The organism is Nocardia sp. NPDC059154 (assembly GCF_042755705.1).
Lineage (GTDB): Bacteria > Actinomycetota > Actinomycetes > Mycobacteriales > Mycobacteriaceae > Nocardia.
Genome location: NZ_JBHZCS010000014.1, coordinates 84730 through 140548 on the forward strand (window position 1 = coordinate 84730; position 55819 = coordinate 140548).

General features: G+C 66.3%; 54 protein-coding genes, 1 tRNA gene and 1 pseudogene (1 of these 56 cut by a window edge). 32 read left to right on the top strand and 24 right to left on the bottom strand.

What is annotated here, in order from left to right; translation table 11 throughout:
- Positions 1 to 57: 57 nt before the first annotated feature.
- From ACFXN1_RS14940 to ACFXN1_RS14950, 3 genes are read left to right on the top strand one after another with little or no spacing between them, the layout of a single operon-like run.
- Positions 58 to 753 carry an HNH endonuclease gene (locus ACFXN1_RS14940; RefSeq protein WP_379439715.1) on the top strand — a complete coding sequence of 232 codons (696 nt, stop codon included), beginning with the start codon at positions 58 to 60 and terminating at the stop codon, positions 751 to 753.
- Between the two features lie 40 nt (positions 754 to 793).
- Positions 794 to 1951: a PD-(D/E)XK motif protein gene (locus ACFXN1_RS14945; protein WP_379439714.1), complete on the top strand. Its 1158-nt coding sequence runs from the start codon at positions 794 to 796 to the stop codon at positions 1949 to 1951.
- A gap of 5 nt (positions 1952 to 1956) precedes the next feature.
- Positions 1957 to 4878 (top strand): Z1 domain-containing protein, encoded by a 2922-nt coding sequence (locus tag ACFXN1_RS14950; protein ID WP_379439712.1) that lies wholly within the window; start codon positions 1957 to 1959, stop codon positions 4876 to 4878.
- Between the two features lie 108 nt (positions 4879 to 4986).
- Here the strand turns inward: ACFXN1_RS14950 and ACFXN1_RS14955 are convergent, their stop codons facing one another.
- Positions 4987 to 5511, bottom strand: coding sequence for a hypothetical protein (locus ACFXN1_RS14955; protein WP_379439711.1), 525 nt, complete (start codon positions 5509 to 5511; stop codon positions 4987 to 4989).
- Between the two features lie 312 nt (positions 5512 to 5823).
- A complete protein-coding gene (locus ACFXN1_RS14960) occupies positions 5824 to 6600 on the bottom strand; it encodes a hypothetical protein (protein WP_379439709.1) in 777 nt (258 codons plus the stop codon).
- Between the two features lie 209 nt (positions 6601 to 6809).
- On the opposite strand from ACFXN1_RS14960, the gene ACFXN1_RS14965 reads away from it, so the two are divergent.
- The 6 genes from ACFXN1_RS14965 to ACFXN1_RS14990 all read left to right on the top strand — a co-directional run bounded on the left by ACFXN1_RS14965 (position 6810) and on the right by ACFXN1_RS14990 (position 13077).
- Positions 6810 to 7154 (top strand): hypothetical protein, encoded by a 345-nt coding sequence (locus ACFXN1_RS14965; RefSeq protein WP_379439708.1) that lies wholly within the window; start codon positions 6810 to 6812, stop codon positions 7152 to 7154.
- Between the two features lie 84 nt (positions 7155 to 7238).
- The gene (locus tag ACFXN1_RS14970; protein ID WP_379439706.1) at positions 7239 to 7913 is read left to right on the top strand and encodes a hypothetical protein; all 675 of its coding nucleotides are present in this window, start codon (positions 7239 to 7241) and stop codon (positions 7911 to 7913) included.
- A gap of 189 nt (positions 7914 to 8102) precedes the next feature.
- Entirely contained in the window at positions 8103 to 9953 is a 1851-nt protein-coding gene (locus ACFXN1_RS14975) for an AAA family ATPase (RefSeq protein WP_379439705.1), read from the top strand.
- Positions 9954 to 10372: 419 nt separating this feature from the next.
- Entirely contained in the window at positions 10373 to 11125 is a 753-nt protein-coding gene (locus tag ACFXN1_RS14980; protein WP_379439703.1) for a hypothetical protein, read from the top strand.
- A gap of 109 nt (positions 11126 to 11234) precedes the next feature.
- On the top strand, positions 11235 to 12347 hold the full coding sequence (locus ACFXN1_RS14985; RefSeq protein WP_379439701.1) for a S8 family serine peptidase: 1113 nt from the start codon (positions 11235 to 11237) through the stop codon (positions 12345 to 12347).
- Between the two features lie 661 nt (positions 12348 to 13008).
- Positions 13009 to 13077, top strand: a tRNA-OTHER gene (locus ACFXN1_RS14990).
- Positions 13078 to 13295: 218 nt separating this feature from the next.
- On the opposite strand, the gene ACFXN1_RS14995 is transcribed toward ACFXN1_RS14990, so the two are convergent.
- Both ACFXN1_RS14995 and ACFXN1_RS15000 read right to left on the bottom strand, forming a co-directional pair.
- Positions 13296 to 13904 carry a hypothetical protein gene (locus ACFXN1_RS14995; RefSeq protein ID WP_379439700.1) on the bottom strand — a complete coding sequence of 203 codons (609 nt, stop codon included), beginning with the start codon at positions 13902 to 13904 and terminating at the stop codon, positions 13296 to 13298.
- Between the two features lie 424 nt (positions 13905 to 14328).
- Positions 14329 to 15567 carry a PucR family transcriptional regulator gene (locus tag ACFXN1_RS15000; protein ID WP_379439699.1) on the bottom strand — a complete coding sequence of 413 codons (1239 nt, stop codon included), beginning with the start codon at positions 15565 to 15567 and terminating at the stop codon, positions 14329 to 14331.
- Positions 15568 to 15680: 113 nt separating this feature from the next.
- Between ACFXN1_RS15000 and ACFXN1_RS15005 the strand changes: the two genes are divergently transcribed.
- From ACFXN1_RS15005 to ACFXN1_RS15015, 3 genes are read left to right on the top strand one after another with little or no spacing between them, the layout of a single operon-like run.
- Positions 15681 to 17207: a flavin-containing monooxygenase gene (locus tag ACFXN1_RS15005; protein ID WP_379439698.1), complete on the top strand. Its 1527-nt coding sequence runs from the start codon at positions 15681 to 15683 to the stop codon at positions 17205 to 17207.
- A 40-nt stretch (positions 17208 to 17247) separates the two neighbouring features.
- Positions 17248 to 18147, top strand: coding sequence for an SDR family NAD(P)-dependent oxidoreductase (locus tag ACFXN1_RS15010; RefSeq protein WP_379463601.1), 900 nt, complete (start codon positions 17248 to 17250; stop codon positions 18145 to 18147).
- Between the two features lie 32 nt (positions 18148 to 18179).
- Positions 18180 to 18443 (top strand): hypothetical protein, encoded by a 264-nt coding sequence (locus tag ACFXN1_RS15015; RefSeq protein WP_379439697.1) that lies wholly within the window; start codon positions 18180 to 18182, stop codon positions 18441 to 18443.
- A gap of 117 nt (positions 18444 to 18560) precedes the next feature.
- Here ACFXN1_RS15015 and ACFXN1_RS15020 read toward each other — a convergent pair whose 3' ends face one another.
- Positions 18561 to 19337, bottom strand: a complete 777-nt coding sequence (locus ACFXN1_RS15020; RefSeq protein WP_379439696.1) for a GTP-binding protein — start codon at positions 19335 to 19337, stop codon at positions 18561 to 18563.
- 132 nt (positions 19338 to 19469) lie between these two features.
- Here ACFXN1_RS15020 and ACFXN1_RS15025 point away from each other — a divergent pair, with 132 nt between their 5' ends.
- The 3 genes from ACFXN1_RS15025 (at position 19470) to ACFXN1_RS15035 (ending at position 21739) form a co-directional block, all read left to right on the top strand.
- On the top strand, positions 19470 to 19916 hold the full coding sequence (locus ACFXN1_RS15025) for an OB-fold domain-containing protein (RefSeq protein WP_354838229.1): 447 nt from the start codon (positions 19470 to 19472) through the stop codon (positions 19914 to 19916).
- A complete protein-coding gene (locus ACFXN1_RS15030) occupies positions 19909 to 21111 on the top strand; it encodes a lipid-transfer protein (RefSeq protein WP_364615718.1) in 1203 nt (400 codons plus the stop codon). Before ACFXN1_RS15025 ends, ACFXN1_RS15030 begins: the two co-directional genes overlap by 8 nt.
- A gap of 193 nt (positions 21112 to 21304) precedes the next feature.
- Entirely contained in the window at positions 21305 to 21739 is a 435-nt protein-coding gene (locus ACFXN1_RS15035; protein WP_379439695.1) for a nuclear transport factor 2 family protein, read from the top strand.
- A gap of 134 nt (positions 21740 to 21873) precedes the next feature.
- Here ACFXN1_RS15035 and ACFXN1_RS15040 read toward each other — a convergent pair whose 3' ends face one another.
- A complete protein-coding gene (locus ACFXN1_RS15040; RefSeq protein ID WP_379439694.1) occupies positions 21874 to 22323 on the bottom strand; it encodes a GNAT family N-acetyltransferase in 450 nt (149 codons plus the stop codon).
- A gap of 43 nt (positions 22324 to 22366) precedes the next feature.
- The gene (locus tag ACFXN1_RS15045) at positions 22367 to 23290 is read right to left on the bottom strand and encodes a hypothetical protein (RefSeq protein ID WP_379439693.1); all 924 of its coding nucleotides are present in this window, start codon (positions 23288 to 23290) and stop codon (positions 22367 to 22369) included.
- Positions 23291 to 23646: 356 nt separating this feature from the next.
- Between ACFXN1_RS15045 and ACFXN1_RS15050 the strand changes: the two genes are divergently transcribed.
- The 3 genes from ACFXN1_RS15050 (at position 23647) to ACFXN1_RS15060 (ending at position 26335) form a co-directional block, all read left to right on the top strand.
- On the top strand, positions 23647 to 25401 hold the full coding sequence (locus ACFXN1_RS15050) for a DUF222 domain-containing protein (protein WP_379439692.1): 1755 nt from the start codon (positions 23647 to 23649) through the stop codon (positions 25399 to 25401).
- 52 nt (positions 25402 to 25453) lie between these two features.
- Positions 25454 to 25768, top strand: a complete 315-nt coding sequence (locus ACFXN1_RS15055) for a hypothetical protein (RefSeq protein WP_379439691.1) — start codon at positions 25454 to 25456, stop codon at positions 25766 to 25768.
- Between the two features lie 99 nt (positions 25769 to 25867).
- Entirely contained in the window at positions 25868 to 26335 is a 468-nt protein-coding gene (locus tag ACFXN1_RS15060; RefSeq protein ID WP_379439690.1) for a hypothetical protein, read from the top strand.
- Positions 26336 to 26507: 172 nt separating this feature from the next.
- Here the strand turns inward: ACFXN1_RS15060 and ACFXN1_RS15065 are convergent, their stop codons facing one another.
- Entirely contained in the window at positions 26508 to 27095 is a 588-nt protein-coding gene (locus tag ACFXN1_RS15065) for a TetR/AcrR family transcriptional regulator (RefSeq protein WP_379439689.1), read from the bottom strand.
- A gap of 113 nt (positions 27096 to 27208) precedes the next feature.
- On the opposite strand from ACFXN1_RS15065, the gene ACFXN1_RS15070 reads away from it, so the two are divergent.
- Positions 27209 to 28288: a Gfo/Idh/MocA family protein gene (locus ACFXN1_RS15070; protein ID WP_379439688.1), complete on the top strand. Its 1080-nt coding sequence runs from the start codon at positions 27209 to 27211 to the stop codon at positions 28286 to 28288.
- Positions 28289 to 28351: 63 nt separating this feature from the next.
- A complete protein-coding gene (locus tag ACFXN1_RS15075; RefSeq protein WP_379439687.1) occupies positions 28352 to 28768 on the top strand; it encodes a VOC family protein in 417 nt (138 codons plus the stop codon).
- A 275-nt stretch (positions 28769 to 29043) separates the two neighbouring features.
- Here ACFXN1_RS15075 and ACFXN1_RS15080 read toward each other — a convergent pair whose 3' ends face one another.
- Entirely contained in the window at positions 29044 to 29655 is a 612-nt protein-coding gene (locus ACFXN1_RS15080; RefSeq protein ID WP_379399892.1) for a hypothetical protein, read from the bottom strand.
- Between the two features lie 366 nt (positions 29656 to 30021).
- On the opposite strand from ACFXN1_RS15080, the gene ACFXN1_RS15085 reads away from it, so the two are divergent.
- The 3 genes and pseudogenes from ACFXN1_RS15085 to ACFXN1_RS15095 all read left to right on the top strand — a co-directional run bounded on the left by ACFXN1_RS15085 (position 30022) and on the right by ACFXN1_RS15095 (position 32137).
- A complete protein-coding gene (locus ACFXN1_RS15085; RefSeq protein WP_379399891.1) occupies positions 30022 to 30264 on the top strand; it encodes a hypothetical protein in 243 nt (80 codons plus the stop codon).
- Between the two features lie 146 nt (positions 30265 to 30410).
- Positions 30411 to 30539, top strand: a pseudogene (locus ACFXN1_RS15090) (hypothetical protein); the annotation flags it as partial.
- A 116-nt stretch (positions 30540 to 30655) separates the two neighbouring features.
- Positions 30656 to 32137, top strand: coding sequence for a glyceraldehyde-3-phosphate dehydrogenase (locus tag ACFXN1_RS15095; protein WP_379439686.1), 1482 nt, complete (start codon positions 30656 to 30658; stop codon positions 32135 to 32137).
- Positions 32138 to 32202: 65 nt separating this feature from the next.
- Here the strand turns inward: ACFXN1_RS15095 and ACFXN1_RS15100 are convergent, their stop codons facing one another.
- Together ACFXN1_RS15100 and ACFXN1_RS15105 are read right to left on the bottom strand one after the other, a co-directional pair.
- Positions 32203 to 32913, bottom strand: a complete 711-nt coding sequence (locus ACFXN1_RS15100; RefSeq protein ID WP_379399889.1) for a hypothetical protein — start codon at positions 32911 to 32913, stop codon at positions 32203 to 32205.
- A gap of 200 nt (positions 32914 to 33113) precedes the next feature.
- A complete protein-coding gene (locus tag ACFXN1_RS15105) occupies positions 33114 to 34052 on the bottom strand; it encodes a cutinase family protein (RefSeq protein WP_379399888.1) in 939 nt (312 codons plus the stop codon).
- A 451-nt stretch (positions 34053 to 34503) separates the two neighbouring features.
- On the opposite strand from ACFXN1_RS15105, the gene ACFXN1_RS15110 reads away from it, so the two are divergent.
- A complete protein-coding gene (locus tag ACFXN1_RS15110) occupies positions 34504 to 35286 on the top strand; it encodes a helix-turn-helix domain-containing protein (protein ID WP_379399887.1) in 783 nt (260 codons plus the stop codon).
- 13 nt (positions 35287 to 35299) lie between these two features.
- Here ACFXN1_RS15110 and ACFXN1_RS15115 read toward each other — a convergent pair whose 3' ends face one another.
- The gene (locus ACFXN1_RS15115) at positions 35300 to 35785 is read right to left on the bottom strand and encodes a nitroreductase family deazaflavin-dependent oxidoreductase (protein ID WP_379439685.1); all 486 of its coding nucleotides are present in this window, start codon (positions 35783 to 35785) and stop codon (positions 35300 to 35302) included.
- A 537-nt stretch (positions 35786 to 36322) separates the two neighbouring features.
- Between ACFXN1_RS15115 and ACFXN1_RS15120 the strand changes: the two genes are divergently transcribed.
- Entirely contained in the window at positions 36323 to 36880 is a 558-nt protein-coding gene (locus tag ACFXN1_RS15120; protein WP_379439684.1) for a TetR/AcrR family transcriptional regulator, read from the top strand.
- 71 nt (positions 36881 to 36951) lie between these two features.
- Positions 36952 to 38637, top strand: coding sequence for an alpha/beta fold hydrolase (locus ACFXN1_RS15125; RefSeq protein WP_379439683.1), 1686 nt, complete (start codon positions 36952 to 36954; stop codon positions 38635 to 38637).
- 24 nt (positions 38638 to 38661) lie between these two features.
- Here ACFXN1_RS15125 and ACFXN1_RS15130 read toward each other — a convergent pair whose 3' ends face one another.
- On the bottom strand, positions 38662 to 39393 hold the full coding sequence (locus tag ACFXN1_RS15130; protein WP_379439682.1) for a hypothetical protein: 732 nt from the start codon (positions 39391 to 39393) through the stop codon (positions 38662 to 38664).
- Between the two features lie 106 nt (positions 39394 to 39499).
- Positions 39500 to 40276 (bottom strand): C1 family peptidase, encoded by a 777-nt coding sequence (locus ACFXN1_RS15135; RefSeq protein ID WP_379439681.1) that lies wholly within the window; start codon positions 40274 to 40276, stop codon positions 39500 to 39502.
- 269 nt (positions 40277 to 40545) lie between these two features.
- On the opposite strand from ACFXN1_RS15135, the gene ACFXN1_RS15140 reads away from it, so the two are divergent.
- Both ACFXN1_RS15140 and gndA read left to right on the top strand, forming a co-directional pair.
- Entirely contained in the window at positions 40546 to 41490 is a 945-nt protein-coding gene (locus ACFXN1_RS15140; RefSeq protein WP_379463599.1) for a LysR substrate-binding domain-containing protein, read from the top strand.
- Positions 41491 to 41633: 143 nt separating this feature from the next.
- The gene (gene gndA / locus ACFXN1_RS15145) at positions 41634 to 43076 is read left to right on the top strand and encodes an NADP-dependent phosphogluconate dehydrogenase (RefSeq protein WP_379439679.1); all 1443 of its coding nucleotides are present in this window, start codon (positions 41634 to 41636) and stop codon (positions 43074 to 43076) included.
- An 83-nt stretch (positions 43077 to 43159) separates the two neighbouring features.
- On the opposite strand, the gene ACFXN1_RS15150 is transcribed toward gndA, so the two are convergent.
- The 6 genes from ACFXN1_RS15150 to ACFXN1_RS15175 form a co-directional block, all read right to left on the bottom strand.
- Entirely contained in the window at positions 43160 to 43402 is a 243-nt protein-coding gene (locus tag ACFXN1_RS15150; protein WP_379439678.1) for a hypothetical protein, read from the bottom strand.
- 40 nt (positions 43403 to 43442) lie between these two features.
- The gene (locus ACFXN1_RS15155) at positions 43443 to 45077 is read right to left on the bottom strand and encodes a CocE/NonD family hydrolase (protein ID WP_379439677.1); all 1635 of its coding nucleotides are present in this window, start codon (positions 45075 to 45077) and stop codon (positions 43443 to 43445) included.
- 686 nt (positions 45078 to 45763) lie between these two features.
- Positions 45764 to 46396, bottom strand: coding sequence for a TetR/AcrR family transcriptional regulator (locus ACFXN1_RS15160; RefSeq protein ID WP_379439676.1), 633 nt, complete (start codon positions 46394 to 46396; stop codon positions 45764 to 45766).
- Positions 46397 to 46539: 143 nt separating this feature from the next.
- A complete protein-coding gene (locus ACFXN1_RS15165; protein ID WP_354838293.1) occupies positions 46540 to 46713 on the bottom strand; it encodes a hypothetical protein in 174 nt (57 codons plus the stop codon).
- Between the two features lie 141 nt (positions 46714 to 46854).
- Positions 46855 to 47370: a gamma carbonic anhydrase family protein gene (locus ACFXN1_RS15170; RefSeq protein ID WP_379439674.1), complete on the bottom strand. Its 516-nt coding sequence runs from the start codon at positions 47368 to 47370 to the stop codon at positions 46855 to 46857.
- A 68-nt stretch (positions 47371 to 47438) separates the two neighbouring features.
- Entirely contained in the window at positions 47439 to 48428 is a 990-nt protein-coding gene (locus ACFXN1_RS15175) for a GlxA family transcriptional regulator (RefSeq protein WP_379439673.1), read from the bottom strand.
- Positions 48429 to 48499: 71 nt separating this feature from the next.
- On the opposite strand from ACFXN1_RS15175, the gene ACFXN1_RS15180 reads away from it, so the two are divergent.
- Positions 48500 to 49294 carry an MBL fold metallo-hydrolase gene (locus tag ACFXN1_RS15180; protein WP_379439671.1) on the top strand — a complete coding sequence of 265 codons (795 nt, stop codon included), beginning with the start codon at positions 48500 to 48502 and terminating at the stop codon, positions 49292 to 49294.
- Positions 49295 to 49348: 54 nt separating this feature from the next.
- Positions 49349 to 50458 (top strand): alanine dehydrogenase, encoded by a 1110-nt coding sequence (gene ald, locus ACFXN1_RS15185; protein ID WP_379439670.1) that lies wholly within the window; start codon positions 49349 to 49351, stop codon positions 50456 to 50458.
- Positions 50459 to 50517: 59 nt separating this feature from the next.
- Here the strand turns inward: ald and sigJ are convergent, their stop codons facing one another.
- From sigJ to ACFXN1_RS15205, 4 genes are all read right to left on the bottom strand, one after another.
- The gene (sigJ, locus tag ACFXN1_RS15190) at positions 50518 to 51483 is read right to left on the bottom strand and encodes an RNA polymerase sigma factor SigJ (protein ID WP_379399871.1); all 966 of its coding nucleotides are present in this window, start codon (positions 51481 to 51483) and stop codon (positions 50518 to 50520) included.
- A gap of 141 nt (positions 51484 to 51624) precedes the next feature.
- A complete protein-coding gene (locus tag ACFXN1_RS15195) occupies positions 51625 to 52566 on the bottom strand; it encodes a cobalamin biosynthesis protein (protein WP_379439668.1) in 942 nt (313 codons plus the stop codon).
- A 60-nt stretch (positions 52567 to 52626) separates the two neighbouring features.
- Positions 52627 to 53586 (bottom strand): SURF1 family cytochrome oxidase biogenesis protein, encoded by a 960-nt coding sequence (locus tag ACFXN1_RS15200; RefSeq protein WP_379439724.1) that lies wholly within the window; start codon positions 53584 to 53586, stop codon positions 52627 to 52629.
- A gap of 17 nt (positions 53587 to 53603) precedes the next feature.
- Complete coding sequence (locus ACFXN1_RS15205) at positions 53604 to 54089, bottom strand: low molecular weight protein-tyrosine-phosphatase (RefSeq protein ID WP_379439667.1); 486 nt, start codon at positions 54087 to 54089, stop codon at positions 53604 to 53606.
- A gap of 44 nt (positions 54090 to 54133) precedes the next feature.
- Between ACFXN1_RS15205 and cobC the strand changes: the two genes are divergently transcribed.
- The gene (gene cobC, locus ACFXN1_RS15210) at positions 54134 to 55198 is read left to right on the top strand and encodes an Rv2231c family pyridoxal phosphate-dependent protein CobC (protein WP_379439665.1); all 1065 of its coding nucleotides are present in this window, start codon (positions 54134 to 54136) and stop codon (positions 55196 to 55198) included.
- Positions 55199 to 55261: 63 nt separating this feature from the next.
- A protein-coding gene (locus tag ACFXN1_RS15215; protein ID WP_379439723.1) for a Nif3-like dinuclear metal center hexameric protein crosses the window boundary here: on the top strand, positions 55262 to 55819 show its 5' end (the start). The gene runs 573 nt beyond the window's last position; only the first 558 of its 1131 coding nucleotides appear in the window; it begins with the start codon at positions 55262 to 55264; its stop codon lies beyond the right edge, outside the window.

Consider the following 55819-nt stretch of genomic DNA (forward strand, 5'->3'; position numbering starts at 1 on the left):
CCGCGGAGATCGCCGGATTGGGCTCGCGACGAGGTGATCCTGGCGTGCGATCTGGTCATGCAGAACAACTGGCGGCAGCTTGAGGACTCCGACGAGCGAGTGATCGAACTATCCGGTGTGCTGCAGCACCTCCCGATCCACCCCCACGACCTTCGCAGCGACACCTTCCGCAACCCGAACGGAGTCGCCCGCAAGACCGCGGACATCGCATCGCAGCATCCTGACTATCGCGGACGCCCGACCAACGGCGGTGTGACAGACCGGATGGTCCTCCAGAACTTCCTGGAGGATCCCGATCACATGCAGGCCGTTGCGACCGCCCTTCGGGCCGCCGTGCTGGCAGGCGAACTCAAGCAGCTGCCGGTTCCGCAGATCGACGAGGACACGGAAGAGGCGGCGGACGACGAGGCCGGCGGCGCTGAGGCGCGCGAAGGCCGTCTCCTGCGGCGCTGGCACTATGCGCGCGAACGTGACAGGCCACTCCGGAAGAAGAAGATCGCCGAATTCCTCGCGCGCCACGATCGCGTGTTCTGCGAGATCTGCCTGTTCGACTTCGAGAAGGTGTACGGCAGCCGAGGGGCGCAGTTCACCGAATGCCACCATGTCACGCCGCTTCATGTATCAGGCGACACGACGACCAAACTGGACGATCTGATCCTGTTGTGCGCCAACTGCCATCGGATGATCCACCGCGGATCACCATGGCTCACGCCCGATGACCTACGCGCGCTGATCGACGCGAACCGCGCCTGACCGGTCTCGTGCTCGACGATATGGACGCAAGGCGTCGAGCATGAACGTCGGCAGGTCGAATGGCGGTGCTTCGGGCGCAGATCGATTCCCGAACAGGGTGCAGGCAGGGGTTGACTTGAAGCAGGACAAGCACATCGGGAGATCAGCGACTCCCGTATCGACCGACAATGTGCCTGCGCAGAGCAGGCAGTACAGAGCGCCGGCGATCCGGCCCGTCGTCGAATCATCCCGCGATGCACGACATCTCACTCTGTCCAACCTGGACAGATTCTGGAAAGGAGGCTCTCCGCTCGTATTGCCGATCGAGGGGAGCCCTCCGTGCCAGCTCCGGCTGGATCAGAGCCTCGGACAGATCGCCCTCATCACCGAGTACCGGCCTCCGGCACCGGATTTAGCCAAGTTCAAGAACATCGACTTTCGTGTCGTTCGCGACGACGAGGGCGACCATGCTGCCGTCGTCGTCCAAGTTGACGACGACGTGCACGGGGCGTACGGGCTGCTAACAGCGATAGCCGATGACCTGCAAGTCAACAAGACACCGCTCGCCTCCGCTGTGCCCCAGGCCGTGACCAGGCACAAGGACCTGATTGCCGGTCGTAGCGGCCTGACCGTCGAGGTCGAGATCGGACTGTTCGGTGAGCTGCTCGCTCTCGAACACCTCATTCGCACGATCGGCGACGGTGCCGCGGTCGACGCTTGGCAAGGCCCGATGTCCGAGGAGCACGACTTCGTTTTCGATCACATCCATTGCGAGGTCAAGACCACTACCGGCGAGCGACGCCGACACCTCATCGGAAACCTTACGCAGCTCGTCCCCACCCGCGAGATTCCGCTCAGCGTCATCTCGATTCAGATCACCCGCGCCCCCTCGCCTGTAGGGCGGACTCTGCCAGCCCTGATATCGAACGTTCGAAGTCTTGCTGGCGGATACGCCGCCAGAATCGACCACCATCTCTACCAGCTCGGGTGGAGAGCCGACGAAGCCGATCTGTACCAGTCGTCGTGGACGCTCCGCAACGAGCCGCGGGCTTACCTGGTGGGGACGGACTTCCCCGCCATGACTTCCGCATTGATAGCGCCGGTCGTACCGAACTTCCAGCTCGTCTCGGATGTGACCTATCGAGTGGACCTGACCGACCTGCCGCCCAATTCCCTGCCCGCGCCGCTCAGCGGGTTCGTCGAATCGAAGGAGCGCTAGACCGCATGGGCCACCCAAACCAGAACTGGGCAAACGTGTTCGAGCAGCTGCTGAACATAATGTTAGGCAGCGGTCCCCGGCCACTCGTGCCGCTCCTGGCGAACCTCTCCGGAACGGAAGTAACCGCTGAAGTGGTCGCGTCGTTCATCCGGAATGCTGAGGTGAACGAGCCCGCCCTCGTTCGACTGCGACAAGCGTTCATCCATTGGGACAACATCGACGATGATGCGCTGTTGGGCACCGCAAGCGAGCGAACGGCCTCGCATTCGAGGGAGCGCAGGCAGTCCGTCTATGCCGCCTTGGACCTGGACGACGCCTTGGCGAGCGTCATCGAGGGCAAGATCCCCGTATATCCCAAACACTTCACGACCATCTCCAAACAGTGCGAACCGTGGTTTCATGCGGTCCGCCACATACGAAAGAGCGTCTACTGGGACGGGTACGAGCGGTATCTGCGCTCCACCAAGGAGTGGCCGGACAACGCCATCGCCGCGCTCGACCAAGCCACCACGGAAGTGATCGCGCATCTCAGCGACCCCACCAGTACGAGGGGCGAACAGACTAAGGGGCTCGTCGTCGGCTACGTCCAAAGCGGAAAGACGGCCCATTTCAACGGAGTCATAGCCAAGGCGATCGATGTGGGCTACCCGCTGATCATCGTCCTTACAGGTACGGTCGAGATCCTGCGCGCACAGACTCAACGGCGGATCGACATGGAGCTCATCGGGGTCGAGAACATCCTCGGTATCCGAAGTCCGGAGCCGCGGTATCCGCGCACCAGCATCGAATACAGCACCGACGACGACTGGAAGGGGGATCGGTTCCTTCGGCACGGCACTGCTCTTGAGGACGAGAACGTGTCGTACATCGATCGTGTGACCACCTACGTCAGCGACTACAAACTGCCCCTGACAGGATCGACGCAGTTCAAGTTCCACAAGGTCCACAAAAAGGAGCGGCTCAATCACCCCGGCAACCTGTTTCGCGCCGACGCCTACGTAGCGGTGATCAAGAAGAACCCTGCGCCGTTGAGCCAATTGATCGAAGGCATCAAACGGATACCGGGCGACCTGGCCGACCTCCCTATGTTGATCATCGACGACGAATCGGACCAAGCCTCCATCGATACGAACCCGGAGGAGGGCAAGCGGACAAGGATCAACGAGCTGATAACGGGCCTGCTCGAAATCTGCCCCCGCGCGCAGTACATCGGCTATACCGCAACGCCTTTCGCATCGGTGTTCATCGATCCGAACGACTCCCACGACATCTTCCCTTCTGACTTCGTGCTGTCGCTGGATCGCCCAGACGGTTACATGGGCCTTCAGGAATTCCACGACATCGACGAGGACGCAGACGGCCAGGAGCGGACCTTCGCCAACTCGAACAAGAAGGCGCACGTGCGATTGCCCAAAGAGGGCCAGTCTCTGGGCCGGCAGGACTTGCGTGAGGCACTCGACGCATGGGTCCTCAGCGGGGCGATAAAGCTGTTCAGAAAGTCAAAGGCCACAACCGACAAGGCACGGGCAGTGTTCCGCCACCACACGATGCTGGTACACGAATCGACGAGCACGGCTGTGCATTCCACCATCGCGAGGAACGTGCGCACCGCGTGGAACGCAAACGATTACGGCTCGGCGGACGCGTCTGCACGGCTGAGGGCTCTTTACGAGCGAGATCACCTGAGGGTGATGGAGGCTCGCGCGGCCGGGCACGTCGTGCCGGTCGACTTCGACGAACTCGAACCGTTCCTTCACACAGCGCTCATTCAAATACCTGGCAATCCCCTTCTGATCGTCAACTCGGACGACGCCGTCCAGAAGCAACAGAAGAAACTGAACTTCGCGACCGGCGAGGTGTGGCGAATCCTGGTCGGTGGAACGCAGCTCAGCCGCGGCTTCACTGTGGAAGGGCTCACGGTTTCCTACTTCCGACGCAGAACGAACCAAAGCGACACTCTCATGCAGGCGGGCCGGTGGTTCGGTTTTCGAAGCGGGTATCAGGATCTTGTCCGTCTCTACATCGATACTGAGGTGTACGAGGATTTCGAGGCACTGCTCATCGACGAGGAAGCCTTCCGCGAACGAATCCGCAACCTGGGCGGATTGGGCGAAGACGGCCTCCCGATCATCGAGCCAGAGCACATCCCGCTCCTGGTCGACCAGCACCGCCTTCGGTTGAAACCGACGAGTCGACCCAAGATGAGGAACGCGGTCATCTACTTCGAGGCTCCGCCCGGCGGATTCAAGGATTGCTACGGCCTGCCGGAACGGGGCGCTGATGCGAACAAGACCAACCTCTTCGACGTCGGCATCCCTCTGCTCGCGACCGCGACGCATGAAGTCCGCTTGCCCTATGCGAGTCCGGATCTCGGCACAGGACAGGTGACCGCCAAAGTCGGAACCATAGGTGCCGACGACTTTCTCCGACTCTTCGACACGTTCCAGTGGCACGACAATTACTACGATGAGATCGAGCGGCTGAATCGCTTTTTGCTGGATGCGACTACCCGTGGCCGGATCGCAGAGTGGGCGGTCGTGTGGCCGCAACCGGCGACCTTCGTAGAGAAGGTTGCCTTCGAGGAACTGGACCGACCGGCTCCGATCATCACTCGCTCACGACGCCCCAGGCGTATCGGCTTCACCGGCTCGGACGCAAAGCACCGAGCTGCGATAGCTCCGATTGCACGAGGCGAAGCAGGCATCGCCAGCCTCCCTGAGGCGGAGGGACGAGGCGTTGTGCTCACCTACCTGGTGGACGACCGCCCGGGTAAGCCCGGCGACAAAAGCGGCCGGCTGATCCACGATGACATCGTCCCATTGCTTTCGCTGACCATTCCGCGGTCGGCAAGGCCTCGCAAGGGCGGGGTCATCACTTGGGTAGGTCCCGCACGACGACCGCCCTCGACGGACATCGTCGGTCTTTGACTCCCAGGCGTCGTGCCGAGCCCGGTCGGTCGATGTCGAATCCTCGCGCGCCCAGCGCTAGGTGTGCCATCTCATGAGGTTGGTGCCGCTGGCACTGCCGCTGTGAGGTCAGCACTGCCTCTGATATGACCCTTTCTCTGGGACCGGGCAGAAGATTCGCAGGGACTCGTCCGGCATCGGCAACGATTGGACTGGGCCCCCGCCGGTGTCGTACCGGATGGTGGTCCGCCGGTCGATGTAGGTGATCAGCTCGCACGACATCTGGACAGTAACCATGCTGGTCGACAACGCTGGAACAGCCGCCGCATCGTTGAAAAACGCGCCGGCGACCTGGTCCGAGCCGAAGGTTCCACTGTCTCCATCCGGTCCACTGACATCGACCTTCACGACCAGCCGCACCTGTGTCGCGAGGCGGCCAGTGTTGTGGACCTCAACCTCGATCGGGAACACCGACTTCCCTCCAGTGCAGGGGCTCGCGTCGCCCCAGAGGTTCGGCCCGATGGTGATCTGTCCACCACCGACATCGAATTGGGCTCGAGCGATCCGTTCGGCCGCTCGGGAGGTGCGCCATGCTTCCCACCCGGCCACACAGGAGCCGATAGACGCGAACAGCCCGCACACCGCGATCGACACGGTCGCGGTTTTCCCCAGTGACGCTTCGTGGCGGTCTCGGGTGTCGGTTCTGGCGGATCGGGTTGCGGCACACCAGGTTGGGCCGTGACCTGTTCGGCCGGTGTCGGGTTGGGTGTGCGCCTTTGTCCGGCGAACCAGAAGCCGCCGCGTTCCACCATATGATCTTCCCCCGCGCTCGTTGAGTACCCGCCATTCTGCGAGCCTGCTCGGCGGCGCGACAATCACAAATCGATCAGCCGATGTATCGATCCTGTCGGACAGCAACGGCATCAACCGCAGGTGTTCGCCGATGAGATCGGTTGGTGCGCTGGATTACTGATCGTTTTGTGTTGGGCGAATCTGATCGAGCATTTGCTGGAACTCGGCATCGATGGCGAGAGCGGCTACAGCGTCGCGGGTGAACCGGCCGACCGCGTTCGGCCGGATCCGATTCAGAAGGACCGCGACTATAAGCGTCCCGCCGGGCCAACCCAACTCGGCACACGCTTGCGTCTCGGACAGGGTCGCGGTGGTGCCGAGCAGACGCGCCTGAATCACCGGATCTACAACGGATCTGGACAAGGCGTCGAGCTTGTGGAGCGCGAACAGTGCGTGATCCAAGTGCTCATCCGGCGGCGAGTAAGTGCCGACTATCTCGAGGTGCCCGAGCTCGTACAACACCCGAACATCGTCATCGGCTACCCCGATCATGAGCCGGGTCCCCAGCCGTGTCGCGCAGCGGTGAGCACCTAACGGTCGCTCCGTCCCGATCCGCTCAACGATCGCGGGAACAAGGCTGCGGATCTGCGCCAGCTGAGTGGTCGACCAGCCGCCCGCAACAGCCCGGGCAGGCAGCATATCCAGATGCTCGGCGTACTCGGCTTGCCAGTCCTGTAGCCCGACCGCGGCGGCCATCATGTCACGTTGTCTGTCTGTGCTCATGATTCTCCTTCCGTCGAAATCCCCTACGGCAGTGGCAGTATGACCCCGCTCGCCGACATCCGGCTGCGGCAATTGGTGCCTCACAACGCCGCTCAGGACAGTTGCGGACAGCCCCATATCCCGGCGGATCTGCCGCGATGCATGCGACGTCGAAATATGCATGATCACAACGCATCCTGATGAGCCAGACTCGGGCGACAGCGTCTCGCCGCGGTGGGGTATGGCTCGTCTGCGGATCCGTCCTCATCCTCATCTATTGTGACCCGGCCATTCGTAGGTGTGAGCGTCGCTGGCGAAAGGAACTCGGGCTGTGGGACCCTGCCGTCGAACGGTGCGCTTTGCTCGCGAGATGGGCGACACCGCCTAGGCTGTATGCCATGGCCGAGGACAAGCTCGAGCCGCTGCGAACCGAGCTCGCTGAGATATACAGCCAGATGGACAAGGTTCTGTCCGGCAATCCGACGCGGACACCACCGAGCTGGAACGGCACGCCCTCGAGCTGGAAGACCAGATCGGGGCGGTCCTCGACTACCTTCTCGAAGCCGAGGTGGACGAGCAGCTCCACCATCGTCGCGCTCCCGGGCAACCTCCGAAGCCCGACGAACAGCCTTTCTGACTCGCTCCGCATCGGGCGCGCCGTAGGAGGCTTTAGACCAATAGACTATGGAAAAAGGCTCCATGACGTGCAGGTACTTTGCTGGCCTGCACAGAGCCGACAGTGATTGATCTCATAATCCAATGGTCGTCACTGAGTTTCGAGGACGCCCGCGCGCACCGAACACCACCGCGATGCCACCGGCGCCGAGGTGGTGTGGCTGACCCGCTCGTGCAGCTGGGTGGAGAAACTGCCCGCGCTCGGGGTCAAGAGCTTCACCCCGACCGCCGGCGGGCACTACTTCGCCCACACCGGGCACCTACGGCATTCGCGGCGCGCGGTGCTCGGGGTCGAGCCGATCGCGATCCGCTCCTTCTTCGACGCCTGGATCGACGGCGAACTGGCGTGGGGATATCGAGATACCGAGAAGGCAGGGTGGGCCACCATGGTCGACTGGACGAAGTACACCAGGGAACAGGCCGACGACATCGCCGCCCTGCGCCGCGACCTCAAGACCGCCGACACCCGAGTCGCCAACCAAGCCAAGGCGATCCGCGTCCAGGGCAGCCAGATCAAGGCGCTCGAGGACGCCAACGCCCGCCACGAGCGCGACCTCGAGGCCCGCACAGCCGAACGCGACGCCGCTGCCGGGGAGCGCGACAGCCTCAGCGAATCCATCAGCAGCGCGACCCGCCGCATCACCGAGATCAGCGCCATGGAGAGACAGGCTGTTACTGACCTAGGCGATGCCCGACGGCAGTTGACCGAGCGAGAGAACCAGCTGCGCGAGGTTGCCGCGGCCTTCGCCGCACGCGGCCACTACCTCAAGATCCTGCTGTTCGTGGCGCTCGTCCTGGTCCTCGCCGCGGTCACCGGGTGGGTCTAGGCGTGTTTCAAAAGTGGGGTGAGGGCGGGTGTTGCTCGCCCTGAGGTGAGAGTGCGCAGTCCCGTTAGACCAGTTGCGCCTCTGATAGGGCAGCTGCCAACTACGAAACTTGAGGTTCCGAAATTCCCCGTGTGCTTTGCCGGTAGTGTTGGTCGTCGACAAAGCCCTACCTAACATACCCTGCTCTGCATGCCAGGAGGAAAGTTGCATTTGCATGAACTCCTTATACGGAACAACGGACCGATAAGGAATGTGCATCTAAACTTCACATTCAACGAATCCGGCAACCCGATTCCCCATGTAATCGTCGGGCGCAACGGTACCGGGAAGACCAACCTCCTGTCATTAATTGCAGATGCGCTTATGGAAGGTGCCGAAGCTGGCTATCAAGATATCTTGACCGGATCAAGTCGGTCGCGTAAATATTTCCGAGTCTTGGGCGGCAAGACCATAAGCTATGAAGAGTCGGGCAGTTATTCGGTATTTCGATTCGACCACGAAGGCACTTCGTACTTCCATCACGAAGCGACCGATCAAGTCAATCCGAGTATGATCATTAAGGAACTTCCCGAAACCCTTGCCGGGGCAGCAACCTGGACATTGGGAACAAGCAGTAAGCGATTCGATCTTAGGGAGCAAGAGGCGCTTGAAATCTTCGGAACCGGAGTTTACGCATTCTTTCCCTCCAGTAGATCAGAGCATCCTTTCTGGTTCAATCGCGGCGCGCTGCCGGAGGATTCTTTCGCAGATAAGGATAAATACAGTTCGATTCTCGACCGACCGCTTTTCGTGGAACGCGGAGTCGACGCGTTCGTACAATGGCTGCTTGCAGCTATCACCGAATCCAGGCTACCGGTAATCGTATCTGAGTTTACGACAGACGAACAATCGCAGGTGAATGTGGTTCTGGACGCCGCGCAGTATAGTGCGACGCAGGAAGCATTGTACTGGGCCAATAAGATAATACAAATAATTCTGGATGACCCTTCGGCGAAATTCTATTGGGCGGGAAGGAAGAACCCGAGAAAGGTAGGGGTTGAATCAGAGGGGAAGGCTCTGGTCACAAGCCTCGATGGCCTGTCCGGAGGGCAATCAACGCTATTGGCCATCTTCGGAACCATCTTGCGATATGGTGACGCGGCCAACAATATGCGAGGGATCGTCGTAATCGACGAGCTTGATGCTCACATGCATATTGACCTACAAATGAAGGCCCTGCCCGAACTGATCCGGTTATTCCCCGACGTGCAGTTCATTCTATCGAGCCACTCTCCGTTATTCGCTCTCGGGATGGAGAAAGCCTTCTCTCCTGCCGGCGTTAGGCTAATCGAAATGCCGTCGGGTCGCGCTATGCATGCCGAGGGGTATCAAGAATTCGAGCTAGCCCTGGTCGCTCTTCGCGAAACGCAAGCATTTGCAGATGCGGTCAAAGACCGTGTGATGGCCAACGAGAGACCCGCGATTCTGCTTGCCGGAGAGACTGATCTGATCTACTTCCGTACAGCTGCACAGGTACTGGGATACGATCATCTAGCGGACCTCTTCTCGTGGATCGGTGATTCCAATGGAGGAAAGGGAGGAAGAAACACCGGCGATAATGCGCTCAATTCTGCTATAAACTTCCTCAAAGCGAATCCAGAGATTGTCGCGAAGAAGATCGTCGCAGTTTATGACTGCGATGCAAATAAGAATGATGAGCAGGTAGGAAACCTGCATATAATCGCCTTGCCTAAATCGAATGATCGCAACGTGAAGAAAGGGATTGAGAATATGTTGCCCGACTCGGTCTTCGCGGATGAATTCTACAAAGAGATCAAAGTTGGTGGCGATTACGGTAGAGAGACGACGCGCTATGAGCTCAGGAAGATGCAGCTCTGCAACAGTCTATGCGGAGACGGGGCAGACGCTAATACGTTCGCTGATTTCGAGCCGATCTTGGCCCGCATAGGCCGCATCTTGTCCGGAGACGACGGTAACAACTCGCACGCCGAAAGCGACGGTAACAACTCGCACGCCGAAAGCCAGGAAAGAAGCGCGTAGCGTGTCGAGGATAAAGGCAGCTGCTCCGTCGAGCAGTCTGTCATGAGTCAAAGTCGACACCGGATGGAAGCAACAGCCAGTACGTCCGAGTGCAGGTTTGCGCTACGATCCGCGCTCGGCGTTCCGGGTACCTTACGCCGGAGTAGTCGCGTTGTAAGGACCGGCGATGTCCGCAGGGCGAGCCGAAGCGCTGCTGCGAGCACCGCGCGCGTGTTTACGCCCGCTGCAACGAAATGAAAGCGCTCGGCGTCCGTCGCGAGGAGGGAGCGATCTGCTGGGACTGCTACCGCACCGAACTGCCGCCCGCGAGTTGCCCACCTCCGAAGACGAGGCTTCGGTAAGCTTGTCTTTCTTCAGCGTGATGGCTGGGCCTGCTCTCTTGACTTTCATCGAACGTCCCGATTAGTGCGGAGGGCACTATGACCGAGGTAGCACGGAAGTACGCCGAGTTGGTGCGGAAAACGACTGGCTGGTTTGGAGCGTATCCGCCGTGGATTTCGCTCGCCGTTGGCGACTATATCCAGGTTGGTCGTGGGGGATATATGCACGCCTGGCTGGGTAGCACCCGGGCGTGGCCTGGATGGGGCGACGGTCTGCCCGTGAAGACCGCGAAAGCCGACGGCCACCCAACGTATTTCGCCGCGTCAAGCTGCATGGCAAGCGCGAACGCGGGCGCGGGGATGACCGGGCCTGGTGGGGTGAGTGTCTCTGCATCGATTGATGTGTCGTTTACTCAGGCCGGAGGCTTCGTCCTTGACTTCCTCGGAGCGCGGCATCACCGGTATCAGGAGGTCGAGATTGCAAGACGGTGGATCACATCAGCCGCCGACGATGGGTGGTGGGATCGCTCTTGGGCACTGGTCACTGAGGTAATCGATGCCAGCTCTGCGACCATCCTCATCTCGTCGAAGAATTCATCGAGTCTTCAGCTCAACTCTTCCGTGAAATTGCCCTTCGACATGGCGGGTATCAGGCTCGCAGACCCGCAACTGAAACTCGGTATCTCGGGCTGGAAGGGTGACGGTTTCGTGTGCTTATGCAAGGCAGCGACTCCATTGTTTAAATGCGCTCTGGTGAAACGTGATTGGAAGGGGACGATCAGCGGTCAGTTGCAGGCAGATTCCGACTATGAGCCCGACGCGGTAACCGACGACATCTTCTATAATGTGTGAATTAGCCGCCGGGCAGGTCGTAGTTCTGCGACCAGATGATCGGTGGCCAACCACACAAATCGCCTACCAGGCGATCGAAATGGTTTCGGGGCGATTCGGGGCTCGCTCTGTGAGACAGCTCGACCTCAACCAAGTGCCACCCGAAGTGTGGCCGGATGGCACCGAGTCCGTCCCGTCGCCGTACTCAAGCGGCCAATCACGAGTGCTGCTGCCCTTCGTGGTGGAACTCCATGATGTGCCGATCGGGACCGAGTTGCTTTATGCCGACGAACTGCGCCAGACCTTCTATGACTTGATACTCGATCAACCGGGTCGCAGGCTGACTGAGATCGCTACCTCGCCGTTCCGGCTGGCCGCTTCACCGAATTGGCGGTACGACGCCACCGGGGTACCCGAGAAGGTACCCAACCCTTTTACGATCAGCAGCAACAATGCCGCATATCTCGTCCACCTGGGCCTGGTGAACCAAAAACCCAATGACGGCGCCGGAATCAATATCGCGGTTCTTGACAATGGTTTCGACGCAACCTTCTGGCAAGGAGCACCCACGCCGGTGCCCGTCGGAAAAGGCCTCGATCTCATACCCGGCGACGCATCGACGCAAGGCCACGGAACGCTCGTCACAGCGCTCATCGCGTCCGCCGTACCTGCCGCGAACATTCAGCCGATTCGCATGGCGGGTGATGACAGTACTGAATGGGATATACTCCACGCGCTTACGCGGGCAGTGCTTTCTGGTGCGAATGTCATCACGTTGGCGTATCGCCAGAGCCTTGGCACCAACACGGCATGCGTCACCTGTGGAATGACGCGCGCCGCGGCACGATCGGAAGTGTTCGCGGCACTTCTCAAATGGGCCGCCGAGGGTCGCCGCGCGATCCTCGTTGCGGCCGGTAACGGTGGCAAGCCAAGCATCGCGCCACCGGCACGGTATTCAGGTGCTGTTCCTGTCACTGCCCTGGACGTCCGATGCAAAACACTCGCGAACCTGTCGAACTGGGACGCCACCGGCAGTCTCGACGTCATCGCGGCACCCGGTGAGGACGTCGCAGCGTCCAAGTCTGGCGGCAGCTACTGCGGCACATCGTTCGCGACTGCCTACGCCGCCGCCCTCTATGCGACAGCTATGACGCGCTTCTCGACCGTAGATGCTCACCGAGTAAGCAGTGCGCTCGCCACTCACGGAACAATCTCGAGAGCCAACGTGGTGAAACTCCCGTGATCTCGAAAGCGTCGTTCGTCGCCAGGCAGCCCAGCGGCGGTGTAGATCAGTGGTCGGTCGCTGCGCCAGAGTAGCGGTAAAGATTCGAAACTATGTTCGAATCATGGTCTGTCGAGTTCGATCCACCGCTCCCGGCGCGTGGTCGATCCACCGCAGGCGGTCACAGTCGAGCTGGCCTTGGCCATCCCAAGCCCATCCTTCCAGTGCCAGCGCTATCGAGCTTCCGATGCGCGTCCGCGCCGGCGGGTTGGACCTTGGTGGCACCATCCCGGGGTTGCTGCACGTTTGGGCGCGGACCCGGGAGGGCGCATGACTTGGGCTCGTCTCATTCGTGGTTGTGACAGGCAACCGGCGCGGGGCGCTGGAGGCGTGTCAGTGGTATTCACAGCGCGCTCCGAAACTGCGCACGGTCAGCGAGGAGTAGGCAGGCGATCACTCGGGGGGGGTGCGGGTGTTGTCCCATTGAGGCTTTGCGCATCTCAATTTCGCTCCGCTATTGGGCTTGTAGAGTCGTGGGGCAAGCCTGTAACTCCGTGGGGCTGAACGTGGGGCAGACACCTGTCCTGGCACGGGTTTCTATGTCTGTTTGAGTCCCAGCGCATTGCATCGTATGACGTTGTAGTGCGGGGATATCCGTCGGGGTAAATGTTGGTCGGCCGGTGGGTGCAGTTGCACAGGCCGAACTGGTTTTACACACCAGCGGTCGGGGGTTCGATCCCCTCTGCGCCCACCTTCGAAAGCCTCTCAGGCGATCGCTGTTCCTTGCATCGTCGCTGAGAACCCTTGCCCTGCAACAGGTTGTTCCCTTCGGGGCGCAGGACTTGTCCCCGCGGAGCGCCGCGTTGTGGGCCGATGGCCGCTGGAATCAATTAGATCTGCTGCATTGCGAATTTCTTTCCACATAAGCCCCTGGATACATCTGCCGATTCTGATACCTCAAATCATCGACTATCGATACCAGACGCCGGAATTCCAATCGCCGTAGTCCCAGACGTTGAAATCGTAGCGATCATGCGCGCCCGCGAACACGTAGCCCAACCAACCAGCCGATGTGTCACAGATTTCGTCGTCGTGGTTGCAGACGGTGAGCACCGGGATGTTGCCGAACCAATCGTCGACACCCGCCAGCGGATAACCGATGAGCCAATTCCCGGGAGTCGAGGACAGTCCACCCGAACCGGGTCCCGGAGCGCGTTTGGGATCCGATAGCAGGATGGCGTTCGCATTGCCGACATCTTGGTGGGCGGTGACCCAGGCGTGGAGTATGCCCGCACCTTCACTGTGCCCGATCAAACGGATGTGATCGCGCGGACATTCTGTGCGGTGTGACCAGAAGAGCCGGTCGATTTCGTTCAAGGCCGACACCGGAAGGGCGGCGTTGTACCCGACGGACTGATCGACGTACGGAGCGAACACCGACGGGTCGCCTGAGCCGCCGACTCCGATGGCCCAGTCGCCGGGGCAGCCGGCGGCCCGGGCCGTCGGGCTTATCGCGTAGGTGATGGAAAAGAGGATGGCCAACAGTAATGCGGCGAAGAGCGCCGTTGCTCTACGCATGATCGTACTTTCTTCTTTGTTCTTACTTCCGGGTGCGGCCCGGCCCGAGCAGGATGTAACCAGAAACTACTGGCGTTCTCGTCTGCTGGCGAAACGAATTACCTGCGCCCGGTTCACCTGGGCTGTAGCGAAACATCGGAGGCCATGTTTCTTTCACCTCGATGCGAGTAGTTTCCGGTCGCCGCGTGACCAGTACGGCGCGTCCGCTTTCAGCTTACGCGAAATCGGGTTTCAACCGACTGGGTATTTGTCGAGCACCTGCACCCAGTGGTCGGCGAAATGTTTGCGCTCGATAGCTACGAGGGCGATCCCGATCTCGACGGCGGGATCGGAGCCGAATTCTGTTGGGGTGTCTCTTGAACACGCATGTCTGCCAAGGTTTTTCGTGGGGCAATCTGCGGTCGGATACCGCTGCATGGGGCAGTCAGCGGGTCCAGCGGAGGACGTCGAGGGCTGCGCCGACGGCAATGGTGTTGGTTCCGAGGGGACGCGGTAGGAGTTCGCCGGCTCGGGCCAGGCGGCGGACCACGGTGCTGCGGTGGGTGTACAGGCGGTCTGCGGTGCGGGCGATGCTGCACTGTTCTTCGATGTAGGTGGTGAGCGCTTCCACTATCTCGGGGTCGGCGCCGGCCAGGTCGCCCAGTGTGTCCGTGATGAATTCGTCGGCGCGGATGGGGTCGTTGGTGAGGACGGCGACCAGCTGGATGTCTTGGTGTCGGGCGACTCTCCGGTGTGAGGTGAGGCGGGCGAGCATGCGCTGGGTTTCGAGGGCGTCGAGGTGGCTGCGGCGGAACCCGTCTAGGTCGGTGCCCGGCCGGCCGATGGCGATGCGGATGTCCGGTGCGACATCGAGTCCTTCGATGATCGGGGCCAGTTCGGGTGCGGTGTCGACGGGCAGCCACAGCCACAAGGCCGCGGCGCCGGCCACGATCGTGAGCCGGTGCCCAGCACCACTGATCCGCACGAGCAGTTCCGCGGCGGCCTCGAGCTGGTCGCTGACCGTGGAGGACGTGGCCCACAGGGTGGCGGCGGTGTGCGGTCCGGTCAGCCGGTAGCCCAGCTGGGCTTCCGCCTGGGCGATACGGATCGGCGCGCCTTCGAGCAGCAGTGACACGGTGGCACGGCGTTCGGCGTGGGTGCCCCGGGTGAGGTCGGCTTTCTCGGCTTTCAGCTGGTCGGTGACGGCGGCGATGGTGTCCTCGATGAAGGTCGAGATCGACAGTGAGGCGAGCTCCAACAGTTCACGCAGCTGCCGGGGATCGTTGGTGAGCGCGAAACACACCTCCATGCAGCGGTTCCATATGACGCTGTAGGTGGTGCGGTAGGCCTCGAGTGAGGCCTCGTCCAGTCCACGTCGCGCCAGATCCCTTGCTGTCGAGAGTGCTTCGGGTCCGAGGTTCGGCGGGACCCTGCGGCCGGGATGCTGCGTATTGCACCAGGCCCAGTGCGCGACGTTCGCGACGTTGGCGCGCCGCACGGCGTCGGCGAGCGCGGGGTCGTCCGCGATTCGCTGCATACGCTCGCCCGCCAAGGAGGCCTCGTGCAGGTCCTCGAGCCACTCCGCGGGCTGATTCAGCGCGATCTCCGCCGCCTGCCGGATGAGGGCGACGGTTTCCGGACCGGGCTCGGGCCATCTCGCACCGCGTGCGTCATTTTGAACCACAATCCCAATATCGTGCGTCACTATGCTGTGGCGCAACTCTCCGGCGGTATTCGATCCTGGAATCCAGTCTCCGCACCGTCGCGTGGCATGCGGAGCCGGAACAAGGAGCCGCTATGACACCCCCTCAGACCTCCGGGACGTCGTCCGCTGAACACGTCGATGTCGTGATCGTCGGCGCCGGAATCTCCGGCATCGGTGCGGGCCGCTACTTGCGAACCATGTTGCCGCACAAGAGCTTCGCCATCCTGGAGGCCCGCGGCAGCCTGGGCGGCACCTGGGATCTGTTCCGGTACCCGGGTATTCGATCGGACTCGGACCTGCACACCTTCGGCTACGAGTTCAAGCCGTGGCGCGACGAGCAGTCGATCGCCGATGGCGAACGTATCCTGTCCTACCTGCGCGAGACCGCCACCGAGAACGGCCTCGACGACGCAATCCGCTACCACCACAAGGTGATCGCGGGTTCCTGGTCGTCGGCGGAGGCGCGCTGGACGCTGCAGGTGGAGCGCACCGACACCGGCGAACTGGTGGAGCTGACCGCCGACTGGATCTTCTCCGCCGCCGGCTACTACCGCTACGACGAGGGATTCACCCCCGAGTTCACCGGCCGTGACCGGTTCCGGGGCACGGTCGTGCACCCCCAGCACTGGCCCGAGGACCTGGACTACGCCGGCAAGCGCGTCGTCGTCATCGGCAGCGGCGCGACCGCGGTGACCCTGATTCCCGCGATGGCGGATTCCGCTGCGCACGTGACGATGCTGCAACGCACCCCCACCTATATCCTGCCGGTGCCGAAGAAGGACCCGATCGCGAACGCGATGAAGCGGCTGCTCGGCGACGAACGCGGCTACGCCTGGACCCGCCGCAAGAACATCGCCCAGCAGAAGCTCATCTGGAGTCTCTCGCAGAAGTACCCGCACCAGGTGCGCCGATTCATCCGGTGGGCCAATGCCAAACAGCTGCCGGAGGGCTATCCGGTCGACGAGCATTTCAATCCGCCGTACAACCCGTGGGAACAGCGCCTGTGCACCGTCCCCGACGGTGACCTGTTCGCCGCCATCCGCGATGGCAAGGCCTCGGTGGTCACCGACCGCATCGACACCTTCACCGAGACCGGTATCCGGCTGGCTTCGGGCCGGGAACTCGACGCCGACATCATCGTCACGGCCACGGGCCTGAACGTGCAGGCGTTCGGCGGTATCCCGGTGACCGTGGACGGCCGCTCGATCGAGCTGCCGAACACCATGGCGTACAAGGGTTTGATGCTGTCGGGAGTGCCGAATCTGGCCTACGCCATCGGCTACACCAACTCGTCGTGGACATTGAAGATCGGCCTGCTGTGTGAGCACTTCTGCCGCCTGCTGGCCCACATGGACGAGCACGGCTACCGGATCGCGCGCGCCGAGGTCGCGGACAAGACCATGCCGACCCGGCCATTCCTCGATTTCGCCGCGGGCTACATCCAGCGCGTGGTCGACCAGCTGCCCACCCAGGGCGATCGGATGCCGTGGCGGACGTCGATGAACTACCAGGAGGACGTGCACATCCTGCGAAAAGGCAGCATCCTCGATCCCGAGCTGCACTTCGAAACCCCGGCCGTAAGCCGTCCAGCTCAGCTCGCTGTGTCGGTGCTCGCATGAGCGCGGGGTCGTCCGCAGGTGACATCTGGCGCAGCCGACGCTGACTGCCTACTGCGCCAGCAAGTTCGGCGTCCGCGGCTTCACCGAGGCCCTGCGCACCGAAGTCCTCGCCGCCCGCCATCCGGTCAAGGTGACCACGGTTCACCCCGGCGGCGTGAAGACCGGCATCGCTTCCGGGAACCTCGCCGACGCGTCGGCCCGCGGCGTCGATCTCACTGCCTCCCAACGTAAGCGGGTGGACTTCTACAACCGGAGACTGCTGCGGATGCAGCCTTCCGATGCCGCGAACATCATCCTCGACGGCGTCGCCGCCGGCTCGCCGCGCATCCGCGTGGGCCGCGACGCAAAGGTGCTCGACTACGCAGTCCGGCTCTTCCCGGAGCTCTACCCGAGGGTCGTGGCCGGCCTCGACCGTCGGATCACCGAAGCACGCACCGCCTCGAAGGTTCGGGCGTTCACCGTGCGTGGCCGCCGCAGAAGCGCATTCCTCGTTTCCGGCACCGAAGTGCTGTACCTGCCCAGCGCGTTCCCGGCCCTCGACAACGTCACCGTGTATAACGGCTGGTTCCCTGCACTGAGCCGACTGATCTCGATCCAAACCGCGATTGCCGCTGCCACCGTGCGGATTCCGGGCGGTCGTGCCCTGGTCGATCTGCTGAGCCGGCCGATGGTCGGCCCGGCCGGTGGCCCCGACACCGCCGAACGCGCCCGCACCCTCACCCACGTGGTCGCCGTCGCCTCCGACGAGACGGGCGCCCTGGCCGAGGTCCACCTCGAGGGCCCCAGCATCTACACCCTCACCGGCGAGCTCATCGCCTGGGGCGCAGCGCAACTCCTCACCGGCCCACGGCTGACCACGGGTGTCGTCGGCCCCATCGAAGCCTTCGGCCGGGAGGCCCTGCTCCAGGGCTGCGCCGAGATCGGCCTCATCGCGATCTGACCACCATCCCACCGAGAGACAATTGCTTCTCCATGAACAGCGGCGAACAGCAGTTGATCGACTTCGCCCTCACCTGGCAGCCTTTCGGCGGCCCGCCCAGCGAGGAAGTCCTCACCATCTTCGGCATCAGCGTCCCGATGTTCCGCCACCGCGTCCGCCGCATCCTCATCACCCAGGGCCCGGTGGGCACCGAACCGTTCCGTCGTCATGCCCGGTCCGCCCTGGCCTCCTACCTGACCCTGCGAGAACGAGCCCAACCACGCCCGCCCCGGACGAGGGTCGGCTGGGCCGGTTAGGACAGGCCCGCCTCACTCGGATTGCTGTCCTGAAATTCGTTCTGCGCCAACAGATCAGAGGAATGATCAAGGAGGTGCGCAAAGCGCCGCGCTGATTCGCGGCGAGGGTGGCGTCCGTCAGTAGTCGAGGGCGTGTTCTGGTTGGCAGACGTCCAATGGGGACGGGAGGTAGCGGACTATGGCGTCCAGGAGTGGGGTGAGGGCGTCGGAGTTGCAGAGAATGGGGATTGTGTCGCCTATGCGGGTTGCGTGGCGGATTCGGTGATGTAGCTGGTCGCGGGGGAGTTCTGGCTGGGTGACGGGGGTAGCAGAACTGGCGCGTTGGGCTGTCACCGTTGTCGCGAGATTGCGGTGCCAGGGTTCGGCGAGCTTCCAGTGGTTGCCATAGATTTCGGCGGCCAGGGGTTCGAGGGACCAGAGGGCGATCAGGTCGATGAGGCCCTCGAGGTCGGGGCCGGGGGTGATGGGGATCTGGAGCGGGAGGGGGGCTGCGCCGCGGGTGTCGGCGATGGTGCGGACGCAGCGGTCGAAGTCGGCGTCGGGGTGGTCGAGGCCGGTGATGAGGCAGAGGCGGGCGACCTGGTGGTCGTCGGCTACGCGGAGCATGGTTTCGAGGCGGGGGGCGAGGCTTGTGGCGGCGTCGACCACTGCGATCACGCCGTCGGCTACGCGGATGGAGCGCTGCAGGGCTGCGATGGGGGCTTGGGTCGATAGTTCGGCGAGGCGGATGGTGTGCTCGACGCCGTCTGTTGCCCAGTGGAGTGTGGTCGCGGGGCTGGAGGTGGGGTTGCCGGAACCGCGGTGCAGGTGGTGGGCCACTCGGGCCGTGTCGGCGGGGTCGCCGAGGAGGGTGACGTTGCGGATCGACTGCGGGTCAATGGCTTTGGTGCCCATCGCGTTGTGGTACTCCAGATCGACTCGAGGGTGCCGGGGCATCCTCCATCTGGAGTCACCGTACCTCCGGGCGCGGATCCGCGGAGTGGAATTCGGCCCCAAAATAGAACGTGTTCCTATACCGTCGGGGTTGTGCAGAAAGAACAACGCCCCGCTGTGGCTGACTGGTTCACTGCGGACGACGGTGTGGTGCGGCTCAAGGGGAGCCGGTGCAAGGATTGCGGCACACCGTATTTCCCGCGGAACACGCTGGCCTGTCGCAACCCGCGCTGTGCCGGTGCGAAGGACGGCTCCGAGCTGGCCGAATACCTGTTTTCCACGCGTGGCCGGATCTGGTCGTACGCGGATGCCCGGTACAAGCCGCCCGCGCCCTATGTCTCGGCGGATCCGTTCGAGCCGTATGTCGTTGCGGCGGTGGAGCTCGAGGTCGAGCAGATGGTGATTCTCGGACAGGTGGTGCGCGGGTTCACCGTGGACGATCTGGCCGTGGGCATGCCGGTGGAATTGGCCGTGGGCACGCTGTACGAGGACGACGAGGCAGAGCACACGGTGTGGATGTGGAGGCCGGTCAATGACTGACACGAACGATCGGGACATCGCCGTCCTCGGCGCGGGCATGCACCCGTGGGGCAAGTGGGGGCGGAACTTCGTCGAGTACGGGCTGGTCGCGGCGCGGGCGGCGCTGGCCGATGCCGGGGTGGACCACCTCGATGTCGGGTACATCGCCGGCGCGGACACCATCCGCAACGGGTACCCCGGCTTCGTCGCGGGCGCGACTTTCGCTCAGGCACTGGGCTGGTCGGGTGCGCGGATCTCGAGCAGTTACGCCGCCTGCGCCTCGGGTGCGCAGGCCATTGCCAATGCGCGTGCGCAGATCCTGGCCGGACTGACCGATGTGGCGCTGGTGATCGGCGCCGACACCACCCCGAAGGGCTTCTTCCAGCCGGTCGGCGGTGAACGCCGCGATGATCCCGACTGGCTGCGCTTCCACCTGCTCGGCGCGACCAACCCGATCTACTTCGCGCTCTACGCCCGCCGCCGGATGGCGCTGCACGGTGCCACGCTCGAGGATTTCGCCGCCGTCAAGGTGAAGAACGCCCGCCACGGCCTGAACAACCCGTATGCCCGGTATCGCAAGGAGGTGGCGGCCGAGGAGGTCGCGGCCTCGGCCATCGTGTCGGATCCCCTGCGGCTGCTCGACATTTGCGCGACCAGTGACGGCGGCGCCGCGCTGGTGCTGACGTCGATGGACTACGCGCGCCGGCACGGCATCGCCGACCCGGTCCGCATCCGGGCGCTGTCGACGGTCACGCCGACCTTCCCGAAGACCGTCATCGATCTGCCGGATTTCGCCACCGATTCCGCGGTGGCCGTCGAGGCCCCGCCGCACGCGTTCCGCTCCGCCATCGCGCAGGCCGCGTACGAGGAGGCCGGGCTCGGGCCGGACGAACTGTCCTTCGCGGAGGTCTACGACCTGTCCACCGCGCTGGAGCTGGACTGGTACGAGGACATCGGGCTCTGCGAAACGGGCGGCGCCGAGGCGCTGTTGCGTAGTGGCGCAACCACATTGGGCGGCCGGGTCCCGGTGAACCCCAGTGGCGGCCTGGCCTGTTTCGGCGAGGCGATTCCAGCGCAGGCCATCGCCCAGATCTGCGAGCTCACCTGGCAGTTGCGTGGCCAGGCCGACGGTCGCCAGGTCGAGAATGCCCGCGCCGGAATCGCGGTGAACCAGGGTCTCTTCGGTCACGGCTCGGCGATCATCGCCACCCGCTGAGCCTCGGAGGCACCCGAGTCCACTCGTCGCACCCGACGCTGAACCGGCAGGTACCGCACGGTATCTGCCGGTTCTTTGTTCGAGGGCCGCCGCCTGGGTCGTTATCTGGGCGTCCGTCGCCGGCAACCGATGCCAGCGTTCTGCCAGCGACCGGACGCAGACTGCGGATCCCCTCTTCGAAAGGAATCACGCGGTGACACAGCAGGACCCGAAGATCCAGGCGATCAGCGACTTCTTCGAGGCATATGCGCGCTACGACTTGGACGGCATGAGGGCGGTACTCACCGACGACATCGCATGGACTATTCCCGGGCACCACGCGCTCTCCGGAACCAAGCACGGACTCGACGAGGTCCTGGCCTTCTTCGCCCAGCTGGCCAAGGCGGGCATGAAGGCCGAGACGTTCTTCCTCGAAGCCAACGCGGAATACGTCGTCGATATCCACCGCGGCTACTCGACCGAAGGCGAAGGCCAGGTCGACACCCTGTGGGCGCTGGTGTGGCACTTCAACTCCGACGGCAAAGTGGACCGCGTCGACAACCTGACCCTGGACCAGCACCAGATGGACACCTACATCTGGAAGAACTTCTCCCTCGCTCCACTGCCCACCCGCCTCGCGACCGACTGAGGTGGGGCGTTCTACCTGAAGGCGATCGTGAGCGAGCGGTGGATCAGTCGTCCCAAAGCTCCTGCCATCGCATCGGGAGCAGCTCCCCAAGCGTGACGAGCGCGCAGTCGAGGACCACGACGGTGTGCAGGTTCTCACAACAGCCTCGAACCGATTCCACGGCCCGCAAAGTCCCCGTCCACCGCGATCCCGTCCACCACGATCCCGGTTCCGGAGCCCGGAGACGCGAAACATACGCCGATCACCTGCCCGCCCATCAGCGCCGACACCACCAGGTCCGGACGCCAGGCCCAGCACCGGTCGACCCCCTCGGCGCCGAGCAGATACTCCACAGCCAGTCGCCGCGCAGCGTCCAACCCCGCCTCCGCAAGCCGCCCACAGACAATCATGATCACCTCCCTGCGGAGTGTCACCGATCCCCGGCCGGGATGCGCTGTTGCCCAGAGATATTCGGCAACAGCATGACGCCACTTCCGAGCATCCGACATCACACGAAAGTCCGCAATACGAATATCCTGGGCTGCAGTCGGTCTCGCCGCCAGATGCGTCGCGCCGGCCACCTCGGACCGCGCGGGTTGCGGCATAGGCGGACGCCTGGCGGCATGCGTGCGAAGGAGTGGGCGGGCGTCAGTTGACGGTGCCCATCCCGGGGCAGTAGATCTCGGCGGCTTCGACGAAGGCGGAGCCGGTCAGTTCGGCCAGGGCCAAGGCTTCGTCGAACTTGCGGAGGGCCTTGCGGACGTAGGGGCGATCGTCCCATTGGTCGCCCACCGCGGCGAGTGCTTCGACATTCTGGGACAGCCAGTTTCGCAAGGGCTGGATGTTCGAGGGTGCGGCGTAGCCGCCGATCGCGTAGTTGGAGGGAATGGTCCAGTTGGATTCCCAATCCAGCGACGGGAATTCGGCCGGGAAGGAACCGAACAACGGGGTGTTGTCGGACAGTGGCGGATAGCCGTTGGTTGTGGCTTGTTCGGCCAGTTCGGTGGGCCATACCCGGCCGCGCTCGATCCAGCCGGGAAGCAGCGCGGCGAGGAATTCGATCAGGACGAATTGGATATTGCCGGTCAGTGCGTCCGCGGCGGAGATCTCGTCGCCATCGCCATTGCGGATGGTCGGGCGGCCGGCGCGGACTGCGGACGTCGCTTCCCGCAGCAGGTCGAGCTTCCAGCGGAAGCCCTTGGCCAGGTTATGGTCGGCGGGCAGGGTGCCTGCCATGTCGGGCTCGACGTGTTTCGACAGGGCCGGATCGAGCAGGTCGATCTGACTGCGGGCCAGGTCGTCGACCTCGTCGAGAGCGGAATTGCAATAGCGCACAACGGTTTCGGCGACGGTCGCCGGATCGTCGGCGGTGACGAAGAACGGCCGACCCCAGAGGTAGAGGCCGCTATCGAAATCCCCGCTGCCGGATGTCTTCAGAACGCCCAGTCCCCACGCGTTCGCACGAAACCGAACCTTCGCCTGTCGCACGGCGTCGGCAATCAGATCGTCCAGATCATCGTCGCTGCCCCGACCGGCCAGAAACGGTATGACCCGTTCCTCGACCAGACGCATGTCCACAGGATGAAAGCTGATGTCATAACCCATATTTGGCCCCCATTAGCGATTGTGTACCGATCACCGTAGCGGCCGGGTCGGACAGGTTTGCGGTTCAGACCTCCCGCTCGGTTGCAAGCGCACGAAATTTGGCAGTATGCGCGTTGCCAACGGCTGGGCTCGCCTCGAGATGGGCTGAGGCCCGGTACTGTCCGCGCTGCCGGGTGAGTGCGTCGAACTGCGCGGGTCACGACATGTCGGGACGCTCAACGAGCATACGCTGACGACCAAATCTTCTGTTAGCCAACAATTTACCGTGCGTGTTGGGTTGATCCTGCTGTCGTGTTGCGTGATTCGAAACTATGATCGATTACATGGCCGAGTCCGCTGATGACATGCTTGCCGCCACCGAGGTGGTGGAGCGGCTCGAGGTGGTGCACTCGATGATTGCCGCGGCTCAAGCCGAGGAGATCGACCTGATGACACGGCTGTATCGGTTGCGGCGCGCGCAGCAACTCGCACTCGGGGTGGGGGCCTTGTATGCAGGGGAAGACGCGGCCACCGAGATCGGGATCGCCTTGCGGGTGTCGCAGCGCTCGGTCGACGGGTTGATCGGGGTGGGGTTGGGGTTGGCACACCGGTATCCAGTGACCCGGGCCGACTTTTCGGCGGGGCGCCTGGATCTGGCGCGGGTGCGCGCGATCAGCGACGTTCTCACCAACGCCTCCGACGATCTGGTTGCGGTGCTGGAGCCACGTATCGCGGCATACGCCGAAACTGCTGAGCCGCAAAGGGTGCGACGCACGCTGCGGCGCTGGCTGCTCGAGGCCGACCCGGCCGGGCAGGCCGCCCGCCGTAAGGCTGCCGAGGCCGACCGGTATGTGAAGGTCACTGCCGCTGACGACGGTACCGCGCAGGTGGAGGCGGTGCTTCCCGCCGCTGGAGGACAAGCCCTCTACGAGCGGTTGCGAGAGATGGCCGTCACCCAGTGCTGCGGCCGTGATCCGCGCACCACCAGCCAGCGCCGAGCCGATGCCTTGGTGGCCTTGGCCGACGGCAGCGGCCAACTCACCTGTCGGTGCGGGCACTCCGACTGCCCCCGCGCGGCGACCGCCGACCCACTGCGCTTGGCGCGTAAAGCGTTGGTGCAGGTGGGTGTTTCGGCTGAAACCCTGGCCGGGCTCCGCGACAATCCGGCACTGCTGGCCGGGTTCGGGGCCATCGACGCAGACCTGGCACGCCAGATCGCCCGCCACGCCCGCTTCACCATCATCACCGACACGGATAACGCCGCCAACGCCGTCGGCACCCTCGGTGCCGTCGGCACTGGCATCAACGCAGCCGCCGCCATTACTACCGTCGGCGCCGGCATCAACGCCAGCACTACCGTCGCCACCGGCACCAGCATGAACGCTGCCACCGGGACAAGCTCTGCCACCGGGACAAGCGTCGCCGCCGGCGCAAACTCCGCCACCTGCACAGGCTCCGGTGCGGACACCAGCGCCGTCAGAGGTGCTGACGCTCCCGTCGACCCGGCCACAATCGTCGAAAACCCCAGCGCCGATAGCGAACTGCGGTACCGCCCCGGTGCGCGTGTTGCCGCCCGAGTGCGGGCCCTGGACGGTGGCTGCCGCGCGCCCGGTTGTGCCGTGCCCGCCGCCGCCACCGATCTCGACCACCAAGACCGATTCGACCACGCGAACCCCGAAAATGGCGGCCGCACAGTCGAAGCCAATCTGGGTTGCCGGTGTCGTCGACATCACCGGCTCAAGACCCTGGCCGACAACGGGGTCAATGGCTGGCAGGTCGTCCATCACCCCTACCGGACTGTCGAATGGCGCACGCCCACAGGCGGATCGGTGACCACCACGCCCGAGGGTGCGAAGTTCCTCTTCCCGGGCCTGCCGGTGCCACCGCTCAGCGCCACCGGCGTCCCCGACGCCGAACCCGTACAGCCGCTGATCGATCCGGGCCCGGTGACCAACGCGATGACCGAACTGGTGCACGTCTATTGCACACCTACCCAGCGACGGAAAGCGCGAACTCGCATCCGCGCCCGCCGCACAGCCACCGTCATCTCCTCGCTCACCCTCGGGGCTACCGCGCTCGATGACGATCCGCCCTTCTGACCCGCATGGGCTGTAGCTGGAGCTGCTAGGTCACGGCGATCGCGGTGAGCACATGGACAACGCACGCAAACAATGGTCCGGCAACCATTGCACTTCTCTACGTCCTGCGCCGATCACCGCGTCTCCCGCCTGGGCGAGCGCCGCGGCAGCGCTCATCACGGATCATGTGATGCCCGAACGCATCCTGGCCGCCGCGGGCATCACCGCCCCCACCGGCGAAGACCACCGCTTGGCCCGTCTGCTCGAGCAGTGCGTCTACGGCATCCTCACCTGGACCACCGCCGGCCGCCTCACCGCCGACGAGGCCCTTGCCGACGTCCAGTGCGCCTGCGAACTCCTCCTGGCCCCGTGGCGGTCGACCCCCTGAAAGTCGGGGCACACTCAAATATTGAAATCATCACGTTTCACTCGTTCCGAACGGTAGCGTTCGGCGACCCCGGACCTCGGGACCCGAACCAGGAGAACGATGACCACGCATACCCATCCCGGCCGCCGAATCGGCTGGGGCATAACCGGGCTGGCCGCGACGGTGGCCGTCATCACGACCGGCGCGCCCGCCGCATCCGCCGATATGATCGGTTTCCATATCGATTCCGCTGATCAAACCTATTACGTCGGAACCAATTACGGCATCAGCGTAACGATCATCAATTCCACCGTGACGAATTTCGTGAGCTTCTACGACAACAGCCAGTGCATCGGGGGCAGTCGCGCGTACGGCAATCCGGAGATCCCGCTCGCCCCGGTCGCGAGTGTGAACTGGATCCCGTCGACGGCCGGCCGCCACGTCATCACAGCCAATGACGGCAAGACCACGCAGACGCTCACGCTGGACATCCAGCCCGCCCCTGCCGGATCCACACCGGCCAAACCGGTACCCCCGCCCGCGGGCTGCAGCCAGTTGGATCGGCTGCTCAACACTGGCAGCTCCTAGGTCACTAGTTGCGTGTCGCAACGCTCGGCTGTCACGCACGTGCCGCTCTCTCGGGCCGGCACCTAGCCTTCAGTGTGTGCGATTCCCTCGGCCGAGCCGGATCCAGTCGAGCTCGACAACACATCGCAGGTTGCTTCGCTGAATCATTGTGGAGCACCGAACTTTTGGCGGTCTAGGTGGCTTCGTCCAGCAGTGCGCGCAATGCCGAGTCGCCGATCTGTCGCAGCTCGTCGTGGCCGCGCCCCGCCGCGGCCTGGACGGCGATGCCGTCGGAGATCGTGTGGACGAGTGCGGCCAGGGTGGCCGGTTCATGGCTCGACGGCAGGTCGGTGGCCTGCTCGAGCCGCCTGCGCAGCGCGGCTTCGGCGGCTTTTCGTACGGTGGTGGCCGCCTGGCGTACGGCGTGTGCGTCGGGTCCTGAGGCTTGAACGGTCTTGACGCACAGGCAACCATGGGGCGTGTTCTCGCCTGCGGTCAGGTCGGCGGCCCCGTGGATCAGCCGCTCGATCGCCTCGCGGCCGGTGGGCGCGTCCAGCGCGTCGGCGGCGTAGGCGCCGGGGCCGTCGAGGTAGCGGGCGAGAACCTTGCCGAACAGTTCTTCCTTGTTGCCGAAGGTGGCATAGAGGCTGGGCTTGTTGATGCCCATCGCGGCGGTCAGGTCGGCCAGCGAGGTGCCCTCGTAACCGTTCCGCCAGAACACTTCCAGCGCGCGGTCGAGTGCGGTGTCTGCGTCGAATGCGCGTGGGCGTCCGCCGGGCATGCCGTCCTCCGTGCTCTGTCCCGTGTTTTTTACCTATCGGTACATTACCGCTTGCACGTGCGTGCCGTGCCACTTAGTTTCTTACCGAAAGGTACATAACTAAGGAGTGGGACATGATCCGAGTCGGAGTCGTCGGGGCCGGCGGGTGGGCGGACAGCTCACACCTACCCGCGCTCGCAGCGCTCGAGGAGTTCAACGTGACCGCGGTCGCGACCACCAACCAGGCCAGCGCGGACCGGGCGGCTGCCGCCCACGGCGCACGGCACGCCTTCGCCGACGCACGTGAACTCGCCGCGCACCCCGACGTCGACCTGGTCGTCGTCTCGGTGAAGGCCTCCGGCCATGCCGCCGTGATCAGGGCGGCACTCGACGCGGGCAAACACGTTGTGTCCGAGTGGCCATTGGGCGTCGACGCCGACGAAGCGCGCGAGTTGACCGAGGCCGCCACGACAGCCGGCGTCGTTCACGCGGTTGTCCTGCAGGGCCACCATTCCCCGAGCGCCCGCTTCGCCGCAGACCTGTTGGCAGACGGCCGGATCGGCAGGCTCGAATCGGTCGCGCTGCTGGCGGAAGGGGCTCCCTTCGGCGGCAGTCGAATATGGCCGAATCTGGTGTTCGGCCTGGATCCTTCGACGGGAACCAACATCCTGACCATCATGGCCGGTCATTTCCTGGCCGCACTCGAACGGGTCGCGGGCCCGCTGACCGAGGTCACCGCTCGACTCCCTCGCACGCACGACCGCGTTCTCATCGCGGGGACGGATCAAACCGTACCCAACGCCACGCCCAGCCACGTCCTGCTACACGGACTGCTGGCCGGCGGCGCCACCGCCTCCGTCGCCGTGCACGGCGGGAATGGGCCCGCCCGAGAAGGCTTCCACCTCGGGCTCGTCGGCAGCGACGGCACGTTGACCGCCACCCCAGCCCAGCCCGGGACATTCATCCACTGGGGCGACTGGAACATCCGGATCGACGACGAAGCCTTGGCCGTGCCCGACACCTATCGCACCGTCCCCGCCAGCGTCCGGTCCGGACCACCGGCCAACATCGCAGCCCTCTACCAGGAAGTCGCCCGAGCCATAGCCGAAGCCCGCCAACCACATCCCAGCTTCGAGTCAGCCCTGCGCCACCACCGGCTCCTCGCCGCCATCGAACAGTCCGCAGCCGATGGAATCGTCCGGCACATCTCGTAGCCGACACGCCGTCCGAGTACATTTCACCCGAACGCCCGTCTGGGGACGCCCTAGGCTCACGGAGTGCATCTGGAGCTGATCACGATCATCGTCGAGGAGTACGACTCCGCCATCGAGTTCTTCGTCGAGACACTTGGTTTCGATCTGATCGAGGACTCCCCGTCGCTCACCAATGATGGACGTCCCAAACGGTGGGTCGTCGTTCGCCCACCCGCCGCGACTACCGGAATCCTGCTTGCGCAAGCGGACGGGGACAGGCAGCGCGGCGCCGTCGGAGATCAGGTCGCTGGGCGAGTCGGGTTCTTTCTCCGGGTCGTCGACTTCGCGGGGACGTATCGCCGGATGGTCGGTGCCGGTGTGAAGTTCGTGACCGAGCCGCGCACCGAACCCTACGGTCAGGTTGCCGTCTTCCTCGACATCTCCGGAAACCGATGGGACCTGCTCGGGCCACCCGAACCCGACCGCGCGAATCGCGGCTGAGCAGGCGAAAGGATCGCGGCGCTCAACCCTCGAACAGTTCTTCCACCGCGGCGGCGATGGTATTCGGTTCCAGCGCATCGACTATCGCGTCCGGTGAGTGCTCGGGGCGTCGCCGATGTCCACCACGCGGGCGGGATCGAGCGCCTCGCCGTATGTATTCGGACGTCCCAGACGATCAGTCCCGTGCGCTCCACGCTCATGCGATGGAGCGGTGACAGTGGTGGAGGCGGACTATCCGGTGGTCGGGGCCGGTGCCGCAGGGATGGCGGACCGGGTCAGGGGAGGACGTTCGGGATCAGTTGCGGGGCCTGCTCGGCCACCCAGGATCCGATGAAAGAGCCTGCGTAGTAGCCGATGTAGGTGCCCGCCACGCCGCCGATGATGCCGCCGCCGATCGCGCCGATGGGCAGGGCCACGCCGGCGGTGAGGGCGGTGGCGAGGGCGCTGCCCGCGGTGCCGCCGAGGATCGCGCCGGAGATGCCACCGAGGATCTGGCCCGCTGTCTGGCCGATGTAGGTGCCGTTCTCGATGGGGCTCGCGATCGGAGCCGCCGTGGCGATCGGGGCGGCGGACGGAATGGGCTGGGGCGCAACGGGTTCGAGGGCATCGACGACCGGGGCGGAGGTGGCGGCGTCGGGGACGAAGGCCACCGGCGCGGACGGCTGGGTGGCCGCGGCGAGCGCGATCGGCTCGGCGGCCGGGCTGTCGGTTGCCACGTCCGCGGCGGTGTTCACCATCGCGGTGGGCTCGATGACCCGAGGGGCGGCGGGCTCGGCCGCGGCCGTCCCGATCCCGGCGACGCCGACCGCGGCGGGGACGACCACGGCTACCGGAAGTCCGCGCAGCACTCTGCTGGGCTTGCTCACCGCACGATGCCGACCTGCCATGTCTATCCGCCTTTCCAAGCGTCTGCTGTCACACCCCCATCGTCGGCGGCCGGCAGGGCACAACACGAATGTGGCCGGCTTCCCAAAATGCGCTGGCGGCTATGGGTATTCGTCGAGGGCAACGACTCCGCGTCAGGGGCGTGCCGCCGGAACCACGGTCTTCACGGCTCGGAATCGCAGGGCACGCGCCTCGGCGATCTATTCGCAAATCAGTGTTATCCACGCGGGCCGATCGAGCGTCGGGCGAGGTCGGCATACCAAACGGTCCAAAACGCTCATCTGAATTGCCAATATTTCATATGCTCTGGCGCGCGGAGCAGGGGAAGACTGCACCTGCTTCGCGACGTGGATAAGAGGAACAGCTTCATGAAACGAACCATTCTTGTGAGTGCGGTGGCCTGCGCTCTGTTCGGAGCGGGCATCGGGACGGCCGCGGCGGACGGGCTTCCGCTGACGGATGTCGACATCACGCCGGGCTCGGCAGCCGATCTGGGCAATGCCGTCGGCGCCGGGTCGGTCGATGTCGGTAGTGCGGCGGCGGCGCTCGGCAGCGCCTTCGGCGGCGGCTACGCGGGCGGGGTGCTCAGCAGCCTCTCCGCACAGCGCTGAGGCGCCCAGCGCAACGGCGAATCGGGCAGCGGGCGGTCGTCGTCGTGGCGACCGCCTCCTGTTCGGAACCCGGCCGCAGTGGATTGTCGGTCCGGGCCGATTGGATCCGGGGGTGCTGAATTCGATTGGTGTAGCCGCAGAATGATGAAGAGGTGCTTGCCGTTTCGCTCGAGCGGTTCCTGCACTGCTCGGATCAGGTGCATCGGGGCGTGGGGACGCTGGACGAACTGAAGCCGCACGCGGCCGCGCCACTGTGGTGGTTCTGGTGGGACTGACCTCGCGGGCTCCCGGCGCGACCTGGATCTCACATGCGGGTAGCCGCGGTTTGTGATACCGCGGGGCTGGCTAGCATCGGTGCACGTACGCATCGAGGCAACCCCGAGGATTTGTGTTGACTACCGACCATCTTGACCGCTGGAACGCTCACGAGGCTGCCGCGGAGGCGATGATTCCGATTATCGGCAAGCTGTATCGCGACAAGGGGGTGACGATCCTCCTGCACAGCCGGTCGCTGGTGAACAAATCGGTGATCAGCATTCTGCGGACGCACCGGTTCGCGCGGCAGATCGAGGGCGAGGAACTGTCGATCGACGAGACGCTGCCCTTCCTCGAGGTGCTCAGCGAGCTGGATCTGGGACCGAGCAAGATCGACCTCGGCCGCCTGGTCCACGCCTACCGCGGCGACGACCGCGGGCTGTCGATTCCCGAGTTCACCGCGACCGTGCTGGCGGAGGTGCTCGACGGGAACAAGGCCGAGGCGCCGGGGCCGCGGGACGTGGTGCTGTACGGCTTCGGCCGGATCGGCCGCCTGGTGGCCCGGTTGCTCATCGAGAAGGCCGGCTCCGGAAACGGGCTGAACCTGCGGGCCGTGGTGGTGCGTAAGGGTGGCGAGGAAGACCTGGTCAAGCGCGCGTCGCTGCTGCGCCGGGACTCGGTGCACGGGCAGTTCAACGGCACCATCAAGGTCGATGCCGAGAACAACACGATCATCGCCAACGGCAACGTGATCCGGTTCATCTACAGCGACTCCCCGGCGCAGATCGACTACACCGAGTACGGGATCAACGACGCGATCCTGATCGACAACACCGGCAAGTGGCGCGACCGCGCGGGCCTCGAGCAGCACCTGCGTCCCGGTATCGCGAAGGTCGTGCTGACCGCGCCCGGCAAGGGCGACGTACCGAACATCGTGCACGGCGTCAACCACCGCGACCAGGACGTGTCGCAGCAGATCTTCTCCTGCGCCTCCTGCACCACGAACGCGATCGTGCCGCCGCTGAAGGCGATGGACGACGAGTTCGGCATCGTGCGCGGGCACGTGGAGACGGTGCACTCGTTCACCAATGACCAGAACCTGCTGGACAACTTCCACAAGTCGGATCGCCGTGGCCGGTCCGCGCCGTTCAACCTGGTGCTGACCGAGACCGGCGCGCAGTCGGCGGTGAAGAAGGCCATGCCGGACTTCCAGGCCAAGATCACCGGCAGCTCGATTCGCGTTCCCACGCCGGATGTTTCGGTCGCGATCCTGAACCTGCAGCTGAAGCGGGAGACCACGAAGACCGAGGTGCTCGAGTATCTGCGGCAGGTGTCGCTGTCGGGTCCGCTGAGCCGCAATCTCGATTTCACCGCGGCCACCGATGTGGTGTCGAGTGACTTCATCGGGTCGCGGGCGGCGTCGATCGTGGATGCCAATGCCGCCATCGTGGATGGTGACACCGCGATCCTCTACCTCTGGTACGACAACGAATTCGGCTATTCGTGCCAGGTCGTGCGGACGGTGCAGTACATCTCGGGCATCGAGTACCCGACGTACCCGCGGCTGGGCGAGCAGGACCTCACCGAGGGTGTGCCCGTTGTGGCCGCGGCGGTGTAATTCCCGGTTGACGATGTGAACGGGGCCGGGCAGTCACACTGCCCGGCCCCGTTCACTTTTCGGGTCTAGCTCGATTTGACCGGCTGCCAGCACACCACGCGAGCGGGTTGCGGCGTGACGGTCGCCCCGGCGGGGATGGCGCACTGGTTGGGGTCGGTGGTGCCGTCGAAGCGGCCGCCGATCTGGACCGTGACGCCGGGCCCGGCCTTGCTGGCGCAGTCGACCGGGGTGATCTGGTTGACGTCGGCCTGCATCGAATAGCAGTCGCCCACCTTGACATTGGGGGCGAAGCACAGCGAGTGGTTGCCGTCGGTCAGCACGAAGTAGCCCGCGTCCCGGAGTTTGCCGTCCGGGCAGGTGGCGCCGTTGGTGACCGAGGCGGCCAGCTCGTAGACGGCGGTGTGGTCGTCACACGGGGTGGCGTGGATCTTGCCGATCTGGGCGCCGCGGTAGTCGCTGGCGGTCACGCAGTTGCCCACGGCGAGTTCGGGATCGTGGGTGGCGGTCGTGCCGGCGCCCTTGGTGACGGTGGCGAGGATGCCGAGCGCCAGGATCAGCACGCCCGCGACGGCGACGACGGTGCCGGTGTGTTTGGGCAGCCCGGCCGAGGCGGCCGCGTCGGCCGCGGGCCGCTTCGACCGATTGCGCAGGACGAGGCCCACCACCAGCAGGACCACGCCGGCCGCCGGGATCAGCAGGGTGCCGGCGGAGACGCCGGAGGAGTCGGCCGAGTCGGCCGCAAGGATCGCGGTCGACCCGATTTGACCAATGAACACTGTCTTTCAATTCCTTCCGGTCCGCTGACGGACACGGGCAGGAAGGTACCCCGAGGCGAGGACCGGTCGGGCTGTTTTGAAATGAACTCGTTCCGGAAATTTGTGTAGGCCCCCGTCAGACGAACCCGATGGGGGTGTGACGACACGGGCCGCGTCACCCGGTAGGTCGGGGTGACGCGGCCCGTGTGGGTTTCGTGTCGTCAGGGCTTCTGGTCGGCGGTGTCGGCGAGCCAGTTGTGGAGCCAGGCGGTGGCCGTGGTGCCGTCGGTGTCGACGACGTAGTGCGGGTAGGACTGGTGGACGCCGGAGGCCAGGAAATCCTGGACCTGGCGGAGCCATTGCTCGCTCGCGGGGTCGTCGGCCGGGGCGGACAGGATGGCGGCGCCGCCCTGCCAGAGGGCCTCGTTCAGAATGGATTGCAGGGTCATCGCGTAACTCGGGATCTGGACCGGATCCTGCGATGTCAGCTGGGTGAGCAGGCCGGCCGAGCGCCCGGCCAGATCGTCGTTGGGGACCGAGCAGTAGAGATCGCCCGCGGCGCAGAAGGTGCGGACCTTCGGGCTGAGCCAGCCGAAGCCGCCGGCGCGCGCTCCGCCCGCGCCGGTGCCGGGGACCTGCGGGCCGATCAGCGCATCGGTGGGGGAGCGGCGCGGGTCGGAGATCAGCCCGACCGCGGCCACCCGATCGGGCGGGACCACTCCCAGTCCGGTGCCGATCTCCGCGGCCAGGTCGCCCGCGGCGTCGGCGCCCTGGCTGTAGCCGATGAGCGCGAAACGCGTTGCGGCGCAGCGTGCCGCGGTCCCGGCGACCAGCGCCCGCGCGGCATTCACGGCGTCCCGTTTGGAGCTGCCGTAGACCTCGCCGTCCCAGGGGAAGGCGGTGGCGGGATAACTGACGTAGTCGGAGTGCACGGTGCTGGGCAGCCCGCGGGTGACCTGCGAGAGCATGCCCTGCTTCGGATCCTCGATGGAGGTCTCCCAGGTGCCGGGGACGGCTATGACGGAGAGGCTCGGGCAGTCGGCGGGCGCGGCCTGCCCGCTGGGCGCGCCGGTGACCGTCAGGATTCCGGTCGCGGCCGCCACGACGGCCGCGAGGGCGCCGCCGGCCACCCGGAATGTTCGCAGTGCTCGAAAGGACAAGGCCCACACCCTTTGTTCGAATCGTTCGGACGACTTTTCCACCGCAGGGTCGTGCTCGGTGCAACATACCAAAGGAACTCGTTGGTCCAGCCGCTGATCGCGCGGGAAACGCCGGTAACCGGACGGATCGGATATCTCGGACTTACCTTCGGGGAACCCCGGTTCGGCGTTGTTGCGCTCGAATTCGATTGCGCCGTATCAAGTTCGATGACGGCAATTCCTGGAATTGTGGAGACCGGCAGCACTGATATCGAAACCTGCCGGTGTGACACGTCGATCTCGAAATGCCATGGGTTTGCCGATTCGGGCCTTGCCCTCAGCGGATTGCCGGTGTTGTTGCGGGACACGACGGTGGAAATTGTGGCAGCATTCCGTCCTGGGCGTTGCCCCGGCCGCAATCTCGGAGTGTTGTCCGACGATACGGCGGGGGCGGGAAGGAAGCCGGGCGGCTATGACGGGCCGTGTAGGAAGTATCGACGAGAGGCAGGCGCTCGCGCTTCCCTCGTTCGGTGAACTGCTGCGCCGGTTGCGCGACGATCGGGGCGTTTCCCGGGAACGCCTGGCATTCGCGGCCGGAGTGAGCGCCAGCTATATCACGCAGCTGGAGAAGGGTGGGAAAGCCAAGCCGACCCGGGCGGTGGTGGACGCGCTGGTGCGGTGCCTGGAGTCGTGGAATCCATTGTCGGCCACGGAGCTTCGCTATCTCCACGATCTGGCGGGACTGGAGATCGGCGGTCATCCGACGGTCGCGGAGTTGCGGAAGTCGATCGACGCCGACGCCCTGCGGGTGCTCGCGATGCATCGGCCGAACCTGGCCGCGCTGTACGACACCCGCGGGAATGTGCTGGCCGGGAACGAAGATTGGGCGCAGGCGTTTCCCGGATTGCGCGAGGTCGGGAATCTCTACCGGTGGATGTTCGCCGATCCCATGGCCCGGGAGGTGATGGTCGATTGGGAATCCGATGTCCGGCAGTCGGTCGGCTGGCTGCGGGGGACCGTGGGGTCGGCCGCGGATCCCGGCGGATTCGCCGGGATTATGCGGGAGCTCGGCGCCTTTCCGGATTTCCGGCGATTCTGGGCCGCGGGCGACGTGGGATTCGCGCCGCCCGTGCACACCATGCGGCTGCGCGATCGGAGCACGGGCGCGGTGCGGAGCTTCCGGGTGCAGGTCGGCGTGCTGAACACCGAGCTCTATCCGGGCCACATCGTCGCGACGGTCGGGCTGGCCGTCTGAGGCGGCGCGGCGACTAGCCGGCCGGCCGGAGGATCACGACCGGAATCTCCCGTTCGGTCCAGGCCTGATAGGTGTCGAAATCGGCGTACGCCTCGACGAGCCGGGGCCACAGCCGGGCGCGCTGTTGCGGATCGGCGGTGACGGCGTGCACCGGGAACCGGTCGGCGCGGATCTGGATGTGGGTGTCCGGATCGGCGCACAGATTGCGGTACCACTGCGGGTGTTTGGGGAGCCCGCCCTGCGAGGCCACCACGATGGTGTCGGGCCCGTCGGTGATGTAGAGCAGCGGGACGGTGTAGACGGCACCCGTCTTGCGCCCGTGGTGTTCGAGCAGCAGGGTCGGCACCGGTTTGCGGAAACCGGCTCCGATGCGCCACTTTCCGCCGATGCGGCCGCCGGTGCGCCGGTAGATCCAGACCTGGGCCCGGCCGACACGCTTGAAGATCTTGGGCAGGACAGGGGAGTCGAGCTGCGGGGGCCGGGGCGGGGTGGTGGTCATGGGCTTCCTTTCGCGTCCACTGACCGTACAACCGCGGCGGTTCCACGCGAATACACCTCTACGAGGGGTAGCGGGATGGGAAACCCCGGGGCCTAGCCTGCCCCGGGGTTTCGGTGTCCGCCCATTTGCGGCACGCCGACACGTTTAAGAACGGGTTGAGTCTGAAGTTAACGTGACGCTCTGCGATTGAGCTACGGCCCATTGGTGGCTGAGCCGGCGGGAGTTGAACCCGCAACCTTCACGCTGACAATCCGTTCCCTCGATTCGGCGTTCGGCGGCGAATGCTGAAACTGGAGCGAGAGTGTGAGTTTGAGGGCGCGGTGCCTCTGCCAATTGGGCTATCCCGCCGTGGATGGCGGGAGGAGGACTCGAACCTCCACTGGGCCGCTGTGCCCGTCACAGGGAACTTCGGTTTCAGCTTGCGCTCCTTGCGCACTGCCGACTGTAGACGGCGCCGCGGCGGTCGGCCAAGCGATTATCCGCTCGCCGAGCGGGCCGGGGTTGACAGAAATATGTAGACCGGTCTAGTTTTTCCGCATGGGACAGAAGGGCGCCGAAACGCGAGACCGGCTGCTGGACGCTACGCAGGAGCTGGTCGAGGCCGGAGGGTACTTCGGCGCGGGGCTCAACCAGGTGATCGCGCTCAGTGGTGCGCCGCGCGGTTCGCTGTACTTCCACTTCCCCGGCGGTAAGGACCAGCTGGTGGGGGAGTCCGTGCGGCGGGCCGGCGGGGTGATGGGCGATTCCCTTGGGGCGCTTGCCGATTCCGAGTTGCCGGTGGCCGAATTCGTCGACCTGGTTTTACAGCAACTGGGGGACAGGCTGGAAACGTCGGAGTGGCGGAAGGGGTGTCCGGTCGCCACCGTGGCGCTCGAGACGGCCGCCGCCAATGACTCGATGCAGCAGGCGTGCTCGGAGGTCTACTCCTCGTGGGAGGAGACCCTGCGTGCGCGGCTGGCCGGGCAGCCCGGTGCTGATGACCTCGCAACCGCGATCCTCGCCCTGATCGAGGGTGCGCTGCTGCTGGCCAGGGCGCATCGCAGCCGGGAGCCGCTGAATCGGGTCGGCAGGCAGATCGCCGCCTGGCTGCGGTGAATGCGGGCCGGCGTGATCGCCGGCTCTCTTTTTGGCTCGAGAATATATAGACCGGTCTATTGGGAGTGGACATGGACGCAATCGTCTTCGGCGCAACCGGATTCATCGGCCGTTCGCTGGTCGCCGAGTTGCTCGGCAGGGGGCAACAGGTGGCGGCGGCGGTGCGGAACGACACCCTCACCCCGTGGCTCGTCGCCGAGGGTGTCGACATCGGTGGGCTGACGGTCGTCACCGCCGACATCACCGCACCGCTCACGGGGTTGCCCGAGGTGCGCGACGTGTACAACGCCGCGGCGCGGTACGCGTTCGGGCTCGACGTGCGAGAGGCGCGGGCTACCAATGTGATCGGGGCGATCAATGTGCTCGACTGGGCCGCGACCCTGCCCGGGCTGCGGCGGCTGGTGCATGTGAGCGGGTACCGGGTGAGTGCGCCGGACGGTGTGCCCGACTACGCCGGGCTGGGGGCGTACGAGGCATCGAAATTCGAGGGCGATCTCGCGGTCCGGAACCGGGCACGCGAGCGCGGCGTGCCGCTGACCATTGCCAACCCGAGCACCGTGATCGGGCCGGGGCAACATCTCGGGCTGGCCGGTCTGGTGCGGGATCTGTGGGAGGGGCGGCTGCCCGCGATCCCGGGTGGTCCGGAGGTTTTCGTGCCGATCGTCACGATCGACTACTTTGTTCGGTTCTTGGCGTGTATTCCCGAATCGCCTGCGGGCGAACATTATTGGGTGCTCGACGACGCCACGCCGCGACTGCCCGAACTGGTGAGTACGGTCGCCGACCAGATGGGGGTGCGGGCGCCACGGCGCAGCGTTCCCGTCGGTCTGCTCCGGCGCCTGCCGCGCAGGCTCACCGGAGCCGATCCCGAGACCCTGTCCTTCCTCTCGACCGACCGATATCCGACTGCTTCCGCCCGATCCTTGGCCGCCGCTACGGGTCTGGAGATGCCCGCCGCGGACGATGCGCTGCGGACGTGGGCCGACGACCTGGTCGCCGAACGCTTCGGCGCCACATCACCCTGGGTGCGCCCCTACGGTTTCCATACCGTGGCGGGCAGCCGGACCTGGATCGCCGGAGACAGGCACACCCCCGATCACGTGCTGCTGCACGGGCTTCCGATGAATGCCGATCTGTGGGCTCCGCTCGCCGCTCGGCTGCACGGTTCGGTCCTCGCGCCTGATCTGCCGGGTCTGGGCCGCTCGGCCGCCTCCGGCCGGCCGGTGGAGGTGTGGCTGGGGGAGGTGCTGAGCCAGGTCCGGACCCGGCCGGTGCTCGTCGCGCACTCGCTGGCGTGTGGGCCCGCACTGCGCTATGCCGTCGAGCATCCGGACCGCATCAGCAGGCTCGTTCTGATCTCACCGCCGTTCCTGCAGGCTCCCGGCCCGAAGTCGGCCCGCTCACCGCTGGCGGCGTCGGTCCTGCGGCGCATGTCCACCGACCGGCTCGCCGAGATGCTGGGGCTTCCCCAGGGTCCCGAGATCGACAGTGCCGCAGCGGATTTGCGCCGTCCCGGAGTCGCGCGGCGGGTAGTCGGGGCAATGCGGACCGTGCACGCCGAGCGGGCGCGGTCCCGGGAGCTGCTGGATCGGGTGAGTGTCCCGGTCGAGATCATCGTCGGGTCGGCCGATCCGCTGGTCGTGCCCGTCGACCATCCGGTGACCGAACTGCCCGGCGCCGGACACTATCCGCAGCTCACCCACCCGGCCCAGCTTGCCGGCCATCTCGAACCGGTCCCCGGCCCACTCCGCCGGTGACTCCGGCCGTGGACGGTGCGGGGATCAGCCGAACAGATATCCGAAGATCTCAGCGCCCAGCTTGCGCTGGGTGATCTCGGCATTGTTGGCCTCCTCGCGCGCGAACTTGACTGCGTGCTGGAGCTTTTCGACACGCTCGGTGAGTTCGTTGACGCGCTTGGCGGGCAGCGCGCCGGAGAACCTGATGGTGCGCCAGTAGCCGACCACCACATCCTCGTGATACACCTCGACCTGCGCCGGATGCTTCTCCGTCGCTTCGGCTTTCACGTGGTTGCGCGGAATCTTCTTGGTGCGCACCGTCTGTACCGGCTCGGTGGCGTAGCAGTCCGCGGCGGCATCGTATTCCCACGACTCCGCGGCATCCAGCACCGGCAGTTTGCGCACGAAGGTGTGCAGGTCCACCAGCTGCTTCTCCAGGAACAGCAGGTAGGTGATGGGCGCGCCCTGCACCAGGGTGCGGCCGTCCACCACCACATCGGCGGTGGCGGTGCAGTTCGCCCAGTCCTTGGTGGCCACCACGTCGAACAGTTTGGTCAGGATCTCCGCCGTGGTCTGCAGGACCTCCTCGGATCTCACCTGGACGCGCGTCGACTCGGGCGGCAGCTGCTCGCCCTCCTCGTCCTTGGGGCGGTAGGTGCGCGAAATACCGCTCAGCAGCGGGTTCTTGGCCAATTTGTGATGGGCCTCGGTGAGGTCGGAGAAGGTCCGGGACTTGATCCCTTTCTCGACGGCGACAATCTGATTCAAACGTGTCATTCCGGCACTGTATCGGTGCGCACGCGGCAGCGACCACCGGTTTTCGGCGGTCGCTGCCGTGGGTATCCGGCTTGGCGGACAAGCGGTTTCGGCTTGTCCGTGGCGGCTAGCCGGTGACAGTGCGGATGGTCCAGAGGTCGGACGCGTTGACCGAGAGCATGTACGCGTAGGGCAGGGTGCCGTATCCGTTCCGGCCCCAGGCGGTACCCCAGGAATTGCGGATCCGGAATACCGACCGGGAGTCGTCGTATCCGACCGCGACCACGCAATGTCCGCCCACCACCTGCTCATTGGCGGCGGGCAGGGGGATGTCGCCGGTCTTGTCGACTTCCGGGCTGAAGATGCTCTCGTAGACGGTGAAGCCGAAGACGAACGGATATCCGTCGGCCAGGCACCCCTGCATCTGGGAGAGCGTGCGCGCCACCCGGGAATACTGGATGGCCCGATGCTCGGCCGCATCGGTGAAACACTTTTTCGGCGGTTCGGTCGCGAATTCCGAAATATCGTAGGGCCATTCGGATTCCGGGCAGGCGCCCACGGTGGCCACGCTCTTGATGCCGTCGCGGATCATCGCGCCCGCGTCCTGACCGACCGTGCCCTCCATGACGCGTTCGTTGTAGTAGATGAACAGCCGGGACGGCACGGATTCGTCGGCCAGTTGCTCTTTCATGGCGTCGAACTGCAGTGCCCCTGCAATGCCGTTGCCGGTGCAGGAGCCGAGCTTGCCCTGGTCGTAGACGGCGGCGAACTTCGAGGTCAGGTCCACGGACGGCGGCAGCTGGGCGATCGTCGCGGCCGGCGCGGCATAGAGGTGATCGCGCTGGTCGGGCAGGTCCGGAATCCAGCCGAGCCCTTTGTTCTGCTTGATGCTGATTGTTTTCATGACGGGCGGTCCTTCGAGGGAAACGGTGAATCCGCCCGGCGGGGCGAGTTCTGATGCCCTCCAGTGCAGCCCGGGCCGCCGCGATCGGAAACCAGCGAAGTCCGAAAACATCTTCACTCGAACTGATCGGGGTATGCCCCCGAAAATCGGGTAGCCCACCACTCGTTACCCGGACGGCCGCGCGCGCGATATTCGATTGGCACGAGAAGGAGAAAATGCCGACGGCAACCGGTCATCGACCGGTGCCGAACGGCGCGAGGGGGTCGGTCGTGGAGCTGCGGCAACTGCGTTACTTCGTGACGTTGTCGGAGGAACTGCACTTCGGGCGCGCCGCGGCGCGCGAGCACATCGTCCAGTCGGCGCTGAGTCAGCAGATTCAACGGCTGGAACGCGAACTACGGGTCCCGCTGGTGGAGCGCAGCACCCACCACGTGCGCCTCACCGCGGCGGGCACGCTGCTGCTGGGCGAGGCCCGGCTGATCCTCAGCCACGTCGACCGGGCCGCGGCCGCGGCGCGCACCATGACCGGGACCGATGCCGTCCTGCGGGTTGCGCAGGGGGACGCCAGTTTCGACACCATGCCGGTGGTGCTGGCCGCGGTCCGGCATCATCATCCGGAACTGGTCGAGGTGCATCAGGTCGAGGCCGGGGTGCCCGAGCAGTGCCGGTTGCTCGCCCAGGGGCGGCTCGATGTCGGCATCGGGCGCGCGACACAGTTGCCGGACGGGGTGGCGTCGGAGGTCATCCGGTGGGATCGGCTGGGTGTGCTGGTCGCCGCGGAGCATCCCTGGGCGCACCGGCACGCGGTGCCGCTCGCCGAACTGGCCGGGGAGACGCTGGTGTTCGCCGACGAATCCCGTGCGCCGGAATTCAACGAGTACATCCGGGAGCTGTGCCGCACAGCGGGATTCGCGGCCAAGCCCTACCCGGGCACGGTGCACAGCGTGCTGGGCGCGGGCCGGCTGGTCCGCGACGGTCACGCGCTGGTGTGCGTGCCGCGCTCCTGTGCGCCGCTGCCCGGTCTGCGCTGGATCGCGATCGCTGAGCCCGCCTACTATCCGTGGTCGCTGCTGTGGCGCGCGAGCGGCGAAACCGAGGCCGTGCGCTCCATCCGCTGCTGCGCGCGGGTACTGGGCGAGCGGCTCGGCTGGACGTCCCGCCGCGAACCCGAGGCGGCCGCGATCCCGCCCGTCACCGGCCGCCTGGCGGGCTGAGCCCGGCCGCGTGGCCGGGGTCCCTCGGTGCGGCGCAGGCCGGACCGGGTAGAAAAGGTATGGCGTCGTGGAGCGCATCCGTCGATGCCGCCGCCGAGGAGACTTCGTGCGGTCATCACATCTTCGAACGGAGAGGCTGTTTCATGGCGACCTCGGAAGCGCGCGCTCAGATCGGCGTGACCGGCCTGGCGGTCATGGGTAGCAACATCGCCCGCAACTTCGCACGGCACGGGTACACCGTGGCCTTGCACAACCGCAGCATCGGCAAGACCGACGCGCTGCTCGAGGCGCACGGCAGCGAGGGTGATTTCGTGCGCACCGAGACCGTCGAGGAGTTCGTGGCCGCGCTGGAGAAGCCGCGCCGCGTGCTCATCATGGTCAAGGCCGGTGACGCCACCGACGCCGTGATCGAGGAGCTGGCCGCGGCCATGGAGCCCGGCGATATCATCATCGACGGCGGCAACGCCCTCTACACCGACACCATCCGCCGCGAGGCGGCCATGAAGGCGCGCGGCCTGAACTTTGTCGGCGCGGGCATCTCCGGTGGCGAGGAGGGCGCGCTGAACGGGCCCGCCATCATGCCGGGCGGCCCGAAGGAGTCCTACGAGTCGCTGGGTCCGCTGCTGGAATCCATTGCGGCGCAGGTCGACGGCACCCCCTGCTGCACCCACATCGGCCCCGACGGGTCCGGCCACTTCGTGAAGATGGTGCACAACGGCATCGAGTACGCCGACATGCAGCTCATCGGCGAGGCCTACAACCTGTTCCGGGACGCGCTGGGCTTCGACGCCAAGCAGATCGCGGACGTGTTCACCCAGTGGAACTCCGGTGAGCTGGAGAGCTACCTGGTGGAGATCACCGCCGAGGTGCTCAACCAGGTCGATGCCAAGACCGGCAAGCCGCTCGTCGACGTGATCGTGGATGCCGCCGAGCAGAAGGGCACCGGCCGCTGGACCGTCAAGTCCGCCCTCGATCTGGGCATCCCGGTGACGGGCATCGCCGAGGCCGTCTTCGCCCGCGCCCTGTCCGGCTCCCGCACCCAGCGCGCCGCCGCCAAGGGCCTCGCCTCCGGCGCCCTCGGCGAAAAGCCCACGGATGTCGCCCAATTCACCGAGGACATCCGCCAGGCCCTCTACGCCTCCAAGATCGTCGCCTACGCCCAGGGCTTCGACCAGATCGCCGCCGGCTCGGCCGAATACAACTGGGACCTGCACCCCGGCGATCTGGCCACCATCTGGCGCGGCGGCTGCATCATCCGCGCCCGCTTCCTCAACCGCATCAAGGAGGCGTACGAAGCGGACCCGGCCCTGCCGAGCCTGATCCTCGCCCCGTACTTCCGCGAGGCCATCGAGAACGCCGTCGACAGCTGGCGTCGTGTCGTCGTGGCCGCCACCCAGCTCGGCATCCCGGTCCCGGCCTTCGCCTCCTCGCTGTCGTACTACGACGCCCTGCGCGCCGAGCGTCTCCCGGCCGCGTTGACCCAGGGCCAGCGCGACTTCTTCGGCGCCCACACCTACGAGCGTATCGACGCCGAAGGCAAGTACCACACGCTGTGGAGCGGCGACCGCAGCGAAGTCCCCGCGTAATTTCCGGTAGGACAAGAAGTTCTACGAGCGGAGTTCGTGCCGAATCGGCACGAACTCCGCTGCCGTTTCAGGACCGGATCGAATCAGAGTGGCAGGCACAGCAACAGGGTTATTCGGTCGGGGTACGTTTCGTTGTGCACCGGGCCGGCTTGGACGCTGTATTCGCGGATTTCGCCGGAGCCGGGGTCACGGAGGCGTTGGGTGCGCACGGGTGGGGTGAAGTCGACGCCGCCCTCGGACCAGAAGCGGCGGAAGTCGGGGAAGCGGGCCAGGTCGGCGACGAAGGTGGTGAAGACGGGGTCGTCGGGGGCGCGGCCGACCGTCATGCGCAGCCATTGGACGACGGCCGCCCGCGAGTCGGTCCGGTCAGGGCACCATCGGAAGATCGATGTAGCAGGGCCCGTGATCGCTGGACAGGGTGATGACGCTCCCGGGTTCGGTCTCGTCACCGTAGAAGTGGTCGTTCGTGTCGACGATCAGTACGACCCGATGGCCGCCGGGGACCCGATAGTCGGTGGCCTGCAGGGGAACTCGTATGGTCGTGGTCTGCTCCGGGCCGCGGTTGGAGATGGTCGCCGCGGCATGGGTGATGATCCGCAGCGCGCCGGTCACCGGGTTGTGGTCGAACAGATACGTGATCAGCGTGGCCGTCGTGCTGGACGGGGTGACGGTCAGCGCGATCTCGGGGATGCCCGCGATGTGGCGGGGCCGGAGGAAGACCCGCGTGTGCCAGACCGCCGCCCGCGTGCGGTCCACCTCGGCCAGCGGCTGGCGGTTGGGCATCAGCAGGCGTTCGCGGAAGCCGTCCATCACCAGTTCGGTGGCCGCCCGGACCTGTTCGGTGCCGGCCTGGAAGCTCTGGCTCATGTTCGCCGGCTGATCCGTGACCAGGGTGCCGTCGGGCGACGCGCCGGACGGCGCGGCGAGGTGGTAGCGGCGCACGGGATTCGACCACGCGGACAGGTCGTTCGACGAGGTCATCGTGAAGCTGTACATGGTCTCGGTGTGCACGACCCCGTCGCTGTCGATGCCGTTGTCGACGCCCAGCAGATAGTGGTCGAACCAGTCGTAGGCCGCCTCGGTGGTGCGGGTGTAGACGCCCAGCAACAAGCCGGGAATCTCTACCGCGCCATGGTCGCCGATCGCCAGATCCAGTCGCTTCGGCCCGGGGAAGCGGTCGAAGTAATCGATCAGCTGATTCTGCGGGAAGATGGTCTCGTGCCAGAAGCTGGTGAAGAACGTTGGCACCGGGCGGATCTGGTCGGCCTCGGCGGGGGAGCGGGGTCGGGCGTAGTCGAGCACCTTGTCGATATCCGAATTGGCCCGGAAGGATTCGAGAACTTTCTGCAATTCCTCGCTGGGACGGTCGCTGATGCCGGCGAGGGCTTCGGCGGCCATGATGTGCCGGGTTCCGTTGTCGTAGAGGGCCTTACCCAGATCCGCCCAGGTGCTCAGCGCGACGACGGCCTTGACCGCCGGGTGGGCATTGGCGACCAGCTGGCTGATGCCCGAGCCGTAGGAGATGCCCGCCATCCCGATCTTCTCCCGATCGGCGTGCAGCTCATCATGGTTCAACGCCCACTCGATCACCGCGCATCCGTCGGCCACGTCCTCGGGACCGGCGACGGTCAGCTCGCCCCCGGATCCGGGCAGCCCGCGCTCGGTGTAGGCGACCACGGCGTAACCGCGCAAGAGCAGTCGGACGACCGCGCCGGAGTACATCTTCCAGCCGGTCTTGTCGAGGCCCGCCGGCAGGACGATGAGCGGGTGCGGGCCCTCCGCATGCGGCCAGGCGATGAGCGCGTCGAGCTCGACGCCGCCCGCGCCGGGAATCTGCACCTGGCGGATGCCGGACCGGCTGCGCACGGCCGCGATGTCCTCGGCGAGGTATTCGGGCACTCCGGTGGCATTGCCGGTGAGCAGGTCGTCGACGACCGCGAGAACATCGGATTCCTGGTTCGGGGCCAAAAGGCGCAGTTGACCCGGGTGAGCTTGCGACATGACAAATCCCTTCGATCTTCGGTATTCCGAACAACTTTCGAGGGCAGCGTGCGATAGACCTCCCGGAGTGGAAATTCGGCCGACGCGAGTCGTCGCCGTGCAACGGTCCAGGGAATTCGCGAATCATTCAGGGCTGGAAGGCCTTTGCCAATCCCGAATACCGTCGATGCTACGCCGGTCGCAGAGTCGCTGTGAACGGTTTGGAAATCGTGAGTTCCATTGTGTACCAGGCGATTTGGAATAACGACTTGTCGGTATCGAGTGGTCGGTCGCCGTGCCGCGGGTTCGCGCCCGGCATATCACACCGCAACCGGATAGTGAACTGTGAGGGTGCTGGGTGTCGCCATGGAGTCCGCCCAGAGTTCGGGTTCGGCTCTCGTCCAGGGGTATTGAGCGGCAGTAACTTTCCATGCGTCTTCGAAGTACACAGTCGAAAGGTCTTGAAATGGTTGCTCTGATCCTTGCCGCCGTCGGTCTCATGTCGGGCAGCGCGGTCGCCGCGGGCGCGGCGGGTAGTGCGGGCGCGTTCGCCGGAAATATCTAGGCCCGCGAGGATAGTCGGGCACCGAGAAGCGGGCGGCCGACCGGATACGACCGCCGGAACCCCCTGGCCCGGGTACGGGGCAGGGGGTTCGCCGTATCCGGGCTACCGGGCCATGGTGCGCGGAGTGCGTTTCCGGGGCGGGTCAGGCCGGCTGCACGCCGATCATGGGCAGCACGGTGCGGCGGGCGAACTCCCGTGCGGCCGTCTCGTCGGTCAGCGGGATCAGGCCCTCCGGGGTCAGCACCAGCGACTGACCCAGGCGGGCAAGCACTTCCGCGACCAGGTCGGCATCGAAGGCGGGCACGTCGGCGGAAGCCTGCAGCGCACGCAGTTTCTCGGCCAGGTAGGTGCGCCCGAGTGCGAGAATGGGCCCGGCCTCGGTGGTCAGGCGCGGCAGGATGGTGTCGGGCTCGGTGCGCAGCAGCCGTTGCAGCAGTTTGTTGCTCGCCAGCTGGGTGATGAACGCGACGAAGACCTCGACCAGTTGATCGTCCCCGGATTCGCCGGTGGCCGTGGCCTCCTGCACCCGCTTGTCGATCTCGGCGATGAACAGCTGCGCCTCGCGCACGCCCACCGCTTCGACCAGATCGTTCTTGGATTCGAAGCGCCGGTACAGGGTGGCCGGGCTGATGCCGGCGCGACGCGCGATCTCCCCCATGCTGGTTCGCTTGATCCCGAAGTCGAGGAATGCCGACAGCGCGCTCTCCAGCAGCTGTTCGCCTTCGGCCCGCGGCTTCTCCAGGATGCGTTGCAGGATGGTGGGCACGGACGGCATCGAGTCTCCAGTCGATCGGTTGGCGACCGCGACATTGCGGTGAACGGCCATGGCGCGCAGTGGCGCACAGGTCGAGCCGCATTATCGCATCGCCGGAGGGTTGCGGTCGCAACCCCCGTCCGATCAGCGAACGCCGCGCCCGATCAGCGGACGTCGAGCGCGGCCATTTCGCTCTCTATCGCATTGGCGGCGAAATCGATCCCATTGGAACGTAGTTCGTGCACCCGGCGCTGGAGCGCCTCGATTCCCCCTGGCTGCGCGGCGATATCGGCCACGCTGATGCGCTGTCGGTGCATACCGTCGTGCTCGTACGACACCGTTGAAACCTCCTGCTAGCCCCGAGCGCGCAACCGGCTGGCGACGGCACAGCCCGGGCCGCCGGGAACGCTTCGCACGATGCTAACAGCGGCATTTATGGTCACTTGTTCAGTGTGGGGATTCTCACATGCCCCCTTCAGTCACGCCTCTTGACCCTGGCGGTGCACCGCCGTGTTGTGCAGGTAGGCGGTCGCATTCAGGCGAATGTGATCACGCTCGGCCTCGCTCAGCTCCCGGCGCACCTTGCCCGGAACTCCCGCCACCAGCGAGCCCGGCGGAATCTGGGTGCCCTCCGGAACCAGCGCGTTGGCCGCGATCAGGCTGCCCGCCCCGATGACAGCCCCGTTCAACACCGTCGCGCCCATGCCGATCAGCACATCGTCGCCGACCGTGCAGCCGTGCAGAATCGCATTGTGCCCCACCGAGACTCCCTCGCCCACCGTGCACGGGAAGCCCGGATCGGCGTGCAGCACACAGCCGTCCTGAATATTGCTGCGCGCACCGACGGTGATCTGATCCATGTCACCGCGCAGCACCGCCGAATACCAGACGCTCACTTCGGCTTCCAGCCGCACCCGCCCGGCCACGGTGGCGTTCGGCGCGACCCACGCGCTCTCGTCGATCTGCGGCACGTGCTCACCCAGCTGAATCCTCATAGCCCCGAACTTAGCCCCCGCCGGGTGCCGGGCCGTCGCGGGGAGCCGCGGCGGCGGACCCGGCTCGGTCAAACCCGGCGGAAGAGGGCCCGATGGGCCGCGGGCGTGGTGCCGAGCAGTCGGTGGAAGTGATGGCGGAGATTGACGCCGGTGCCCAGCCCGGAATCGGCGGCAATGCGGTCCATGGTGTCGTCGGTGGATTCCAGCAGCAGCCGGGCATGGTCCACGCGCTGCTGCAGCAGCCACTGCTGCGGACTGGTGCCGGTGCGATCACGGAAGCGGCGGGTGAACGTGCGGCGCGACATGAGAGCGGTCCGGGCCCAGCCGTCCAGATCCACCGGCTGGTCGAGATGTGTTCTGGCCCAGACCATCGCATGCTCGATCGGGTCCTGGTCGGCCGCCTCGGGCACGGCGACCGGGATGTACTGGGCCTGTGAGCCGCTGCGGTGCGGGGCCAGCACCAGCCGGCGGGCCAGCTCGGCGGCGACCCGGCTGCCGTGGTCGGTGCGCACCAGGTGCAGACAGCAGTCGAGGGCCGCGGCGGTGCCGGCGGAGGTGATGAGGTCGCCGTCGTCGGACCACAGGGTGTCCGCGCGCACCCGGACCGCCGGATACGCGCGAGCCAGCTCGACCGCTGCCGACCAGTGCGTGGTGATCTCCCGTCCGTCGGCCAGGCCGCTCGCCGCCACCGCCCACGCGCCCAGGCACAGGCCGACAATGCGGGCGCCGCGGGCGTGGGCCCGGTGCAGGGCGTCCCGGATGGGTTCGGGCAGTGGGAGACCGCGCTCCCAGCTGGGGATGACCAGGGTGTCGGCGGTCTCGGTCGCCTCCAGGCCGTGGGCGACGACGATATCGAAACCCGCTGGGGTGGCGATGGTTCCGGGGCGTTCGGCGCACACCACCACGCGGTACGGGCTGCCGGCGGGACCGCCCGCGCCGATGCGGCCGAACACCAGGGTCGGCACCGCCAGATGGAACGGGCTGATCCCGTCGTACACCACGATGGCCACCGTGTGCAGGGACTCAGCGGCGTCGGCTTCGCGGGATCCAGCAGTCATGGCCCGATTTTATCGAGGCGCGGCCTTCGGGCCACTGTCGCGATCCACGGTCCGCGACGAGACTCGATGCCATGACGAACACGATCGACACCGCAGCGGCCACCTCCACCCTCGAGCTCCTCCACATCGGCGGCCCCACAGTGCGATTCGGCTACGGCGACCTGGTCTGGCTGACCGACCCCACCTTCGACGAGCCGGGTGAGTACCCGGGTGGTGTCACGCTCTACAAGCTGAGCGGGCCGGCTGTGCCCGCCGCCGAGATCGGGCGGGTCGATGTGGTGCTGCTCTCGCACGATCAGCACGCGGACAATCTCGACCGGTCCGGGCGGGAAGTCGTGGCGAGGGTCGAGACGGTGCTGTCCACGCCGGACGCCGCCGGGCGCATGGAAGGTGTTCGCGGACTGGCAGAGTGGGAGTCGGTGCAGATTGGGGCGGTGACCGTCACCGCGGTGCCCGCACTGCACGGACCCGAGGGTTGCGAGCCGTTCACCGGAGTGGTCACCGGGTTCGTGCTGCAGGCCGACGGGCTGCCGACCGTCTACGTCTCCGGGGACAACGCCTCGGTCGACTACGTGCGGCGGATCGCAGAACGCTTCGGGCGCATCGATATCGCCGTCCTCAATGTCGGCGCGGCCAATACCGACCGCTTCGGCGATCACGACCTGACCCTCAACGGCCGCACCGCGGTCCACGCCTCGGAGGCGCTGGGTGACGCGGTGATCGTGCCGGTCCACGCCGAGGGCTGGGCGCACTTCTCCGAACACCTCGACTACCTGACCCACCGCTTCACCGTCGCCGGCCGCGCGGACCGGCTGCGCATTCCGACCCCCGGCGAGGTCTTGGCCGTCGCCGCGATCGCCTCCTGAAATCGGGCCGTGGCGCTCATGGCGGCGCGGCCCCAGCGGGTGAACGATGGCGGTATGAGAATCGGGGTACCGCGGGAGGTCAAGGAGCAGGAGTATCGCGTCGCCCTCACCCCGGCCGGCGCCGGGGAACTGGTGCGGCACGGGCACGAGGCGCTGGTCGAGGCCGGGGCGGGGGTGGGGTCAGGGTTCGCCGACGCCGACTACATCGCGGCGGGCGCGCGGGTGCTGCCGGGCCCGGACGAGGTCTGGGGCGGGGCGGAACTGGTGCTCAAGGTGAAAGAGCCCATCGCCGAGGAATATTCGCGCATGCGGGAGGGGCAGGTGCTGTTCACCTTCCTGCACCTCGCCGCTTCGCGCGACTGCACGGACGCGATCCTGCACTCCGGCATCACCGCCATCGCCTACGAGACCGTCCGGGCCGCCGACGGGTCGCTGCCGCTGCTCGCGCCCATGAGCGAGGTGGCGGGCAAGCTGGCCAGCCAGGTCGGGGCCTATCACCTGATGTCGCCGCAGGGCGGGGCGGGCCTGCTGCTCGGCGGAGTGCCGGGGGTGCCGCCGGCGGACGTGACGGTCCTCGGGGGCGGGGTGGCCGGTGGCAATGCGGCGGTCGTCGCGGTCGGCATGGGGGCGCGAGTCACCGTGCTGGACACCAATATCGCGCGACTGCGGGAACTCGACGCCCGGTTCGGCGGGCGCGTCACCACGATCGGCTCCAATGCGGCCGAGGTCGAGAAGGCGGTGCTGGCCGCGGACCTGGTGATCGGCTCGGTCCTGGTGCCGGGCGCGCGGGCTCCGAAACTGGTGCCCGACAGTCTGGTCGCCCACATGCGCCCGGGCTCGGTGCTGGTCGATATCGCCATCGATCAGGGCGGGTGCTTCCAGAGCTCGCATCCCACCACGCACGCGAAACCGACGTTCCGGGTGGCGGATTCGCTGTTCTACTGCGTGACCAACATGCCGGGCGCGGTTCCGCACACCTCCACCGTGGCGCTCACCAATGTCACCCTGCCGTATGTCGGCGCCATCGCGAATCTCGGCTGGTCCGGCGCCTGCGCCACCGATCCCGGCCTGGCCCAGGGGCTCACTGCCGACGCCGGCCGGCTCTACTCGCCGGAGGTGGCCGCCGCGCACGGGCTCGGGCCGGTGACACGGGTCGCGTCCTGACGGACGACGACGGGCCCGCCGCCGGATGAATCCGGCTGCGGGCCCGTGGTTTCCGCGGTTCAGTCGTCGCTGTCTGCGCCGGTGTCGCCGAGCGGCCAGTCGGGCTCCGCGCCTTCGGCCGGGATGCCGTGCAGCTTGTCCGGGTTGCGGACCACGTCGATCTTGGTGATCCGGCCGTCGTCGATGGTGAACGCGAAGACGCCGGTGTACTTGCCGTCGAAGACGACCAGGCCCGGGCGGCCGTTGACCAGCACCGAACGGCCCCACGCGCCACCGACCTTCGATGCGAAGTCCAGGAAGCCGAGCAGCGTCTTGGCGACCTTCTCCGCGCCGTGCATGGGATGCAGGAACGCCTGCACCTTGCCGCCGCCGTCGGAGGTGAAGGTGACATTGGAATCCAGCACGCCGAGCAGGGCGCTCAGATCACCGGAACGCCAGGCCACCGCGAACGCCGAGACCACCTTCTCGTGCTCGTCCGCGCTGGCGGGGAAGCGGGGCGTGCCGTCCTCCACGTGTTTGCGGGCGCGCGAGGCCAATTGGCGCACGGCGGCCGGGGTGCGGCCGACCACCTCGGCGACCTCGGGGCCGGACATGCCGAAGACGTCCTGCAGGACGAAGGCGGTGCGCTCGGCGGGTGAGAGGGATTCCAGCACCACCAGCAGGGCGGTGGTGACGCGCTCGTCCTGCGAGATGCGGTCGGCCGGATCGTCCCAGGTGGTGATCTCCGGCTCCGGAAGCCATTCGCCCACATACTGTTCGCGCCGGGACCGCGCCGAACCCAGGTGATCGAGGGCCAGGCGGCCGGTGACGGTGGTCAGCCAGGCGCGCAGGTTTTCGATATCCGCGCCCTCGGGACTGGTCTCGTAGTAGCGCACCAGCCGCAGCCACGCCTCCTGCACCACGTCGTCGGCGTCGCTGAGACTGCCGAGCGTGCTGTACGCGACCCGCCGCAGATAGCCCCGATGCTCCTCGAACCGTCGCGCCAGCTCGACCTGATCGGGCCCGTCCGGCCGTCCGTCACTCATCGCACCCTCGCCCTTCACTCACGTCCGCCCCGGTGGGGCGAACCGTCCACAGCATCGACGAAACAGGTCGGCGGACTGTGACATTCCTTCCGGAAAATCTAGCGAAGACGACCGAACGGTTCGTGAATTCGCGCGGCCGGATCAGCGTCGCCGCAGGTAGGCGGCCGTCGCCGCGGCGACCACGGTGGCCACCTGCACCGCTTCCGAGAGCCGCACCGCCCGGCGCAGATCACGCACCCGGGGGATCGGACCGTCGCCGAGCGTCGGCCGCAGCTCGGTGCCGTGCCGATATTCGGTGCGGCCGCCGAGGGTTACGCCCAGCGCGCCCGCCATGGACGCCTCCGCCACACCGGCATTCGGGCTCGGATGCTTGGCCGCATCGCGCCGCCATGCCCGCCACGCATCGGCCGGGCGACCGCCGACGACCGGAGCCAGCGCGGTGGTGATGAGACCGCTGACGCGGGCGGGTGCGAGATTCGCGACATCGTCCGTGCGTGCCGCCGCCCAGCCGAAGTTGCGGTAGCGGTCATTGCGGTAGCCGACCATGGCGTCGAGAGTGTTGATGGCCCGATACGCCAGCAAGCCGGGAACGCCCGCCACCGCACCCCAGAACAGCGGCGCCACAGTCGCATCGGAGGTGTTCTCCGCAATGGATTCGAGTGCCGCCCGGGCCAGCCCGTCCGCGTCGAGCACCTCGGGATCCCGCCCGCACAGCGACGGCAGCAGTGCTCGCGCCCCACCGATATCGCCGGATTCGAGCCGATCCGCCATCTCCCGCCCGGTCCGTGCCAAGCTCGTCCCGCCCAGCACCGTCCAGGTCGCGGCAGCCGTGAGCACCGCCTCACCGAGCGCCCGTCCGATCACGGCTCGCCGCAATCCGATCCCCAGCCCCGAAACCGCACCGACCAGCACGATCTCGTGCACAACCCCCGCCACGCGGCTGTCCCGATAGGTGAGCCGTTCCACCTTCATTGCGGCCGAACCGAATCCGGCCACCGGATGCCCGCGCCGCGGATCCCCCAGCGCCCGGTCCAACCCGAACCCGAGCAGCAGTCCCGCCGCAGTGGCAATTCCCGTTCGCACCCGGCGAGGTTAGCGGAGGCGACGGGCCCGGCAGACTTCAGCCGCGGCGTGTAACCGGGCTCAGCGGCGGGTGCCGCCGTAGCGGTCGGCGAGGCGAGCTTCATTTGTCGTGGGTTTCGGTTTGGGGGCCGGGTCGTTGGGTTTCGCCGCGCGTGCGGCAGTGGTCGATTCGGGTGCGGCCGCACCGGTCGGCTCGGGGGTGTCGGTCGGCATGGCAGGGGTGGCGGGCTCGCCGGTGGTGGTCGGCTGGGCTGCGGCTTCGAACTTTTCGCGGCGGCGGGCGCGGATCTCGGCCCAGACGAAGTAGCCGAGGCCGAGGGGAGCCATGACGCCGAAGGCCAGCCACTGCAGGCCGTAGGAGAGGTAGGGGCCCGAGTCCAGCTGGGGGAGCGGGTCGGGGGTGAAGGCGCCCGGCTGGCCGGACTCGAGCTGGAGGTAGCCGCCCAGGCCGTCGGTGGGGATGGGGGTCAGGGGGATGCCGATGACCGTGGCTTCCTGCTGGGTGTCGGTCGTATAGACCTGGCGGTAGCCGTCTTCGGTGGTCGGCGGCTTCTTCTCGATCACGCCCTCGGAGGCGCGGATGCGGGCCGCCAGCTGCAGGGTGCCGGCGGGCGGAGCGGCGACGACCGGCGGATGGGTGCCGCCCTCGGCCGCCGCCACCTGGCCACGGTCCACCAGCAGGGTGCGGCCGTCGTCGAGGCGGAAGGCGGCCAGCACCGTGTAGGCGGGCTGGCCGTCGAGGTGGCGCAGCCGCACCAGCACGGTCGAATCCGGCACGTAGACGCCGTTCGCGGTGACCCGCCGCCACTCGGTGTTCTTGCCGCTGCCCGACAGCATGCCGGTGATGTCGACCGGGTCGGCGTGCACCGAATTCGCGATGCGGTCGTTGCGTTCGGAGGTGCGGGTGTTCTTGCCCAGCTGCCAGGGGGCCAGCACGGTGAAGCACAGGTAGGCGAAACCGGCGACCACCACGGCGAGAATCAGCCAGCTGGGCCGCAGCAGGAAGGTGAAGCGGCGCAGCAGCGCGGTTACCGATCTCATGCGACCTCACCCAACTGTTCGCGCACCCAGTCCAGCAGGCCCGGCACCGCCGCCTCGATCTGTTCGCGGACCAGCGCGAAATCGGACTGATCGCCGTAGTACGGATCCGGCACCGATCGCCCGTCCGCGTGCGGATCGAAACTCCGCAGCAGTCGCCGCTGATCCGACGGCACCCCCAGCCGGGCCAGCTCCCGCTCGTGCCCGGTGTCGAGCGCCACCAGCAGATCGGCCGCCCGATGATCCGGCCCGATCAGCGCGGCCCGATGCCCGATCGGATACCCGTGCGCCTCCAGCTCCCGATTCGTCCGGTAATCGGCTTCGTCCCCCACGTGCCAGCTGCCGGTCCCGGCGCTGCTCACCCGCACCCGATCCGCCAGCCCCGCACGTTCCAGGTGCGCGGCGAAAATCTTCTCGGCCATCGGGGACCGGCAGATATTGCCGGTGCAGATGAAGGTCACATGCAGCTCGCCCACGACAGCCATTCTGTCCGGTGCGCGTGGGAGGCGGCCACGTAGGGTGGACGGCTGTGCCGGACGACACGGAGTTTCCCGATTTCGACCATGCCAGGCTGCGGCACCACGGGGACGTGGATGCGCGGCCGGGCATGGTCGATTTCGCGGTGAACGTCCAGGGGAGCGCGCCGCCGGAATGGTTGCGTGAGCGGCTGGCGGGACGGCTGGGAGAGCTCGGGCGGTATCCGGGCGAGGCGGACGAGCGGGCGGCGCGCGCCGCGGTGGCCGCCCGGCACGGGCGGGCGATCGACGAGGTGCTGCTGCTGGCCGGGGTGGCCGAAGGGTTCGCCATGCTGCCGCGGCTGGGGTCGCGGCTCGCGGCGGTGATCCATCCCTCGTTCACCGAACCGGAGCTGGCGCTGCGGGAGGCGGGGGTATCGGTCGCACGGGTGATGCTCGCGCCGCCGTACACCCTCGACGGCGCCGTGGTGCCGGAGGACGCGGATCTGGTGGTGGTGGGCAATCCCACCAATCCGACCTCGGTGCTGCATCCGGCGGATAGTATCCACGCGCTGCGGCGGACGGGCCGCATCGTGGTGGTGGACGAGGCATTCGCCGACGCGGTGCCGGGGGAGCCGGAATCGCTTGCCGGAGAGAGCTATCCGGATGTGCTCGTATTCCGGAGCCTCACCAAGACCTGGGCGCTGGCCGGGCTGCGCTGCGGCTATGCGCTCGGTGCGCCGCCGGTGCTGGCGCGGCTGAATCACGGGCGCCCGCACTGGCCGCTGGGCACTCTGCAGCTGGAAGCCATTGCGGCGGTGAGCGAACCGGCCGCGGTGGCCGAGGCGCAGCGCCGGGCCGAGACCGTCGCGGCCGACCGGGCCGCCATGATTCCGCGGTTGCGGGAACTCGGCGTGGAGGTTCACGAGCCCGCGCACGGGCCGTTTCTGCTGCTCCGGGTGCCGGATGCGGAATTGTTGCGAAAGAAGCTCGCGGACAAGGGAATCGCGGTGCGCCGGGGTGATACGTTCCCGGGGCTGGCGGGGCCTTCGGCAAACGGGGGTTTCCTGCGAGTCGCGGTGCGGCCCGCCGCCGAGGTGGATCGGCTGGTCGCGGCCATTCGTGACGTGGGTCTGTGAGCAGGACGCAGTGGGTTTGCGAGTGAGGCGCAGGATGGTGAGCGAACAGGAGGTTCGGTTGTGGTGACGACGGTGCGGCTGGCGGATCTCATGGCGGCGCTGGATGCGGCATACCCGCCCGGGCTGGCCGAATCCTGGGATTCGGTGGGGCTGGTGGCCGGTGATCCGGACGAGCCGGTGTCGCGCGTGCTGTTCGCGGTCGACGCCACCGGCGCGGTCGTGGACGAGGCGATCGAATGGGGTGCACAGGCGCTGGTCGTGCACCATCCGCTGCTGCTGCGCGGCGTGGACACCGTCGCGGCCAGTACACCGAAAGGCGCGCTGCTGCACCGGCTCATCCGCTCCGGATGCGCGCTGTTCACCGCCCACACCAATGCCGACTCCGCCGACCCGGGGGTCTCGGACGCGCTGGCGCACGCCATCGGGCTGACCGTGACCGGTCCGCTGGATCCGAAACCCTGGACCGCCCTGGACAAGTGGGTGGTGGCGGTGCCCGTCACGCACCGCGACGAAGTGCTCGACGCCCTGTTCGCCGCGGGCGCGGGCAGCAGCGGGACCTACTCCGACGCCGCGTGGACGGTCGCCGGCACCGGACAGTTCCGGCCCCTCGACGGCGCGAAT

What these genes read in the sequence shown, in the direction of transcription:
- ACFXN1_RS15045 (WP_379439693.1), bottom strand. Translation starts at nt 23,290, where the DNA reads ATGCGTCTGGTCGAGGAACGGGTCATACCGTTTCTGGCCGGTCGGGGC.
- ACFXN1_RS15060 (WP_379439690.1), top strand. Translation starts at nt 25,868, where the DNA reads ATGACCACGCATACCCATCCCGGCCGCCGAATCGGCTGGGGCATAACC.
- ACFXN1_RS14950 (WP_379439712.1), top strand. Translation starts at nt 1,957, where the DNA reads ATGGGCCACCCAAACCAGAACTGGGCAAACGTGTTCGAGCAGCTGCTG.
- ACFXN1_RS15005 (WP_379439698.1), top strand. Translation starts at nt 15,681, where the DNA reads ATGACACCCCCTCAGACCTCCGGGACGTCGTCCGCTGAACACGTCGAT.
- ACFXN1_RS15055 (WP_379439691.1), top strand. Translation starts at nt 25,454, where the DNA reads ATGGACAACGCACGCAAACAATGGTCCGGCAACCATTGCACTTCTCTA.
- sigJ (WP_379399871.1), bottom strand. Translation starts at nt 51,483, where the DNA reads ATGAGTGACGGACGGCCGGACGGGCCCGATCAGGTCGAGCTGGCGCGA.
- ACFXN1_RS15070 (WP_379439688.1), top strand. Translation starts at nt 27,209, where the DNA reads ATGATCCGAGTCGGAGTCGTCGGGGCCGGCGGGTGGGCGGACAGCTCA.
- ACFXN1_RS14980 (WP_379439703.1), top strand. Translation starts at nt 10,373, where the DNA reads ATGACCGAGGTAGCACGGAAGTACGCCGAGTTGGTGCGGAAAACGACT.
- ACFXN1_RS15015 (WP_379439697.1), top strand. Translation starts at nt 18,180, where the DNA reads ATGAACAGCGGCGAACAGCAGTTGATCGACTTCGCCCTCACCTGGCAG.
- ACFXN1_RS15065 (WP_379439689.1), bottom strand. Translation starts at nt 27,095, where the DNA reads ATGCCCGGCGGACGCCCACGCGCATTCGACGCAGACACCGCACTCGAC.
- ACFXN1_RS15020 (WP_379439696.1), bottom strand. Translation starts at nt 19,337, where the DNA reads ATGGGCACCAAAGCCATTGACCCGCAGTCGATCCGCAACGTCACCCTC.
- ACFXN1_RS15130 (WP_379439682.1), bottom strand. Translation starts at nt 39,393, where the DNA reads ATGACACGTTTGAATCAGATTGTCGCCGTCGAGAAAGGGATCAAGTCC.
- ACFXN1_RS14975 (WP_379439705.1), top strand. Translation starts at nt 8,103, where the DNA reads ATGCCAGGAGGAAAGTTGCATTTGCATGAACTCCTTATACGGAACAAC.
- ACFXN1_RS14995 (WP_379439700.1), bottom strand. Translation starts at nt 13,904, where the DNA reads ATGCGTAGAGCAACGGCGCTCTTCGCCGCATTACTGTTGGCCATCCTC.
- ACFXN1_RS14945 (WP_379439714.1), top strand. Translation starts at nt 794, where the DNA reads ATGAACGTCGGCAGGTCGAATGGCGGTGCTTCGGGCGCAGATCGATTC.
- ACFXN1_RS15135 (WP_379439681.1), bottom strand. Translation starts at nt 40,276, where the DNA reads ATGAAAACAATCAGCATCAAGCAGAACAAAGGGCTCGGCTGGATTCCG.
- ald (WP_379439670.1), top strand. Translation starts at nt 49,349, where the DNA reads ATGAGAATCGGGGTACCGCGGGAGGTCAAGGAGCAGGAGTATCGCGTC.
- ACFXN1_RS15120 (WP_379439684.1), top strand. Translation starts at nt 36,323, where the DNA reads ATGGGACAGAAGGGCGCCGAAACGCGAGACCGGCTGCTGGACGCTACG.
- ACFXN1_RS15110 (WP_379399887.1), top strand. Translation starts at nt 34,504, where the DNA reads ATGACGGGCCGTGTAGGAAGTATCGACGAGAGGCAGGCGCTCGCGCTT.
- ACFXN1_RS14940 (WP_379439715.1), top strand. Translation starts at nt 58, where the DNA reads ATGCAGAACAACTGGCGGCAGCTTGAGGACTCCGACGAGCGAGTGATC.
- ACFXN1_RS15040 (WP_379439694.1), bottom strand. Translation starts at nt 22,323, where the DNA reads ATGCCGCAACCCGCGCGGTCCGAGGTGGCCGGCGCGACGCATCTGGCG.
- ACFXN1_RS15180 (WP_379439671.1), top strand. Translation starts at nt 48,500, where the DNA reads ATGACGAACACGATCGACACCGCAGCGGCCACCTCCACCCTCGAGCTC.
- ACFXN1_RS15125 (WP_379439683.1), top strand. Translation starts at nt 36,952, where the DNA reads ATGGACGCAATCGTCTTCGGCGCAACCGGATTCATCGGCCGTTCGCTG.
- ACFXN1_RS15115 (WP_379439685.1), bottom strand. Translation starts at nt 35,785, where the DNA reads ATGACCACCACCCCGCCCCGGCCCCCGCAGCTCGACTCCCCTGTCCTG.
- ACFXN1_RS15155 (WP_379439677.1), bottom strand. Translation starts at nt 45,077, where the DNA reads ATGTCGCAAGCTCACCCGGGTCAACTGCGCCTTTTGGCCCCGAACCAG.
- ACFXN1_RS15205 (WP_379439667.1), bottom strand. Translation starts at nt 54,089, where the DNA reads ATGGCTGTCGTGGGCGAGCTGCATGTGACCTTCATCTGCACCGGCAAT.
- ACFXN1_RS15030 (WP_364615718.1), top strand. Translation starts at nt 19,909, where the DNA reads ATGACTGACACGAACGATCGGGACATCGCCGTCCTCGGCGCGGGCATG.
- ACFXN1_RS15160 (WP_379439676.1), bottom strand. Translation starts at nt 46,396, where the DNA reads ATGCCGTCCGTGCCCACCATCCTGCAACGCATCCTGGAGAAGCCGCGG.
- ACFXN1_RS15080 (WP_379399892.1), bottom strand. Translation starts at nt 29,655, where the DNA reads ATGGCAGGTCGGCATCGTGCGGTGAGCAAGCCCAGCAGAGTGCTGCGC.
- ACFXN1_RS15170 (WP_379439674.1), bottom strand. Translation starts at nt 47,370, where the DNA reads ATGAGGATTCAGCTGGGTGAGCACGTGCCGCAGATCGACGAGAGCGCG.
- gndA (WP_379439679.1), top strand. Translation starts at nt 41,634, where the DNA reads ATGGCGACCTCGGAAGCGCGCGCTCAGATCGGCGTGACCGGCCTGGCG.
- ACFXN1_RS15175 (WP_379439673.1), bottom strand. Translation starts at nt 48,428, where the DNA reads ATGACTGCTGGATCCCGCGAAGCCGACGCCGCTGAGTCCCTGCACACG.
- ACFXN1_RS15085 (WP_379399891.1), top strand. Translation starts at nt 30,022, where the DNA reads ATGAAACGAACCATTCTTGTGAGTGCGGTGGCCTGCGCTCTGTTCGGA.
- ACFXN1_RS15150 (WP_379439678.1), bottom strand. Translation starts at nt 43,402, where the DNA reads ATGACGGTCGGCCGCGCCCCCGACGACCCCGTCTTCACCACCTTCGTC.
- ACFXN1_RS14965 (WP_379439708.1), top strand. Translation starts at nt 6,810, where the DNA reads ATGGCCGAGGACAAGCTCGAGCCGCTGCGAACCGAGCTCGCTGAGATA.
- ACFXN1_RS15050 (WP_379439692.1), top strand. Translation starts at nt 23,647, where the DNA reads ATGGCCGAGTCCGCTGATGACATGCTTGCCGCCACCGAGGTGGTGGAG.